This window comes from Pseudomonas moraviensis subsp. stanleyae (genome assembly GCF_036283065.1).
Taxonomy (GTDB): Bacteria; Pseudomonadota; Gammaproteobacteria; order Pseudomonadales; family Pseudomonadaceae; genus Aquipseudomonas; species Aquipseudomonas stanleyae.
The window spans coordinates 1-57671 of the sequence record NZ_JAADJI010000001.1 but is presented as its reverse complement, the minus strand read 5'-3'; the positions used below and the strand labels follow the sequence as shown (position 1 = coordinate 57671).

Here is a 57671-nt window from a genome sequence, read left to right as displayed (position 1 = left end):
CAGCGCAGCGGGCAAGTGCGTGATGCCTTTTTCCAGGCCGGTGCAGTCTCGGTCAAGCAACTGCCGCAGGACCTGCTGCTGCGCAGCGAGGGTGACCCGGGGCGCCGCTGTTATCCGCTGGCGTTGCTGATGGGCGCCGCCGTGGCTGCCGGCGAGCCGGCCGAACGCGCGCTGGTCGGGCATGTTGCAACCGCCAGCGCGAGTCCCGACGAACTCGGTGCACGGGCACTGCGCAGTGCGCTGGACGAACTGCGCGCCTTGCCCACCGGCGAAGTCGGCAGCGCTCGGGGCGTGCAAAACCTGGACAGCATCATGGCTGCGCTGGACGCCAGCGCGGCGCCTGCGGTGCTGCTCCTCGACACTGGCGACCATGCCCTGCTGCTGGCCAAAGTGCGAATCGGTGAGCACGTGGCCTATCGCTTCTACGACCCCAACTTTGCCCTTTACGGATTTGCCGATGGCGCGCAATTGCAGCGTGGCGTGGAGCGTTATCTGAGCGCGGACGATAACGCGCTGGCGAAGCTTTATGGTCTGGGTGACATGGCCACGGCGCAGTTCTCCGTGACTGAGCTGGACACCGCGGCGATCGCCGAACGCAGGCTGTCATCGGATCTGCGCGTGGACAGTTTCCTGCACAACGTTGCGCTGGCCGACCCTCAGAGTGTCTCGGTCTGGCACAGGCAAGCGCTGGCCCGTACCCGGTCTCTGGGCGCAAACTCGCGGCTGGGCGCCAGTCTGGCGCAACTGGATGCACGCTACTTCGCCCGCGAGTTCGAACTGGCGACCCAGCGTTTGCGCAGTGAGCACACGCTGGCGCGTGAGTATGTACCGTTGCTCGATACCCTCAGGACCAACGCCGATGGCGGCCATGCCATGACGCTGGTGGACTCGCGCAATACGCAGAAAACCGTGACGGTGATCACCCGTGATTCGCGCTTTCAGAGAATCAGGCAGTATGTCGAACGACTCGTGCAGGGCGCCGCGGCCAGGCCCGGTCAGCCGGCTGATCACGACGGTGGCAGCCGCCTGGGTTTTGCCTTTGCGATCCAGACGCTGATCAGTGAGATGCGCCAGCGCGATTACCGCGCTGGCGATACAGTGCCGACGCTGTCCGTCGCGTTGCAGATCCAGATGTACGTCAGTTATGCGCAGTTGGGGTTCGGTGTGGTCAGCGATGCCGTGCAGATTGCGCAACTGGTGCGCCAGGTGGCGGCGGCCGAGCAGGCCCTGCAGCACGCCTCTTTATCCGCTCGTCTGGCAGGGCAGGTCGCCACGGGCGTCGGGGTGGCATTTTCCGTGGCCAATATCGGCTTCGACCTCTACAACCTCGCGCAGGCGGAGAATCATGAGCAGCATGCGCGATTCTCCACGTCCCTGGCGTTCAATACGGCGGTCCTGGGTCTCGATATCGTTGCCCTGGCGGCGGGCGGAACGGTGGGCGCTTTCGCCGCAGCGCTGTCAGTGCCGCTACTGGGCGTGGGGATCGGCGTGACCGCCATTGCCAGCAATCTGGGGCAGATCATGGACAAGGCTGCCGCCATCGGCGCGCACCTCTCGCAGATCCACGACGCTTATCAGGAGTCTTACGAAAGCTATCGCAAGGTCTTGCAGTTTCCCTCACTGGCGGTGATCACCGATCTGGATCTGCAGAGCAGAAGGGTGGTGTTCGAGGGTCAGAAGTTCTACCCCTGGAAGGGCGGTGCGCTGGAACTGCCGCAGTACGACGATGATCCTGCCAGGCGCCATGCCGCGATCAATATTCCCAGAGCCTTTCAGCGACCCGTTGTCGGCAGCGTCTGGGGCACGTTGCCCGAGGCGCTGGTGCTGCCCTGTGCGCCAATCTGTTACTACGGCTACGAATATCAGGTCGGAAGCGCCGGGATTGTGCCTTTTTCCATCACGCGCTACCCGCAGTTGCACGATCGCCTGGCGCGTCAGCTGGAATATGACACTGAGGGCAATCGAGTGTTTTATCTGTTCAGTACGCCGTTTGCGCCGCACATTCTGTACAAGTTGCATCCGGTATTCATGGCCACGACGATCAAGGTGCAGCTGAGCGCAGAGGTCAGCCAACTGGTGGTTCCGGACCTGCCGCCAGAGTGGCGCAAGAAGATTGCCTACCGGATCACCGCACCGCAGGGGCAATACCGGATCCGGCTGGTGCCGGGTCTGCTGGCGGTGAACTTCGAGCAAGCGCATGGCTGGGAACAGGTGACATGGACGGTGCAGGCGCCCTGGGCACGGGTGGAGCAGGTCAGCTTTCGCGAAAAACCTCGGGACAGTGCCGACAGCGCACCAGAGATGCTGGTCGATGGCCTGGTGCTGAATTGTTTCGACGGTGTCATCCAACTGGCCGAAGGGCTGTTCCGGATCGACTGGAATGGCCTCAGTCTGCATCTGATCGCCATAGTCCTCGACGACGAAAACAAAGCTGCGGATGCGCAGCGCAGCGCAGATCAGACAGCCAGCATCATCCCGGCGCCGGTGCAGCGTTATCTGCGCACGCAGGTCAAAACCGGTCAACTGACAGCGGCCTATCTGCCGCTGCGTAACTTCAGAGTGCCGTTCAACTCGCCGGGCCGACCAGTCATCACCACCGGCTATTACGACACTGCGCGGGATCGGGTGCTGTTTGCGCGCGACCTGCCGCAGAAGGTCAATGAGGACGTGATTCTCGCAGGCGTCAGCGCCCGCCATGCGTGGTTCTACCATCCCGATCAGCCATCGGTATGGCGGGTCGATGTGCTGACCGGCACTGTCCAGCATCACTACCGTCTGAGAAATCCGCGTATAGGTTCGACTATCATTGCTTGCCAACAACAAGCCGATGGTGCGCTACGGATTGCGCAGAAGCTGACGGCGGAGGCGTCGCATGGCGCTACCACCATCGAGTATCGGCTCACCGGTCAGCATGTGGAGCTGACTGCTTGCAAGATCGCTTTTGCGGCAGCGGACTATCGGTTCGAGCCCCGCGAAGCACTGCGCCAGATCGATGTGCCATTGACGGACGACACGCCAGGCATGCCCGCCAGCAGCAGCGATTGGTCCTATGCTCCGTTCATTGTCGTCGAGGGCTATGCCGGGTTGCAGTTGCGCGACCGCGCCTGGCTGAACAAGTCGACGGGCAAGTGCATCCAGGCCGGGCAAGACCTGTCGTGGCCCGACGACTTGCTGATGCTGATGCCGTCCAGCCCGGAAAACAACGCGGTGCTGTTTTATAGCCAGCAGGAGCGGACCATCAGCCGCGGCATCGAAGCGAGTGTCGGCCGTTGGCAGAATGTGGTGATCGAGCACGATGTGGTCGAGATCACCCAGACGAATCAGCGCTTCATCGCCACCAGGGACGATGGCCGTCTGTTCGAGGTCGACATCGTCGACGTGCCTGCCGCGCCAGCGATCGCCGACGCGGTGGTGTTTCAGTTCGGGATACCTCCCTTGACCCATAGAAGCGATGAGGCGTGGCTCGATCAGGCCGATAAACCCTCGATTCTGCGGTTCGTCGGCGTTGGGCAGCGCTGGCTGCAGCGCAATCCCGACTGGCTGAACGCATTGCCCGCGCTGGCCACGGTCGCACCGTTTCCGATCCTTGGTTTGCACGATATGGCGGGTCAGGCGTTGCTGGCGGCATGGTATGTCGATGGGCAAATCGCTCTGGCCGATATTGGTCGAGGCAAGGAGCTGTCGCTGCTCGGTCTGACCCCGGATAAAAGCGCGGTGTGGTTGCTCGAGGTCAGCGCCGGACTACTTTATCGCCAGCCGCTGGTGGCAATCGAAGCGCTGCGCGGAGCGTTTTCAGCCGAGCAGTGCCTGGTCAAGCCGCAGTTGCTGGCCAGGGCTGAACAAGTCTGGACGTCATGGGCCTTCAGCGAGGTGCGTTGGCAGGGTGAAGGGCTGGTCGCGCAGACCCTCGACGGGGTCCATCTGCAATTGCTGGATAACCTGCCAGCCACCATCGTTGGCGTGGAAAATCGTTGGTCATACGTGCAGGGTCAGACCGATGAGCAGTTACGTGCGCGCCTGAAAGCAATGTTGAACGGCCATTCCCACCCGGCTGTGGTGCAAGTGGCAAGCGCAACCGGACGCTTTCTGTATTACTCGCCGCAACTTGATCGGCTGTTCGACCTGTCCGGTCGCAGCGACGGACAGTGGTCGGTATTTCTCGGCACACGGGGGGCGAAGCAGCCGCTGCTGTTCGATCCGGTCGATCAATTGATTTACAGCGGCGGCCCGGTCGATGGCGTCTGGCTACCTGACAGCCATGCGCAACGCGACGAAGAGGTCATGACGCTCGAAGTGGATGATGACATCACGGAAATCGAGACGTTGCTGCCCGACGGTGTCGACAAACTGCTGCTGGCCTTCGGTTTGCAAACCTCTGGTTATCGGCTGTCACTTGAGGCCTGGCAGCGCCTGGACTGCGTCGTCGTCGATGGGCGCCAGGCATCGGACGCGGAAACGGCAGAACCTTGCCTGCTGGATATGGACCTGGACGAATGCGCGCATTGGTTGATGTCACGGGTCGCTGGCGATGTGGTGCTGAGCGATCCGGATTCCGGACGCAGTCTGATCGTGCGTGATTTCGCCGCACAGCCCGCATTGCAACTGATGCTGCCCATTGCCGGGCGGCAACACACCTTCACGCTGGCTCAAGGGCTGGAAGCTTTGGCCACCGCGCGCGGTGCTGAGGCAACGGTCAGCCTGACAGCGCTGGTCGCAGCGCTGCGCTGAAGTCGCCCCGCACAACAAAACGCCGCGAACGGTAACCGTACGCGGCGTTTTGTTGTGATGGTTGTGCTGCGACAACACTCAAGGCACCAGATAGCCCTTCACACCGGTAAAAATGATTTGCGCGGCCAGCGCGCAAACAAACAACCCCATCAAGCGGCTGACGATCTGCAAGCCCTGATCGCCGAGAATCCTTTCGATGCGATTGGACAGATACAGCACCACCCCGACAGTGAAACTGGCCAGCGCAATACTCATGATCGCGGTCAGCTTGTCGTCCCAGTGCGGCTGGCTGACGCCCATTACCAGCAACGCACCGATGGTGCCGGGGCCGACCGTCAGCGGAATGGTCAGCGGCACGATGGTCACATCCTGCTGCACATTGTCGGCCTGCACCGCCGGCTTGCCTTGGGCCATGCCCAGCGCGGAAATGAACAACACGCTGCCGGCGCCAATGCGGAAGGCGTCCACGGTAATGCCGAACACATCGAAAATCACCCGCCCGAACAGATACAGCAGAACACTGGAAATCAGCGTCGCGAGGGCGACCTTCCACGCCAGGCGCCGCTGCTCCTTGCGCGAATAACCGCGGGTCAGGCTGATAAAGCAGGACAACACGAAGAACGGGCTGTAGAGCACCAGCATCTTCAGGTAAACGCTGAACAACACATGGAGCATGATGCAAGCTCACTGGCGATGGAGTTGGGGGAGTCTATCAGGCACCGCAGAATCTGTCGGTTTACGACGGCTGGGTCGTGGCCCGGTTCTGCTGATCGCGCTGGGCAACCCAGTGCTCGATCAACTCGCGCAACTGCGACAGCTCGACCGGTTTGGACATGTGCCCGTCCATGCCCGCCTGCCGGGCGCGTTCCTTGTGTTCGGCGAGAATGTGCGCGGTCAGCGCCACGATCGGTGTGCGGATGCGCTGATTGCTGACTTCCCAGGCGCGTAGTTGCTGAGTGGCGGAGAAGCCATCGAGGATCGGCATTTCACAGTCCATCAGCACCAGGTCGTAACGCTGGGCCTTCATCGCTTGCAGCGCTTCTTCGCCGTTGCTCGCAGTGTCCGGTTGCAGGTTGAGCTTGCCGAGCATGCCGCGAATCACTTTGGTCGAAATGGTGTTGTCTTCGGCAACGAGGATGCGGAAGTCGCTCGGCACTTTCGCTGCGGTGGCCGCCGTAACCACTTGCGGCTGGAACACCACCTGGCCCTTGTTGCGCTGATTGAGTTCGTCCGCCAGCGTGGTCTTGAGGGTATAGCCGGCCACCGGTTTGGCCAGAATCCTTTTGATCCCCGAATTGCGCGCAATGATCTTGCTCGGCGCATTGCTGATGCCGGTGAGCATGATCAGCAGAATGTCGTGGTTCAGGCTCGGGTCTTCCTTGATCTTCGCTGCCAGTTGCATGCCGGTCATGCCGGGCATGTTCTGGTCGAGCAGGACCACGTCGAAATAGTCGCGCAGGTGCGCCTTGGTGCGCAGTAGCGCCAGCGCTTCCTTGCCCGACGGCACGGCGCTGACATTCAGGCCCCAGGCGCTGCATTGCTGCACCAGCACTTTGCGGCAGGTGTCGTTATCGTCGACCACCAGCACCCGCGCGCCTTGCAGCGGGCTGTCCAGATCGGAAGTTGGATGTTCGAGGCGATCAGGGTCCAGCGGCAGGGTCAGCCACAAGGTGCTGCCCTGGGCGGCGCCGCTCTTGATGCCGAACTCGCCTTGCATCAGACGGATCAGTTGCCGCGCGATCACCAGCCCCAGATTGCCTCCGAGGCGATTGGCCGAGAGGAAGTGCTTGCTGTGCAGTTCGGCGTGCAGCAACGCTTCGCGCTCTTCCGCCTCCATTGGCGCGCCGCTGTCCTGCACGGCGATGCGCAGGCGCGGTTTGCTGCTGCGCTCGTCGAGGGCGACGACGATCAGCACTTCGCCTTCTTCGGTTTTCTTCAGGGCATTTTCCAGCAGGCTCAGCAAGGTCTGACGCAGGCGCGTCGGATCGCCGCTGATCACCCGTGGCACTTGCGGCTGGATGAAACTGATCAGCTCGACGTTCTGTTGCTCGGCCTTGGCCCGGTAGATGCTCAGGCAATCGTCGATCAGCGCGTTGAGATCGAACTGCACGTCATCGAGTTCGATCTGCCCGGACTCGAGCTTGGAGATGTCGAGAATCTCGTTGATCAGCGTCAGCAGTTCGTTGCCGGCGCTGTGGATGGTCTGCACGTAATCACGTTGCTTGACCGACAGCGGCGTGCCCAGCAGCAGCTCGGTCATGCCCAGTACGCCGTTCATGGGAGTGCGGATTTCGTGGCTGATCTTGGCGAGGAATTCGGCTTTGGCGTTGATTTCGGCGTTGCTTGCCGCCAGGTCGCGGCTGATGCTGAAGCGGCTTTCGGTGATGCTGCGCTGTCGCTCGCCCAGGGCGATGCTCATCAGCAGGCCGCTGATGCAGATGAACACCATCAGCGTCATGATCAGGCCTTGCGGCGTGACGAGTGTCAGACCGAGCAGCGCCGGCAGGATCACCAGAGTGCCGATGTTGAACACGACCATGGCGGCGACGAACAGGCGCGCCGGGCGATAACCTTTTTGCCAGTGATAAAACCCCACCAGCAACATGCTCAGTCCGGCCAGCGCCACCAGTGCGTAGGTGATGATGTTCAGCGGCAAGGTGTTGACGAACAGCAGCAACAGACTGCACGAGACGATCAACAGAATATCGCCCCACAGCAGTTTGTTCAGCGGGTGCTGGCCCAGTGGCGCGAAGAAGCGCAGGGCGTACATCAACCCGGCTGGAGCAGTCAGCAACAAGGCCAGATAGGCTCCCGGCGTTTGCACCGCATGCCAGTTCGGCAGCCACGGACCGGCGAGATTGAGCAACAGGAACAGACTCAGCCCGAGCAGGCCTTCACAGATCGCCAGCCACAGACTGCTGCGCGAGCGCGAGTAGGCGTAGCGCACCAGGTTGTGCAGCAGGAGCATGGCGAGGCAGCCGAACAGCAGGCCGAAAATCAGCGTCTGCTTCTGATCGGCAGCGCCTTCCACCGCCGCTTGCAGGGTGATGTGCGGGCGCAACTGGTGGTCGGAGACCATGCGTACGTAGACGTCCAGCGGCTTGTCAGCCTGGGGCAGGGGCAGCATGAAATCGCTGCTCGGCAATGGATGTTCGGCCTGGGGCCGCTGGTTGCCGGTATTGCGTTGCTCGATCAGCCTGTCGCCGTCGAGCACGTAGAGATTGAGCTGTGACAGATCGGGGGCAAAGATGCGCAGCACTTGTTCGTGCTTGCCCGGCGCCAGTTTGAAGCGCAGCCACAGGGCGCCCTCGGGTTCGGCCGCGGTCAGGCGGTCAAGCTCGATGGGGCTGAATTGATTGGTGTAGCGAGCGGAGCGGATGTCGCTCAGTTGCAGGATGCCCTGATCGTCGAGCAATACCGACCAGCCACTGCCTTGCGCGGCCTGGGCCGGGAGCATGCAGAGCAAGGTCATCAGCGTGACGGTGAAGCTTATGGCAATCCTGAGCCAGCGCACGGCGAAATCCCTTCGTAGGTTGATGCCAGAATATAACGATGCGCGACGACCGAACAGCCCGGCGAGGAACAGCACCCCGCGCCGGGCTTGATCGATAGCTTACTCTTGGGTCTCGCCGCGTTCACGGGCAATGGCGCGGTAGCCAATGTCCTTGCGGTAGAAGCAGCCTTCCCAGTCGATGGCGGCGGCAAGTCGGTAGGCTTGCTGCTGAGCTTCACCGACGGTGGCGCCCATGGCCGTGGCGCAAAGCACGCGACCACCGGCGGTAACGACCTGACCGTCCTTCAATGCGGTGCCGGCGTGGAAGACCTTGCCTTCCAGGCCTGCCGCGGCGTCCAGACCGGTGATCGCCGCGCCTTTGGCGTAGTCGCCCGGATAGCCGCCAGCGGCCAGCACGATGCCGACGCTCGGACGCGAGTCCCACTGTGCTTCAACCTTGTCCAGCGCTTGCGCCAGCGCGGCTTCAACCAGCAGCACCAGGCTCGATTGCAGACGCAGCATCACCGGTTGGGTTTCCGGATCGCCGAAGCGGCAGTTGAACTCGATGACCTTCGGGTTGCCGGCCTTGTCGATCATCAGGCCGGCATAGAGGAAACCGGTATAGACGTTGCCTTCGTCGGCCATGCCGCGCACGGTCGGCCAGATCACCTGGTCCATCACGCGCTGATGCACGTTGGCAGTAACCACCGGGGCAGGGGAGTAGGCACCCATACCGCCGGTGTTCGGGCCGCTGTCGCCGTCGCCGACGCGTTTGTGGTCCTGGCTGGTGGCCATCGGCAGGACGTTCTTGCCGTCGACCATGACGATGAACGAAGCTTCTTCGCCGTCGAGGAATTCTTCGATCACCACGCGCGAACCGGCGTCGCCAAACGAGTTGCCGGCGAGCATGTCGCGCACGGCGTCTTCGGCTTCGGCCAGGGTCATGGCGACGATCACGCCTTTACCGGCAGCGAGGCCATCGGCCTTGATCACGATCGGCGCGCCTTTTTCACGCAGATAAGCCAGGGCCGGCTCGATCTCGGTGAAGTTCTGGTAATCGGCGGTCGGGATCTTGTGCCGCGCAAGGAAATCCTTGGTGAAAGCTTTCGAACCTTCCAGTTGCGCAGCACCGGCGGTCGGACCGAAGCAGTCCAGGCCACGGGAGCGGAACAGATCGACGACGCCAGCTACCAGCGGCACTTCCGGGCCAACGATGGTCAGCGAAACGTTCTTTTCCGCGAAATCGGCCAGTTGCTCCAGCGCCAACACGTCGATGGCGACGTTCTCGCACTTTGCTTCAATGGCGGTGCCAGCGTTGCCCGGCGCGACAAAGACTTTCTGCACACGCGGATCCTGAGCCACTTTCCAGGCCAGGGCGTGTTCACGGCCACCGCTGCCAATGATCAAAATATTCAAAGAGAGACTCCTTCGGAGAAGCTGCAAGCTACAAGCTGCAAGTAAGGGCGGGTATGCATCGCGCCAGATGGCAGCTTGTGGCTCTGAGTTAGTGAGGCTGCAACTGCAAGGGAAAGCGACTCAGATCAGCTTTTTCTTGCAGCTTGCAGCTTGAAGCTTGCGACTGCTTCTTAGTGCCGGAAATGACGCATTCCTGTAAACACCATCGCAATCCCTGCCTCATCAGCAGCGGCAATCACTTCAGCATCACGCATCGAGCCACCCGGCTGAATCACCGCAGTGATACCAACCTTGGCCGCGTTGTCGAGGCCGTCGCGGAACGGGAAGAACGCGTCGGACGCCATGACCGAACCGGCCACCTGCAAGCCAGCGTGCTCGGCCTTGATCGCGGCGATGCGTGCCGAGTTGACGCGGCTCATCTGGCCGGCGCCGACACCGATGGTCTGGCGGTTCTTCGCATAGACGATAGCGTTGGACTTAACGTACTTGGCGACTTTCCAAGCGAAGATCAGGTCGTGAATTTCCTGTTCGGTCGGTGCGCGTTTGGTCACCACTTTCAGGTCATCGGCGCTGATCATGCCGATATCGCGGCTCTGCACCAGCAGGCCACCGTTGACGCGCTTGTAGTCCCAGGCAGCGGCGCGGTCGGCAGACCACTCGCCGCAGGCCAGCAAGCGTACGTTGGCTTTGGCGGCGACGATGGCGCGCGCTTCTTCGCTGACGCTTGGGGCGATGATCACTTCAACGAACTGACGCTCGACGATCGCCTTGGCGGTCTCGGCATCCAGTTCACGGTTGAAGGCGATGATGCCGCCGAACGCCGATTCGGTGTCGGTGGCGTAGGCCAGCTCATAAGCCTGGCGAATGCCGCCTTCAGCGTCAGGGCTGACCGCCACGCCGCACGGGTTGGCGTGCTTGACGATCACGCAGGCTGGCTTGACGAAGCTCTTCACGCATTCCAGCGCAGCGTCGGTGTCGGCGACGTTGTTGTACGACAGCTCCTTGCCTTGCAGCTGGGTCGCGGTGGCGATGCCGACTTCGGCAGGCCTGGCCTCAACGTAGAACGCCGCGCTCTGGTGCGGGTTCTCGCCGTAGCGCATTTCCTGCGCCTTGATGAACTGGCTGTTGAAGGTACGCGGGAATTCACTGCGGCCCTCTGTGCTCAGGGTGTCAGCGGCCTGGTTCACGGTGCCCATGTAGTTGGCGATCATGCCGTCGTAGGCGGCGGTGTGTTCGAAAGCCTTGAGCATCAGGTCGAAACGCTGGGCGTAGGTCAGGCCGCCGGCTTTCAGACCTTCCAGCACGCTGGCGTAATCGCTGGCATTCACCACGATTGCTACGTCTTTATGATTTTTCGCGGCCGAACGGACCATGGTCGGCCCGCCGATGTCGATGTTCTCGATGGCGGTCGGCAGGTCGCAGCCTGGCTTGTTGATGGTCGCTTCGAACGGGTACAGGTTGACCGCCACCAGATCGATCGGCTTGATGCCGTGCTCGTTCATGATCGCATCGTCGATACCGCGACGACCGAGGATGCCGCCGTGGATTTTCGGATGCAGGGTTTTTACCCGACCGTCCATCATCTCGGCGAAACCGGTGTAATCCGCGACTTCCACTGCGGCAACACCGTTGTCACGCAGCAGCTTGAACGTTCCGCCGGTGGAGAGGAGCTCGACGCCAAGAGCTTCGAGCTCCTTGGCGAATTCGAGGATCCCGGTCTTGTCGGAAACGCTGATCAAGGCGCGGCGGATCGGCAGGCGGGTAGTCTGGTCGGTCATCTCAATTTCCATCAAAAGCAAAGGAAGTCAGCAAAAAAGGCGACCGTTTTTTACGCGGGCGCCTTTCTGGTTTGATTGAATGCTTACAGCAGATCGTACTGCTTGAGTTTCTTGCGCAGCGTGCCGCGGTTCAGTCCCAGCAGCTCACTGGCCTTGGTCTGGTTGCCCTTGACGTAGTTCATCACGCTTTCGAGCAGGGGCGCCTCGACTTCGGACAGCACCAGGTTGTACACATCCGTGACGGACGCGCCCTCAAGGTGGGCGAAATAATTGTGCAGCGCCTTCTCGACACTCCCGCGAAGGGTCTGGCCTTCTTCGCTCGGCGTGTTGAGGTGCTGTTTCAAATTCACGTTGTCGCTCACGGGTGTTGTTCCACTCACTAAAGTCTCGGTCATCATCGTCATGCGGCCACCCCTTCTTCGTCCCCTGTCAGGCTCTTGTAACGCTCGGCGAAGAACTCCCGAACGTCGGCGCATTGTGTTTCCGTACCATCCAAACGATTGAAACGGGCGCGAAACTCCCTGGCGCCCGGCAAGGTTGCGAGATACCAGCCCACATGCTTGCGGGCAATGCGCACGCCCATCACGTCGCCATAGAAGGCGTGAAGGGCAGCCAGATGCTCCAGCAGGATGCGTTCCACTTCGCTCAGTTCCGGCGCCGGCAATTTCTCGCCGGTGCGCAGGAAATGATCGATCTCGCGAAAAATCCATGGCCGCCCTTGAGCGGCCCGGCCTATCAGCAGGCCATCGGCACCGGTCGCATCAAGCACGTATCGGGCCTTCTCCGGCGAATCGATATCGCCATTGGCAAACACCGGGATCGACACGGCCTGCTTGATCGCGGCAATCGTGTCGTACTCGGCTTCCCCTGTGTACAGATCGGCGCGCGTGCGGCCATGTACGGCCAGCGCTGTGATCCCGGCCTGTTCGGCGATCTTCGCCACGTTCAGGCCATTCTTGTTCTCGCGATCCCAACCGGTGCGGATCTTCAGGGTGACCGGCACATCAACCGCGGCCACTACGGCCTGCAGGATCTCGGTCACCAGTGCTTCGTCTTTCAGCAACGCGGAGCCGGCGGCCTTGTTGCAGACCTTCTTCGCCGGACAACCCATGTTGATATCGATAATCTGTGCGCCCAGCTCGACGTTGGCTCGTGCCGCATCGGCCAGCATCTGCGCGTCGCCACCGGCGATCTGCACCGAGCGTGGCTCGGGATCGCCTTCGTGGATCATGCGCATGCGTGACTTGCGGGTATTCCACAGGCTCATGTCGCTGGTGACCATTTCCGAGACTACAAGCCCTGCGCCCAGACGCTTGCACAGCTGACGAAAGGGCTGGTCGGTGACGCCCGCCATCGGGGCGAGAATCAAACCGTTCTGCAATGTATATGGGCCGATGCGTACCGCCGACATAGGACTTCCCTGAAGTGGGGCCGGATCATGAGAGTTCGAAAAAGGGTGGGCATGATACCCGCTCTCGATGACTGGTTAAAGGCTGAATTGAACAAAATCTGAACAGTTATTCTGTTATCGCCAACGGTTTGGTTGGCCGCGATCCAGTCAGAAAAATGCCGTCAATCGGGAAACGCTGAAGCGGTTCATTCCGGCGAATGGAAGTTCAGGCTGTAATTCACCGCTTTCGGCCCCGGATCGAGAATATCCAGGGCGATGTGGATCGGCGTCTGCGGCGGCATTTCCGCGAGGCCTTCGAGATCGCCGCTCAGGTATTCGCCGGGTTTGAAGCGACGACTGGCGATCAGGTGACCGTTGAGGTCGGCAAAACGCAACTCGAGCAACGGAAACGGCTGGGAAAACGTCGCTCGGTTATAAATGATCGCATCGACCACCAGCGCTCCGCTGAATTCCGGATGGCTGCGCACCACCAGGTTGCTGCTTTTGATTTTGCCGATGTCGACTTTGGACGGCACGGTGCAGCCGATCTGCGGGCAGATCTGCTGAAACCACGGGCGGTATTGATCCTGCCGCGCCAGTTCCTCGAAGTGATAGGCAACGTACTGAGCGGCCAGGCCGCCGGCCGCCAACACCACCAGCAGCAGCCAGAGCAGGCGCCGGCCCCAAGGGGAGCGGCGTTGCTGCCAGTCCAGTTGCAGCGGGTCGTCGGTCAGGTCCTGCAGGACTTCGGCGCGCACGCCGGGCTCGGCCCGTTCACGTTTTTTGCGCGGCGAGGTGATCAGCGGCAGATCGTCGTCATCGCTGTCATCACTGGCCGACAAGCGCTCACGACGGGCGCTGGGATCGATCGGATCATGCAGGCGCAGTTGCGGGATCGGCGGCTCGTCGTCCAGATCCACTGGCTCCAGTGATAACGAGGGCTCGGTGCGCTCGGGTTCGAGGGTTTCAATGTCGTCGATATCCGGCTCGACATCCGGCGCGGCGCTGCGCTCGTCGGCAGGCTCGCTGAACAGGCTGTCGGGCCATGTGCCTTCGTCAGGTTCCGGGCTGTCGCGTCGTGCGCTCAAGGATTCTTCGCGGGCCCGGCCGAAGTCGGCGACCGGCTGGATTTCACGCTGTTCGAGGCGGGCGAGCTCTTCGTCCAGATCGAGGCTGTCCAGATCCAGCTCCGACGCGTTCCACTGCTTTTGGCTGATGGCGCGTGGTGCGGGCGTTTCCGCGACGGCCGGCGCAACGCTGACGGGCGTTGGCGCGTCAGGCGTGGGCGCCGCGAGCGGCGTCACCGTGTCCTTGCCGGCATGTTGCTCGAGCAGCTGTTTGGCAGCATTGAACACTTGCAGGCAGGAGCCGCAACGAACCACCCCGCGGGCCACGCTCAATTGTGCGTGGTTGACGCGGAAACTGGTCTGGCAATGCGGGCACTGGGTGACGAAACTGTCGGTCATGCGGCGATCCGGTTCAGGCGAGCGGTCATTTTAGCGCCGACGCCCGGTGATGCGCACCCAGCCATCGCGATTGGCAATCGGGTCGAGCTCGAAGTCCTGCGCATAAGCGGCGGCGACTTCTTCACCCTGCTCGGCGAGGATGCCCGACAGCGCCAGACGCCCGCCGCTCTTGACCAGGCTGGACAATTGCGGCGCCAGGGACACCAGCGGGCCGGCGAGAATATTGGCCACCAGCACGTCGGCCTGAACCTGCGGCAGATCTTCCGGCAAATACAGCGGGAACAGCTCATCGGCAATGTTGTTGCGCCCAGCGTTGTCGCGCGAGGCTTCCAGCGCCTGTACGTCGATGTCGGTGCCCACAGCTTGTTTGGCGCCGAGCAGCAGGGCGGCAATCGCCAGAATCCCCGAGCCGCAGCCGAAATCCAGCACGTTGCAGCCTTTCAGGTCCTGGCCGTCGAGCCATTCCAGGCACAGCGCGGTGGTCGGATGGGTGCCGGTGCCGAATGCCAGGCCCGGATCCAGCAGCAGATTGACCGCGTCAGGCTCAGGCGCCGCGTGCCAGCTCGGCACGATCCACAGGCGCTGGCCGAAACGCATCGGTTCGAAACCGTCCATCCAGCTGCGTTCCCAGTCCTGGTCCTCGATGACTTCGCTGTGGTGCTCGGGCAGCGGGCTGCCGGTCAGCAGTTGCAGATGCGCCAGTACCGGTTCCGGTTCCGTGCCGCCTTCGAACAGCGCGAGCAAGTGGGTGTGCGACCACAGCGGCGTGGTGTTGAGTTCCGGTTCGAAGATCGGCTGGTCTTCGGCGTCCATGAAAGTCACCGACACGGCGCCGACTTCGAGGAATGCGTCCTCGTAGGTTTCGGCTTGTTCCGGGGTGATGGCGAGACGGACTTGCAGCCAAGGCATGGCGGGCACCTATGAAAATCTGTGGGGCAGCCCGAAGCTGCAAAAGCGCGCAGTTTACGCCAGGTCGCCGGCAAAGTGGACACGCCGCTTTGCTGTTACACATTCGCGGCAGCGATATACATATGTATCGCCTGAGCGCGGTTGCCGACAAATAGAGTGAAAGCTCATTTCCACGCGACGACGGGCTGGACGATATGGCGGATCAACAAGGGATTGTAGAAGAAAAGCTACCGGTAGCTGCGGCGTCTACGGGGTCGGTGCAGGAAATCCTGCTGCGCATCAAGCGCTGGCAGGTGATGATCGACAAGCGCTTGAGCAGTCAGATGACTTTGCTCGAGGCGCTGGAGCATTTCGCATTGACTGAACTGCGCATGCAATACCCGGAAGGCCATTTCGCCCCGGGTTTTGTGGTTGCACTGCTCGACGCCATTCTGCAAAAGCTTCTCGACGGCAGGCCAGTCATGTTCCTGGCAATCCAGGACGCTCCATTTCGCTGGCCTGGGGCGGCCGACCCCGGATTGCCGTCCAGCCGTCATGAGCATGTTATCCGTACGGTGGATACCGTTTCGCTGCACTTCCTCGACCAGTACAAAAAATACCTGCGAGAGCATTGGGCGACAAAAGGGCAGGAGGCGTTGTTTGACCGCCTGATCAAACGCAAGCTGCGGCGCTATATCAAGGACATCGAGTCGCTGTTGCGTCCTGACCATCTGGTGGGCCTGACGCTGGATCAATTGCGCAGAAAAATCGACAGGGTTCAGGCCCGATGCACTCGTCGGTACCGGTTGACCGCATTGGCGACCGGTGCAGAGAAAAAGATTCTCGAGGCGCATTCCTTCGCGCAACTGCCGTCATGGATGAGAGCGCTGAAGGAGCCGGATCGCGCCTCGTTGCGCCATTATCAGGAGCAGACGTCACTGGCCCAGGCAGCACTCGATGATCTGCTGCAGGGCTACGGCTCATTGCGCGACTTTGCCCGCCAGCAGGCCATCGAATACATTCAGCTCAAGCTCGACATGACGGTTGAACCAGACCGGATCGACGTGCGGCTCAGCTGGCGCTCGGCGGTCGGTGAGCCGACACAGAATCGACGCCTGAGCGACCTGCTGGCATGCGGGCCGATCGGTCAGGACTTCGCAGCGGTACTGGAGATCACCAGTACTGCGCCATTGCGCAACCAGTCACTCAAGCCGACATTCATTGCCGATATGTTGGCGGAACAGGATTATCCGGCAGATTACCTGCGAGTCCTCGCCGTGCAGTACGAGCGCACAGAAGTACAAAAGGCGCTCATCGACTGGTTCACCGCACGGCTTCGGCAGAGTGCATTCGTCGCGCGCTGCGCAGCACATCTGGCGGACTCCGACCATGAGCGTCTCGAGCAGATGTGGTCTGGGCAAGCGGCAATGAAACCGTTGCAAGTGGCCGCACTGACGCTGCCCAACGGCATGCAATGCGCCGATCTTCTGGTGTTCTACCACGCAGAGACTGAGCAAACGGTGAATAACCTGGTGCTGTACGCGCCCAACAAGCCGGACGGTCAGGAGTGGGTCCGGTTGACTTCGATTGCGGCGTTGACCGGCGAAGTATGGAGCTGGACGCAAAACGAATCCGGTCGCGAGTATCTATTGCAACAGCTTGCGCCGACTGCACATCACACCGCACGTGATTATCTTTTGGCCGCGGCGGCCAGCCCCGCTCTCTGGGGCATGAAAAGTGACATTCGACGTGCGCCCCTACCGTTCGCCGGGTGCGTTGAAGCAGCTGTAAAGATGGGCCTGGCAAAAAACCTGCAGCGGGTCGAGCTGGACAACTCGCTGCGCTGGTATACGACGCTCGGTCTGGATGCCCGCCGGCGCATCAGCAGTCTGAACCAGGAGCTGATCGTTCATCAGCAGGTTTTCAACGAGCTGCTGGGCGGTTTCGAGGTTTTTGTCGATTTCGCCCGGCGCACGGTTGCCGCAGCGATCACCCCCTATATGCGCAGCAAGAACGTGCTGGAACCGGTCGATCCGGCCACTGTGTTGATCGATTACAGCCCCGGCGTTGCCGACCGCAGGAAGCAGCCGGCAGCCACTCTGCTCGACCTGGCAATTCACGGTTACGATGACAACTCTGGCATCGAACATCCGAAGAAAGGCGTGCGATCGTCGGTTGGCCAGGATCTGAGCCAGGTGCGCAGCGCCGATCTGGCGCTGTATCTGCGCCGGGCCTGGCTGGGTGAAAAATATGCCAGCGAGATCCGTGGCAAATATCTCGACTCTCGTGATTCTGCCTACGAACCGCGTCGCTTTGCCTACCGCAACGTGCTGCTGTCAAAGATGGACCGGGATTTGCGCGTGGCCCGAAGTCAGGCGCGGTTGAGCGACGCGGTGTATTCAGCGCTGGTCCGTCAGGTCTCTCTGTTGAGCCAGGTGCCAGCGCCGGATGCGCATTTTTCGAGTGCCAGCATGGTTGAAAGTGACGGCGTGTTCAGGCTCACGGTGCGTAATCACGTTGTGCTCGGGGTCTATGTCCTGACCTCCTTCGACCCGGAGCCGTCCTGGTGGCTGTACACGCCTGATGCGCCCGACGGCATTGTGGTGCGTGCGTATCAGTCACTGTTCGGCGACATCGCAGGAACATTGCATGACTATTTGATGGCGCGCACGCCGGTTGCTGCGCGCAGTGTCGTGTCGCGCTCGCTGCATGCGATTGCAGCAAAAAAACAACGCGTCGATACGCTGTACGAAGCGGAGCGCCTGGTTGACGCCCGCAACGAGTTCAACGCGTACATCGAGCGCGCGGTGACGGATGTTCAGGACATTGCCACCAGCCGCGCGCAAATGATCGAACGCCAAGTGGTCAAGGGGCTGATGTTCGCCGCCGCACCATTTTGTATGGTGTTTCCTCCCTTTGCCTTGCTGCTCGATGTCGTGTTCATTGCCGTCAGCGCTGGTCAGGCTGTCGCTGCGCATCTGGAGGGCGATGTCGATGGCGCTCTCGGTCATTGGCTGGAGGCATCGTGGGGGGCGCTGTTTGCCATGGCCGGCGCAGGCAGTACGATCAAGTTGCTGGGCGGTGCGGCCAGAAGTCTTAAGCACACGATGAGGCCTGTCTCGTTGTTGTCAGAGCGTCTGAATACCGTTGCTCCGATCCGCAAGGAGGCGCTACCGGCGATCCGGGAGGTCCGCTTCCATGTCAGGCAGGCCGTCAGCAAGGCGCCCGAACGTTTGCAAAGGGTGACCGAGGAAGGCGTCTTTTTCGGTACCTGGCGCAGTCCGCCCAGCGCTGCACAGCCGCAACCGGCCTACTACATTCGCGACAAAGGCAAGTATTACCTGGTCAGGGAAAATCCGCATTTCGGTGGGCTGAGCCTGGTCGATGCTCGTCGCCCGACCGCCATCTATCAGCAACCGATACGTCTGGCTCCGAACGGTAAGTGGACACACGACAGGGTCGGGCTCAGAGGTGGCAACGTGCGCAATCTTGGGCGCGTGAACAATTTGAGTGATGCGTTTCCCAGAGGTGTCGAGCCAGTGCTGAACCGCGGCGCGATGCAGGGCGAAGCGGTGGTGGCGGCTTTCCGTCCCGGATCGCCAGATAACTATCTGTTTTCGTTGAATGCGCAGAGTTGCGTCATCGCCTCGCTGTATAACCCGACGACGAGAATCGGGGCGGTCATTCATTTTGATCACAATATTCGCCCTTTGATCGAACGAAGTGTCACGCAAGTGCTGGCGCGTCTGCAGGGAGAACCTGCGAACATTCGCGCCACGCTGGTGGGAGGAGACTGGCTTTCGGCGGGTGCTGACATCGGCGGTCCGGTCAGGCGAGTCTTGCGCGAACAGGGCCTGCAGCCGACCTGGGATTACTGGTCATACTCGTCGTGCCTGGGCAACAGCTACGGAGTAGTGCTGAATCTGAACAACGGAGTCTCGAGAGTGTTCAAGCATTCCTCTCGTCAGTTTGGCGGGTTGTACAACCCGCTTTTCGGCGGATCGGGCAACGTCTCCGCCGGACTGGTGACACGTGCCGATACCTTTAAGAAACGTTTCCGCAGCCCGCCGTTACACGAAAACGCAGCAGGCGTGGTGGTCAATGCTGATGGTCTGTGGGCATCAGCCACCAAGATCGAGCAGCAGGCTTTCTCCACCATCCTGGTCTGATGCATTTGTTGCAGGCATAAAAAACCCGATCCGCAGGGATCGGGTTTTTCATCTTGCTTCAGTCTTACGACTGTTTGGCCAGCTTGTGCTCGAGGTAGTGAATGTTCACACCGCCCTTGCAGAAGCCTTCATCGCGAACCAGGTCACGGTGCAGCGGGATGTTGGTCTTGATCCCGTCGACCACGATTTCGTCCAGGGCATTGCGCATGCGTGCCATGGCTTCGTCGCGGGTTGCGCCGTAAGTGATCAGCTTGCCGATCAGCGAGTCGTAGTTCGGTGGCACGGCATAACCGCTGTACAGGTGCGAGTCGACGCGAACGCCGTTGCCGCCTGGAGCGTGGAAATGCTTGACCGTGCCCGGGCTCGGCATGAAGGTCTTCGGATCTTCAGCGTTGATCCGGCACTCCAGCGAGTGACCACGAATGACCACGTCATCCTGAGTGAACGACAGCTTGTTGCCAGCGGCGATGCTGAGCATCTCCTTGACGATGTCGATACCGGTAACCATCTCCGAAACCGGGTGCTCCACCTGAACACGGGTGTTCATTTCGATGAAGTAGAAACGACCGTTCTCGTAGAGGAACTCGAAGGTGCCGGCGCCACGGTAGCCGATGTCGATGCAGGCCTTGACGCAGCGAGCCAATACTTCCTGGCGCGCTTTCTCGTCGATGCCCGGTGCCGGCGCTTCTTCGAGAACCTTCTGGTGGCGGCGCTGCAGCGAGCAGTCGCGGTCGCCCAGATGGATGGCGTGGCCCTGGCCATCGGACAGTACCTGCACTTCGACGTGACGCGGGTTGGTGAGGAATTTTTCCAGATAGACCATCGGGTTGCCGAACGCTGCGCCTGCTTCGGAGCGGGTCAGTTTCGCCGAGGCGATCAGGTCTTCTTCCTTGTGCACCACGCGCATACCGCGACCACCACCGCCACCGGCGGCCTTGATGATCACCGGATAACCGACTTCACGACCGATGCGCAGCGCCGTTTCTTCGTCTTCCGGCAGCGGCCCGTCGGAACCTGGAACGGTCGGTACGCCTGCTTCGATCATCGCGTGCTTGGCCGAAACCTTGTCGCCCATCAGGCGGATGGTGTCGGCTTTCGGGCCGATGAAGGCGAAGCCGGAGTTCTCGACCTGCTCGGCAAAATCGGCGTTTTCCGCGAGGAAACCGTAGCCTGGGTGAATGGCGGTAGCGCCGGTCACTTCAGCGGCAGCGATGATGGCCGGGATGTGCAGGTAAGACTGAGCGGCGGACGCCGGGCCGATGCAGACGGATTCGTCTGCCAGACCCAGGTGCATCAGCTCTTTGTCGGCCTTGGAGTAAACGGCGACGGTCTTGATGCCCATCTCTTTGCAGGCACGCAGAATCCGCAGGGCGATCTCACCGCGGTTAGCGATCAGAACTTTTTCCAACTTCGCAGTCATCAAAGGCTCTCCGCGGTTCAAACGATGGTGAACAGCGGTTGGTCGTACTCAACCGGCTGGCCGTCTTCGACGAGGATGGATTCGATCACACCGCTGGTTTCAGCTTCGATGTGGTTCATCATCTTCATGGCTTCGACGATGCACAGGGTGTCGCCTTTCTTCACGGTCTGGCCGACTTCAACGAAGGCTGGCGAGGTTGGCGAAGATTTACGGTAGAAGGTGCCGACCATCGGCGAACGGGCAACGGTGCCGTTCAGCGCAGGTGCAGCAGCGGCAACCGGAGCAGCGGCAGCGACTGGCGCGGCAGCAGGGGCAGCGGCCGGAGCCTGCATCGGCGCTGGCGCGTAATACTGCTGCGCCGGGGTCTTGCTGTGGCGGCTGATGCGTACGGACTCTTCGCCTTCCTTGATCTCGAGCTCGTCGATGCCGGACTCTTCCAGCAATTCGATCAGTTTCTTAACTTTACGGATATCCATGAATCATCAACTCCCAAGGGTCGGTCAGGGGCGTATAGCTTGGTGTTCAAGCTGCTCTAGTGCGGCCTCCAGGGCCAGTCGGTAACCGCTGGCGCCAAGGCCGCAGATCACTCCTACCGCTACATCGGAGAAGTAGGAGTGATGGCGGAAAGGTTCGCGCTTGTGCACGTTGGACAAGTGCACTTCGATGAATGGGATGCTCACTCCCAGCAGCGCGTCACGTAATGCGACACTTGTGTGCGTAAAAGCCGCCGGATTGATCAGAATGAAATCCACGCCTTCACCGCGCGCAGCGTGGATGCGATCGATCAATTCGTACTCGGCGTTGCTTTGCAGGTGCAGCAGATGATGGCCGGCTTCACGGGCGCGCCGCTCCAGATCCTGATTGATCTGCGCCAGGGTCGTCGACCCATAGGTCCCCGGTTCCCGGGTGCCGAGCAGGTTCAGGTTGGGGCCGTGGAGCACCAGTAGCGTCGCCATCTGCGTTGTCCTTGTTATCAATGAGCAGTCGTCAGAACCCGGCGACTATGCCGCAAAGCCTTTGTGACTGTCCAGTTCCATGCAATAGGCGGCACGATGGCCGATGTTTGCGCGAAATTTGTGACCGAGTGAGCTGATCCGGTCATTCGCGGTGTTGGCGAGGGCCTCTTCGCGAGCAGGCTCGCTCCCACAGGGGTATGCATTCCAATGTGGGAGCGAGCCTGCTCGCGAAGGCGGTGTGTCAGACGCGGAAGGCTTGTACGGCTGTGTGCAATCGCCCGCCGAGAACCAGCAGATTCTCGCCCTGTTCGCGCCCCTGGCCGATGCGCAGCAGGTTATCCCCACCCAATTGATGAATGCGCTCGCTGTGATCGCGGATCTCGCTGACCGCGCCACTTTGCTGTGCGGTGACCTCGGCGATGCGCACCGCCGTGTCGGCGATGGTCTGAATCGCGCCGACGATTTTATCCAGCGCACCGTCCGCCGCCTGCGCCTGACTGGCCGTGGCTTCGGCGTGTTCGACCTGGGCGCGCATGCCTTCTACCGATTGCCGCGCGGCGGTTTGCAGGCCGGCGATCAGCGTCTGGATTTCCGCCGTGGCCCCGGCGGTGCGTTGTGCCAGCGAGCGCACTTCTTCGGCGACCACGGCAAAACCACGGCCCATCTCCCCGGCGCGGGCCGCTTCGATCGCCGCGTTCAGGGCGAGCAGGTTGGTCTGATCCGCAATCGAACGAATCACCGTCAGCACGCCGCCGATGGTTGCCGACTCCTCGGCCAGGTGTTCGATCATCTGTGCGTTGCTCTGAACTTCACCGACCAGCGCATGCAGTCCGGTCAGGCTCTGGCCGATTACAGTCTGGCCATGCTCGACGGCGAGACCTGCATGACGACTGGCGTCGGCAGCCTGACGGGCATCGCCGGCCACTTGCTGAATCGTCGCCTCGAGTTCCCCCAGCGAGTCGCGAATCAGCGCGGTATCGCCGGCCTGATGCTCGGCGCCGCTGTGCAGGTCATTGCTCAGTTCGGCGAGGGTGCGACTGCTGCCCGCGACCTGCTCGGCGTTGCCGCGAATGGTGCCGACCAGATCTACCAGATAGGCGCGCAAGCGATTGAGCGAGGCTTCGATGTCGTGCAGTTCGCGGTTGGTCTTGCCCAGTTGAATATCGCGACTGAAATCGCCTTCGGCCCAGGTCGATAGCGCTGGGGCAAGGTTGGTCAGGGTGCGGGCGAGGCGCCGTTGCAACGTATCGATGAGCAGGGCGATCAGCAGAATCAGGCCGATCATCACGCCTTGCATCAGCCGCACTTCGCCCTGGATCTGCCCGTGTTGCGCGCGCACCACCGGTTCGAGGCCGGCGATGGCGTGTTGCACGCTGGCGATTTTTCCGTGGGTGGCGGCGCTGAGATCGGCGCGTTTCTGGATCTGTTCGCGAGTGCGCGCCAGTTCCGCCGGATAGCGGCCGAGCAGGCTGTTCAGTTCGCGTTTGAGGCCGAGGCCGGCATCTTCGGCGGCGGCTTTGTCAGTGTTTTCGATGCCCATCAGCGCGGCGAAATCGTCACTGCTCGATTGATTGCTGGCGACCACACCGAGCAAGGGCAGGGCATCGATTGCCTCGGCCTGGGCGCGCATGCTGCTCACTTCGCGCTCGACATCGGCGGCCAGTTCACTGCGCCCGCTGCTCACCAGTTTGTCCCGCGCCAGCGACAATTTGCCCAGATGCTGCGACGCGGCGAGCAGGGGTGCGAGATAGGCGGCGTTGCCATTGGCGTAGGTGTTGAGCTGGTCGAGGCCGGCGCTGAGTTCGCGTTCTGCCTGCAACAGCAGGGCTTGCGGATCGCCGGCCAGTTTGCCAGCGGCGAGCAGGTCGGTTTTGCTGAATTCATCGAGGCTCGACAGACTTGGCCGCACGGTGTCGGCCAGCGCCGGGGGCAGTTCACTCAGTTGTTTCTGCACGCTGTCGATGGCCTGAGTGGCGCTGCTCAGGCGCAGCGCGTCACCGCTGGCCAGGTAGTCCTCGACGTTGCGCGCCACTTCATTCTGAAATTGCTGCGACAGCCCCAGGTAACGCTCCATCAAAAGATAGGGACGTTCGAGGGCTTTTTGCGACCACCACAGCGTGGCGCCAAGGGCCACGCAGACGGCGACCAACAGCAGAGTGTTGAGATTGGTGAGCAACTTCAGGCGCATGACGGCTACCAACGGCAGAAATGGTAAGCGCCTGAATTTATTGCGGTTCTATTACAGGGTTATGACCGAATCAGTGGATTCCGATGAAAAAGTGGCACTTTGCTTTGATTGCCTCGCGGTCTGCACGCGATTGCGTCCTGCACCCTTGGCGCGGTACAGCGCCTCATCGGCTTGACTCGCCATCATCAGGCTGTCGGAGTCATCGCACATTTCCACCACGCCGGCGCTGAACGTGCACCACAAGTCCTGCGGCTGCGCCGGGTAATGAATCTCGGCGAAGCGCTGGCGAATCTCGTCGAGGACTTTATGCGCCGCGTCGATATCGGTGTCGGGCATGACAATAGCGAACTCTTCGCCGCCGTAACGGCCGATGAAATCGGTCTTGCGCAAACGCTGCTTGAGGAACAGCGCCAGGCTCTTGATCACACGGTCGCCCATCGGGTGGCCGTGGCTGTCGTTGACCCGTTTGAAGTGATCGATGTCGAGCATGGCAAAGCTCAGCGGCTTGTTTTCGCGGCGGGCACGGAACGAGCAGTCTTCGAGCAACTGCAAAATGTGCGTGTGGTTGTACAGGCCGGTGAGGCTGTCGCGGACCATCCGCGCCTTGAGATTGCGCGCGCGGGCGGCGCGGTTGCGGACGGTGGTGATCAAGTGCCGCGGCTTGATCGGCTTGGTCAAAAAGTCATCGCCGCCCTCGCTCATGGCGTCGAGCTGCTTGTCCAGATCGTCCTCGGCCGACAGGTAAATGATCGGCACGCTGACGTAGCGATCGTTGTGGCGGATGACCTTGGCCAGTTCGGTGCCGGTGCAGGCTGGCATGTACATGTCGAGGATGATCAGGTCCGGCTGGAAATCCGCCAGTTCGGCCATTGCCTGAATCGGTTCGATCAAGGTGCGGGTGACAATCCCGGCGCTGTTGAGCAGGCGCTCGGTGTGCAGGGCCTGGGCGCGCGAGTCGTCGATGATCAGCACTTTATAGGGCTCGTACTGGGCGGTGCAGGTCAGGACTTCGATTTTTTCCAGCAGGCTCGAGGCTTCGAGGGTGCCAGTGAGAAATTCCTGGCCGCCGGCGCGCACGGCGGCGAGACGGGTGGGAGTATCGGTTTCGTGCAGGCTGAAAAACAGCAACGGCAGCTGTTCTTCAAGGCCGATCTGCGCTTCGGCGGCGAGTTTCAGGCCGATGCCGGGGCCGCTGAAATCCACGTCCATGACGATAGCCGCGGGCAAACGCTCGACCATCGACGAACGAAACGCCGCCACGCTGTCCAGCGCCTGCGCGCTCAAACCGAAGAATTCCAGCTGCTTGGCCAGCCGCTCGGCGCGGTCGTGATCCTGCAACATCACATAGATCGGCTTGCGCAGCGGCGGCAGGAAGGTCTGGTCGAGTTGGTCGCCATGGCGCAGGCCGGTGCGCGACAGGCGCTGCATCAAGCGATTGAGATCGGTGATCAGGCCGCTGCTGAGACGGCCACGGTTGGCGTCCACCGCTTGCAGCGACTGGCTGATATGGTGCGCCAACTGCGTGTGTTCCGGCTGTTCGAAGCGCTCGGCAAAACGCAGCAGGCGCAGATTTGCCTCACTCAGTTCGGCGAGGTCGACAGTGGACCACTCACTGCGTTGCAGGCGCTGCCATATCTCAAGAATCTGACGTGCCTGATGAATTACCCGCTGGGCAAAGTGGTGCTTGAGACGCTCACGGCTGGGGTCTTCTGGCTCGGTCATATCCTGACTACTAGTTAGGGTGCATGCTGAGATCGACTGGTGGCTCTATGCTAGCACCTCTTTTCCCTTAGACGAGTGTCGTACGTCAATAATCTGCTGGACGACACGATTCAGTTTCTGACCGGGCGGTTTTGTTTTTGCTTCTGGTTTCGGCCGAGTGCCCGCATGCCGGGGTTTTGCGAGCAATCCTGCCAGCGCTGTCGAGATTTCACCGGCCTTGATAGGTGGCGTCTGACAGCGCTTTCTGATTTTTCTTCTACGCGCTTTCACCGGCCCGGTTGGCTGGTACGGTTCAGGGATTCCCCTAGTTGCCGTCGATCCGCCATGAGCCAATGTTTCACCGAACTCGCCAGTGATGCCCAGCGACTCAATCACAACATCACGCCCATCGACGACTGCGCCTGCGGCGAAGAGTTGTTGTATGGCGAGCGGGTGCAGGTGACAGAGGTGCCGGTGCTGACCTGCCAATGTCTTTGGCGGTGCTATCAGCGCGAGGCCGAAAAAATCGTCGCCCCGAACGGCCTGTTGATAGCCGATCCGGTCGCGCGCAACCGAGCGATCAACGCGGCTTATGCCCGGTTGTGGCTGCACGACTCACGTTTTCAATGGGCGGGCCTGGCGGCGTTTGCCTCCAAGCAGGTCGGCTGTGGCTTGCTGCATGCGGCACAGAGTATCGAACGCATCCGCGAGGAATACGAAGCGCGGCAGCGGCTGCGAGACAGCCGACGCGAATCCGGATTGCTCACGCCGGAAAAAATGCCGGGGCAGGCCGAAGACCTGCGTGAATATCAACAGGCTCAGGCGCGTAATCCGCTGTCTGCCATGGATGCCCGGGTGCCAGGCGAAGAGCTGTCGGTGGCCGAGCAACAGTTCCGCCATGTCTACGAGATGATGGCGATGGGCAATACCACGCTGTTTCTGGATGTTTATCCGTTGCATCAGTTTTATGCGGTGCGGGGATTGGCGGAGCTGAAGAAATGTCTTCGCGACCGGGAGAAGATTCAAGGGCATGCGAAGTGGCCGGTGCTTTGGCCGGTCGGGCAAGACACCCTCAGGTTCGGGGATGTATATCCCGAGATAGAGGTGGCCTTTGAAGCAATAGAGGCCGGGAAAATCGCCGAAAGCGTGAAGCATTTGGCGTGGCACGAGCAGCAAAATATTCTCCAGCCGACCATTTACGAAAACAGCCACCTGGTTGCGCTTTTGCGCGGCAATCATTTTTCTTATGTCACCAACTTCCCTTCCGGCGTCGCTCAGGCCATCGAGCTGACGCTGACCAGCCAATGCCAGCGTGTCGATGATGGCCGCACCATCGATTTTGATAGCAACCCGCTGGCGGATTTGTCCGATATCGACCAGCGAATGAAGTTTGTGCTGCGGGCGGCAAGTCGTTTTGATCTGTTGCTCAACGACAGCCACAGAGAATTGTTGGCGCAGTCAATTCGCGAGATTGCGGTGCGGGAGGAGGGCTGATGAGCTTGCGCCTTGGGCAAATCGGCCTACGTCGGTGGGTGTGGATGGTGGTTTGTTCCGCTGCTGCACTGGCCGCTTTACGGCAACTGATGCAGCCGCTATGGAATGATCCAGTCATTACCTTGAGGATCGGCGAAACCTACGAGTACATGGAGGCACATTCAACCGCTCCGTTCAGTGTGTGGGATCGCGGCAGCAAGACTGTTTCCGGTGGCATCCCGAAGACGGATGCACGTCTGCGCTTCGTTGATCCGCAGTACGGGTTCGAGACGCCGCTGGCTCGGTTTTTCACCGTGACGTTCGTCAACAATCTGACCGTGAGCATCCGCCTGTCTCCGCAAATCGAACCTCTGCTGATTGAGGACGCCATGAAGGTTGTTACCGATCTGCAGAGCCAATGGTGCGCAAAAGGCTGGAAACCTATGGGTACGCAGGGCGACCCGACAATTACGGACACCCCCGAATGGCGCGCCTACGTCAGACAAGGAGTGCTTTCTGGGCGTTCATTTTGGCAGGCCGGCGACAAATACCAGGCAATGCTGATTCTAGGACGCTTCAGAGATTCCAGACATCTCGATCAGGAGCGCTACCTCATCACTCTCGCCGTGGCGAAACCCTGGATTCCTTTCGACGAAATCGAAGATCGCCGCCTCGAATCCCATCACTTCCTCCCACCCCTACCCGAAAAAGGAGCCATCCCATGCCCATCCCAGCCTTCATGACCATCCACGGCAGCCGCCAGGGCCTGATCACCGCCGGCGCTTTCACCGAAGCCTCGGTGGGCAATACCTACCAGAGCGGGCGCGAAGACAAGATCATGGTTCAGGCCCTCAGCCATGGCATGTACATACCCAAGGATCAGGGCGCCGGGCGGCGGATGCACAGGCCATTGATCATCACCAAAACCCTCGACAAGGCTTCGCCCTTGCTGAATATGGCGCTGTCCAGTGGCGAGTTGCTGAGCGAATGCCGCGTGGAGTTTTATCGCACTTCGGCCGGCGGCGTGCAGGAGCACTTCTACACGGTGGAACTGGAGGATGCGTTGGTCGTCGGCAGCGAAATATTGATGCCGCACTGCCTGGACACGGCTACGTCGCACCTCACCCAACTGGAGAAAGTCCACTTCAGCTACCGCCGCATCTATTGGCGCCACGAAATCAGCCGGACGATGGGCTCCGACGAATGGCAAGGCGAGCGACACAGGTGAGGCTGGTCCGTGAATTGAGCCTGACGGATAACGAGCGCAAGCATGTCTGTCCCGTGGACGAGGCGCTGGAGCAGGTGGCAAGTCTGTTGAGCATGCGGCAGTCGCTCGATGGGCTGGACCAGCTCCGCGCAGGCTTGATGATCAGTCTGGACAGCGAAGTCCTGGCGCAGATCAAACAGGGTCAATGGTGCCTGATCAGAGCCGAGGCCGACTATGGCGACTGGCAGGGCGCCGAAGCGGTGTTTGAACAGGTCGTGCTCGAGCTGATGAACAACCCTCCCGAACAGCCCACCCGAACGGCGCGGATCTTTCGTCTGGTCGACAGCGTGACCGGCGAGCCTTTGCCCGTGCAGGCCTACATCGCCACGATCGATGGAATACCCAGTCAGCGCCGAACCGACGCCCAAGGCATTGCACATCTGTTTACCGACGATCAAGTGCGGCAGCTTTCGCTGCGCATTTTCAACGTCTGAAACCTGCGTCTATCCTTTCGTTCGCGACACCCTTCGCTTGTTTTGCGCCAGTACCGCGATAGCGGGTGCCCGGCCTTGGCACGTTGTTGTATGGTTGTGGTCGAACCGTTGAACCCAAGTGATTGAAAGGATATCGCCATGCTGGACTGGAAAAACCGCGCGGGCAGCGCGCCTGAACGTGCCGCCGAGCCCAAGTCGGCCACCCGCAGCTATGTCGGCGGGCTGCTGTTCAGCCGGGCGCTGGCCACAGTGATCGGTCTGTACTTGCTGGTGACCATTGCGCTGGGCTGGTACTGGAGCCAAGAACCGGAGCTGTTTCCAGTGGCGCAAAACGCCCAGGTCGCTGCCGAGAAAGAAGGCAAGCAAATGGTGGTCGGCTACACCACGGTGGAAACCCTGAAAACCGTTGCCGGCACTTTGCTCAACAAGCCGGGCGGTTACATTTCCAACGATCGTTTCCCGCCGGGCCTGTGGATGGACAACACGCCGAGCTGGGAATACGGCGTGCTGGTGCAGGTGCGAGACCTGACCCGTGCCCTGCGCAAAGACTTCGCCCGTTCGCAATCGCAGTCGGCCGAAGACGCCGATCTGGCCAAGGCCGAACCGCGCTTCAACTTCGACAACAAGAGCTGGGTGCTGCCGTCCAGCGAGTCGGAATACCAGGAAGGCATCAACTCCCTGAGCCGTTATCAGGCGCGCCTGTCCGATCCGAATCAGAAAAACGCGCTGTTCTATGCCCGCGCCGACAACCTCAACAACTGGCTGGGCGATGTCGGTACCCGTCTTGGTTCGCTGTCGCAACGCCTGTCGGCCAGTGTTGGTCGGGTCAAGCTCAACACTGCACTGAAGACCGAAGTCCCGGCGGTCGGCGAAGTGCCGCAGGTTGACGAAGAAGTCGTGGAAACCCCATGGATGCAGATCGACAACGTGTTCTACGAAGCACGCGGTCAGGCCTGGGCACTGTCGCATCTGCTGCGCGCCATCGAAGTCGATTTCGCCGATGTGCTGGCAAAGAAAAACGCCACCGTCAGCGTGCGCCAGATCATTCGTGAGCTGGAGGCCTCGCAAGAGCCGGTGTGGAGCCCGATGATCCTCAATGGCAGCGGTTTCGGTGTGTTGGCCAACCACTCGCTGGTCATGGCCAACTACATTTCCCGGGCCAACGCCGCGGTGATTGATTTGCGTCAGTTGCTCAATCAGGGCTGATACGTGAGCCAGACTACAAGAGAGGCGGCCCATCGCGCCGCCTCGGACGCTGAACAGATCGCCTGGGTCGACGAGCAGGACAACCTCCTCGGCGCTCTGGTGCGCTCCGATTTGCGTGAACGCGGGCTGATCGGCCGTGGCACCTACATCATGCTGTTCAATTCCGCCGGTGAGCTGTGCGTGCACCGGCGCACGTTGAGTAAGGCGATTTACCCGGGTTACTGGGATGTTGCCGCAGGCGGCATGGTCCAGGCGGACGAAAGCTACGCCGAGTCGGCGGCGCGCGAGCTGGCGGAAGAGCTGGGCGTCAGCGGCGTCGAGCTCACCGCTCACGATCATTTCTACTTCGAAGACACCGGCAACCGTCTGTGGTGCTCGGCGTTTTCCGCTGTGTGGGACGGGCCGCTGAAGCTGCAGCCGGAAGAAGTCCTCGAAGCGCGATTCATTCCCGTCGAACAGGTCATGCGCGAAATCACCCAAAAGCCTTATTGCCCGGACTCTCTGGCCGCGTTGCAGCGCTATCTCAAGGCGCAGCAAAGCGACGTCGCAAAGAACACATGAATTGGCGCCGATTGGCACTTAGCAATCGCGATTTTTGCCGTTACACTGCGCGACCTTTTCAAGCTGCGCCGGATAGTTTGAGGTTGGCCTGCAGATTTATTGTAGGAGCTGCCGAAGGCTGCGATCTTTTGATCTTGCTTTTAAAGATCAAGATCAAAAGATCGCAGCCTCGTTGCACTCGTCAGCTCCTACAGATATTCAGCCCGGCGTTCAAAGTTTTCCGATGCAGTAGCGCTGCCCCTGCCTGAGTGGGGCTTCGCGGTCGCTGACCTTGCCCAAGGTTGCGATCAGTCTTTGTCCTCCCGAGAGGATTGCCGGTGGCCAAGAAAGCCGCATCCTTCGCCGCCCTGGGCGGCCTGGTATTTTCCACTGACGCAGGTCGTCATTGCCCGGAATGCAGCAAGCCGGTGGACGCCTGTATCTGCAAACAAACCGTGATCCCGGCCGGTGACGGCATTGCCCGCGTGCGTCGCGAAAGCAAAGGACGTGGCGGCAAGACGGTGACCACCATCACCGGCGTGCCCCTGGCCGAAGACGCGCTCAAGGAGCTGGCGACGACGTTGAAAAAACGTTGTGGCACCGGCGGGGCGCTGAAGGACGGCATCATCGAAATCCAGGGCGATCACGTCGAGCTACTCTTGGCAGAGCTGATCAAGCACGGTTTCAAAGCGAAGAAGTCCGGCGGCTAGCAGCCTCTGTGAAACCCTCAGGCGGCTTGATCCGGCTTCGAGTGTTCTCGACTCCGGCGTCGTCGCCATGGTTTTCACAGAGCCTGTTCATGACCGGTTTCTAAACTCCACGCAGTCAGTGCGGTCTACCGCCGCACTGACGAACCGTCATTTTCATTCTTTAGACTGCGCCGGCCTGCACTTCAGGCGACGCACTCTGACTTCTTTATAGGGGACTTCGATGTCCGTACGACGCACACGTAAAGACGATGGCAGCCAATGGACAGTTGCGGACAGCCGCAGCGTTTACGGGATCCGCCATTGGGGGGCCGGGTATTTCGCGATCAATGAAGCCGGTCGCGTCGAAGTACGTCCGAACGGCCCGAGCAGCTCGCCCATCGATCTGTTCGAGCAAGTCGACCAACTGCGCAAGAGCGGTTTGTCCTTGCCGTTGCTGGTACGTTTCCCCGACATCCTGCAAGACCGTGTCCGTCAGTTGACCGGCGCTTTCGATTCGAACATCGAACGCCTGGAATACCAGAGCAAGTACACCGCGCTGTACCCGATCAAGGTCAACCAGCAGGAAGCGGTGATCGAGAACATCATCGCCACCCAGAACGTCTCCATCGGTCTGGAAGCGGGCTCCAAGCCTGAGCTGCTGGCGGTGCTGGCGCTGGCGCCGAAGGGCGGCACCATCGTTTGCAACGGTTACAAGGACCGCGAATTCATCCGACTGGCGCTGATGGGCCAGAAGCTCGGCCACAACGTGTTCATCGTCATCGAGAAAGAGTCCGAAGTCGGCCTGGTGATCGAAGAAGCCGCCTCGCTGAAGGTCAAGCCGCAGGTAGGTCTGCGCGTACGTCTGTCGTCGCTGGCCTCCTCGAAATGGGCGGACACCGGTGGCGAGAAATCCAAATTCGGTCTGTCGGCGGCGCAGTTGCTGTCGGTGGTCGAGCGCTTCCGTGGCGCCGGTCTGGATCAGGGCATTCGCCTGCTGCACTTCCATATGGGTTCACAGATCGCCAACCTCGCTGACTACCAGCACGGCTTCAAGGAAGCGATCCGTTACTACGGCGAATTGCGCAATCTCGGTCTGCCGGTCGATCACATCGACGTCGGCGGTGGCCTCGGTGTCGACTACGACGGCACCCACTCGCGCAACGCCAGTTCGATCAACTACGACATGGACGATTACGCCGGCGTCGTGGTCGGTATGCTCAAGGAATTCTGCGACGCGCAGAGCCTGCCGCATCCGCACATCTTCTCCGAAAGCGGCCGTTCGCTGACCGCGCACCACGCGATGCTGGTGGTGCAGGTCACTGACGTCGAGAAACACAACGACGAAATCCCGCTGATCGAAAACAAGGAAAGCCTGCCGGAAACCGTGCAGTGGCTGGTGGACCTGCTCGGCCCGACCGACATCGAAATGGTCACCGAAACCTACTGGCGCGCCACTCACTACATGAGTGACGTGGCCGCACAGTATGCCGATGGCAAGCTGACCCTGGCGGAAAAAGCCCTCGCCGAGCAATGCTACTTCGCCGTGTGCCGTCGCCTGCACAACTCTTTGAAAGCGCGTCAGCGTTCGCACCGCCAGGTGCTCGACGAACTCAACGACAAGCTGGCCGACAAGTACATCTGCAACTTTTCGGTATTCCAGAGCCTGCCGGACACCTGGGCGATCGATCAGGTGTTGCCGATCATCCCGCTGCATCGTCTCGACGAAGAGCCGCTGCGCCGCGCGGTGCTGCAGGATCTGACCTGCGATTCGGACGGCAAGATCAACCAGTACGTCGACGAGCAGAGCATCGAAACCAGCCTGCCGGTGCATGCGTTGAACGAAGGCGAAGATTACTTGCTGGGCGTGTTCCTGGTCGGCGCCTATCAGGAAATCCTCGGCGACATGCACAACCTGTTCGGTGACACCGACTCGGTGAACATCTACCAGAACGCCGATGGCAGCGTGTACCACGCCGGTATCGAGACCCACGACACCATCGAAGACATGCTGCGTTACGTGCACTTGTCGCCGGAAGAGCTGATGACCCACTACCGCGACAAGTGCGCCAGCGCGCGCATCAGCGCCAGCGAGCGCACGCAGTTCCTCGATGCTCTGCGTCTGGGCCTGACCCGCTCCTCCTATCTGTCTTCCTGAGACCCGATAGCGTTCCGGCCGGGTTGTCCGATTTTTTTCCGCAAGCTGTGGAAAATTCGGACAACCCGGTGGGACATCTCCTGATTTTTTCACGAAAACCTGTGCTAGCACGGTCAGCAAACTCTTCTGGTCTGCTTTTCGCGTAGGTCATTTCCTAAGTTGTACTTCGCCTCTCTACTCGGCCATGCCTCTCGGCGAGAATCCCCGGCCGCCCCTCCTGTAGAGATCCGCCCATGTTCGATCCAGTCAACGAGCCGTCGTTTCGTCTCGATGTAGCGGGCCTGTCCGACCCCTTCGAAGTTCTCGCCTTTACCGGAAGGGAAGCGCTCAGCGAACCCTTTGTCTTCGAGATCGATGTGGTGATCGACGATCCGCATCTGGATCTTACCAGCCTGCTACACCGTTCCGCGTTCCTGTGCTTCGGCCCGCCCGGCGAGGGTGTGCACGGGCAATTGCACAGTCTCGTCCAGCATGAGCACGGCCATTGCCTGCGTTTGTGTCGAGTACGTCTCGGGCCCAGGCTCGACTGCCTCGACCTGCGTTTGAGCCAGCGCATTTTCAGCGGCCGCTCCGTGCCGCAGATCATCGAACAGGTGCTGCGCGAACATGGCATCGTCGGCCCGCAACGGCGTTTCGACCTGCACAGCGACTACCCGGCCCGCACCTTCTGCACCCAGTACCGCGAATCCGATCTGCAATTACTCCAGCGCCTCTGCGCACAGGCGCGCATTCACTATTACTTCGAGCATCACCGTGACCGGCATTGCCTGGTATTCGGCGACGATCCGACGCGCTTACCGCAGGCAGACGTCGCGCACTATCAGGGCGAGCATGAGCACCGTTGCGTCGCTCCAGGCATACGCCAATGGCAACTGCACGAGGATTCACAGGCCAGCCAGCGCGGACCGAATGCCGAAGGGCACAGCGATCTCTGCGCGCTGCGCAGTGGCCAATGGTTGCCGCTGGACGGCCATCCCTTTATCGAATGCAACCGCCCCTGGTTGCTGACCCGCATCGAACACCGTGCCGATCAGTCTCTCGAACCCCCCTATGGCAATCGCCTGTTCGCCGCCGCGCGGGCGCCAGTCTGTGCGCTCGCCGCGATGCAGCCCCAGCAACGCATGCACAGCCTGCAGCGTGCCTGGGTGGTCACCGTCGATGAGCCGCAACCTGATTGCTCGCGGCCGGTGGCGGTGCAATTCGACTGGCTCTATCAGGGCGAGGGCGCAGCGCCCAGCCATTGCTGGCTGCCGCTCGCGCCAACCCTGAGCGATTTGCCTTCGGCGGCGCTGGCCGATGGCGTGGAGGTGGTGGTGAGTTTTCTTGAAGGCGATCCCGATCAGCCGATGGTCAGTGGCGTCCTGCAGCCCTCGCTGTTGCCAGAGGATGCGGTCGGGGAGGATGCGCTGTCAGCGCTGCCGGAACTGCTGGTGAGTGATGGGTTGCAGCAACTGTTGCAGTCTGGCGAGCCGTTGCTGTTGCTGTGCATGATGCCGGGAGGAGGCAGCTTCAATCACTGCGCCGAGTCCGTATGCAGTTGCCGGCTGTTGACCGCGCTCGATCAGAGCAGCGCAAGATGAGCGGCGCGGCGCTTGAGCCTATGGCGCAATGGTTGTTGCTCGACACCCCGGACGCGTCACATGCCTTGCTGACCTTGCGTCAGGGGTTTGCCGACGTGCAGCGTCACCGGTTGTTCGACGGCACCGAATTTCAACCGGTCAGTGAGCACGGCCCGGTCCTCGTTGATTTGCGTGAAAGTCCGGCATTGACGGCCTTGTGCCTGCGCGACCCGGACACCTGGCGCGGCCTGTTGCTGAGCTGCGAAATACCGGCGCAGCAGCTGATCGACCACTTGCAGCGCATGCTCACGGTCTCGTTCGGTTTGAATCATCGGGCCTTGCTCAGCTATTACAACCGCCAGACCGCCAGCTACTTCTTCGATGCCTGTGACGCCGCGCAACTGAGCCGCTGGCTCGGGCCGATCCGTCAGCTGCGCTGGTTTGGTGGTACCTGGGCCGACCGCGCCATCGGCAGTCAGGGCTGGCAGCAACTGCGTAATCCCGGCCTGCTCGTCGAACCGCTGGGCATCGAGGAAAGCCTGACCCGGCGCCAGCGCGAACGCCTGCAAACCTGCCTGCTGGAGCAGCATATCTGGCGTTGGTGCCAGTCCCTCAGTGCCGATTACCAGACGATCTCTGTGCATGTGCAACAAGGCCTGGCGCTGGGTTTCAGTGATCGCGCGGTGCTCGATGGCTGGCTCTGGTTGCGGCTGTTGCATCCACGCGCCGTGCTGGTTGCGCCGCCGGCCGGTCTGACCCAGCAGGAACGGCTCGATCATCTGCGTCGGCAGTGGGGCGCGGCGGACTGATTTTTCTGATCAGTGAGCCTTGCCGCTGAACCAGCCATCGCTGCGTTTCAGCCACAGGGCTTGCGCGCCGAGGGTCACGCTGCGCAAGACCATGAACAGCAGAAAAGATATCCACAGACCGTGATTGCCCAAGGTCTGCAAGAACCAGGCGAACGGCAGCAACAGCAGCACCGTCAGGAGCATGCCATTGCGCATTTCCCGGGCGCGGGTGGCGCCGATGAACAGACCGTCGAGCAGATAGCTCCACACCGCAATCAACGGCAGCACGGCGAGGTAGGGCAGGTAGACGAAAGCAGTGTCGCGCACGCTCTGGATATCGGTCTGCATTTCGATGAACAAGTGCCCGGCGAAGAGAAACAGCGCAGCGAAGCCGAGGCTGGCGATCAGTGACCAGCCGCCGGCCACTACCAGCGAACGGCGCAGGGCCAGTCGATCCCGCGCGCCGATGGCATGGCCGCACAAGGCTTCCACCGCATGGGCCAGTCCATCGAGGGCATGGGCCGTCAGCAGCAGGCCGTTGAGCAGCAGCGCATTGGCCGCCACGGTCGCATCGCCGAGCCGCGCGCCTTGCACGGTGATCAGGAAAAACACCGATTGCAGGGCGAGGCTGCGGATGAAGATGTCACGGTTGACCGCCAGCAGCGGGCGCCAGCTCTGCCAGACTTTCAGCGCCGACCAGATGATCTGCCCCGGATAGGCGCGCAACGCCGTGCGCGTCAGGTACAGGCCGAGCAGTGCGCCGCTCCATTCGGCAATCACCGAAGCGCGCGCGGAACCGACTACGCCCCAGTCCAGGCCGATGACAAACCACAGGTTGAGGACGATGTTGATCAGGTTGGTGCTCAGCAGAATCGCCAGCGGCGCCCGTGCGTTCTGCGTGCCGAGGAACCAGCCGACCAGCGCGTACGTCGCTAGCGCGGCGGGCAGACCGAACAGGCGCGTGTGGAAAAACTCCCGGGTCAGTTGCTCCAGTTCCGCCGACGGCTGCATGAAATGCAGCGCAACGCCGCTGAGCGGCACGCCGAGACAGCCGAGCACGATGGCCAGCCCCATCGCCAGCAACAAGCCCTGCAAGAGAATCTGCCGCAACGCCGCACCATCGCTGCGCCCGGCAGCCTGGGCGGCAAAACCTGTGGTGCCCATGCGCAGAAAGCCCATCGCCCAGGCCAGAAAGGTGTACAGACTCGCGCCGACCGCCACCGCGCCCAACTGATGGGCATGCGGCAGGTGGCCAATGACAGTGCTGTCGACCAGCGCCACCAGCGGCACGGAAATATTGGAAAGGATCATCGGCGCGGCGAGCGCCCAGACCTTGCGGTGAGTCGGGCGGTCGCGCCAGTCGGTAATCAGAGAGGACATGCAGGCTCCTTGGGGGAGCGGGGATTGTAGCGGTAGAAGCACCCTCATCGGAACGCCGCCCGCCCAGCCCTCTCCCAGAGGGAGAGGGGGCCGATCTTCGTCGCTCTCAAGCGTGAGTTCGACTCGATATTTCAGGTCGGCGGAGAATGTCAAAGCAACGCGGTTCCCCTCTCCCTCCGGGAGAGGGTTAGGGTGAGGGGATTTTGAAGCGCTAGTGAATGATCCAGCTCAACAACCACAACCCCAACAGCAACCAGATGATCCCGGCAATGATCGACGCATTCATGAATGCCCGAATCGCCGACCACAACAGCATCAGGCCAACAATCAGCGCGATGATGCTGATGATCGAAGTGTCCATTCCCAGCGTCTGCGCCAGACCGTCGACAAAGTTGCTGCCGGCATTGCTGAGCATATTGAACAGGCCGCTGAGGCCATCGACGATAAAGCGGATGACCGAACCGAGTGCCTGGCCGAGCCATTCGAAAAAGCTTTCTACACGCATGTGTGCATCCCTGATGAAAGAGCTGAGCCTTGGGCCACACCGAGGGCGGCCGAGTTCCCTGCATGATAGAAGGTTTGCCCGGATCATGTGTGGGAGCGAGCCTGCTCGCGAAGGGGGCGTGTCAGGCAAATCCGGTCTGGATGATCCACCGCCTTCGCGAGCAGGCTCGCTCCCACATTAGTTCACCTGCGCCCTTGCCTTCGGTGGGTATCCCCCCGAAGCTATGCGTCTTCAGGAGAGCCCGATGAACCTTGTTGAACTGACCGAACGCCTGCACGCCATTCGTGACCGCAATGACTGGCGGCAATTTCACAGCCCGAAAAACCTCGCCATGGCCGCCAGCGTGGAAATGGCCGAGCTGGTGGAAATCTTCCAGTGGCTGACAGAAGACCAGTCGCGCCAGTTGCCGGCGGACAAACTCGCCCACGCCGGCCAGGAAGTCGGCGATATCGTCCTGTATCTGTTGCTGCTGTGCAGCGAACTGGGCCTGGACATGAACGAAGTGGTGCGCGCCAAGCTCGCCGACAGCGAACGGCGGTTCAGCTGATGAGCGACCGTCATTTCGATCAGTTGGCCACGCGCTTCGCCGAAAAAATCTACGGCGGCGCCAAAGGCGCGATTCGCCTCGCGGTGTTGCAGGCCGACCTGAGCGAGGCCTTGCCGGATCGTCCGTTGCGCGTACTGGATATCGGCGGGGGGCTTGGGCATATGTCGCTGTGGCTGGCCGAGCGCGGCCATGACGTCACCTTCACCGAGCCGGCCGAACCGATGCTCGAAGGCGCGCGCCAGCGGTTTGCCGAAGCCGGACAAACCGCGACATTCATTCAGGCGCCATGGCAGGAACTGCTCGGCCAGCTCACCGAGCCCTACGATCTGGTGATCTGCCACGCGGTGCTGGAATGGCTCGCCGAGCCCCACGCGATCCTGCCGGTGCTGCATCAATTGACCAAGCCCGGCGGCTGGCTGTCGCTGGCGTTCTATAACCGTGATGCGCTGATCTATCGCAATCTGCTCAAAGGCCATTTCAAGAAGATGCGCAAGAACGTCATGGCCGGCGAAAAGCAGAGCCTGACCCCGCAACAGCCTCTCGACCCACGGGAATTGGCAACGCAACTCGCCGGAATGTGGCAGGTCGAAAGTCAGAGCGGCGTACGGGTATTTCACGATTACATGCCGGTGGAATTCCAGGCCCGCGCCGAACTGGCGGATTTGCTGGAAATGGAACTCGCGCACCGTCGTCACCCAGGCTTCGCCGGGCTTGGGCGTTACTTGCACTGGATCTGCCGGCCGATCTGAGCGGAGCGCGACATGAAAGCTCAATGCGGGTTATTGCTGATGTGTCTGGGGTTGGCCGCCTGTCAGGGCAGCAACCCCTACGTGGCGCAGTCGCGGCCCTTGCCGCCGGCACCGCCGCAAGCTGCCACCACCTTCGACCGCAGCGCCTACCCGGCGCCGCCGCGTGATTACGGGCGCTATCGCAACTGGGCCTGGCTCAACGGCCAGTTGCCACCGGGCACGGCGTGGGCCGACTCGGCGCAAGTGGCCGAGGCGGTCAGCAATGCCCTCGACCAGCGCGGCTTGCGGCCAATGCGCGACAACCGCCCGGCCGACCTGCTGGTCAGCGCCGATCTGCATCTGGAAACCCGCTTGCGGCAGGTTCGCGACGATTACGGCTACTACGGCGGATACGGCGGCTATGATCGGTATGGTCGCGGTTACGGCATGTACAACAGCGTGCCGATCGTGCGCACCTATCAGGAGCAAGTCGTGGTAGTGCGGGTCGATCTGTTCGACGCCGGCAGCGGTCAGCCGGTGTGGAGCGCCAGCGCCGAAACCGGCACCCAGGGCAATCAGATCGAACGCGCCGACGCGATCCGCGAGGCTGTGGAAAAAGCCATGGCGGCGTATCCTCCCAGCTGACTTCGTGTCAGCAGGTTCATGTCTTCACCCGGAGAAAAATCATGTTCCGCCGTCTCGCTCTACTCGCTTTTGCCGCGCTGCTCAGTGCCTGCGCTGCCAACCAGGTCAATCACGACTTCGACGCCAGCCGCGACTTTGCCGCGTATCGCAGCTGGAGCTGGAAAGATCCGGCCCTGCAATATCGTCCCGATGACCCGCGCATCAAGAGTGACCTGACCGAGCAGCGCATCCGCCAGGCGGTGTCCGATCAACTCGATCAGCGCGGTTTGCGCCCGGCCGCTGGCGGCGTCAAAGGTGATCTGAATGTGCAGACCTACCTGATCGTCGAGGACCGGCAGCAGCAGGTGACGACCAATTACGGCGGCGGTTGGGGCGGCCCGTGGAACGGCTACTGGGGCGCGCCGATGTACAACGAAACGCGCAACATCACCTACAAGGTCGCGACCATTCAGATCGACCTGCTCGACGGCAAGGACGGCAAACTGGTCTGGCGCGGCAGCGATGAACAAATGCTCAGCAGCCGGCCGAATCCGGCCGATCGCAGCAATGCCATTCGCGAGACCGTCGCAAGGATTCTGGCCAACTATCCACCGCGTTGAATGAACGGCCCTTTTCCCGCCCGGACGCAAATCCCCTGTAGGAGCTGCCGAAGGCTGCGATCTTTTGATTTTCAGAGGCAAGATCAAAAGATCGCAGCCTTCGGCAGCTCCTACGGTGGTTTGCCATGCCAACAGCGCATTGTCGGCAGCCGCGTCTACACTCATTTTCACCAACGCAGGTAGCGCTCGGCACTGCGCCGGCAAAGGAGTGCGCCATGTCGCGAGGATCGCAATGCAACGGCCCGGCGCGGCAACGCGGGGCGATCGGCTTGATGGCGGCCGCCACTTTGAGCCTGGCGCTGGTGATGATGTTGCTGGTGGTCGACAGCGGTCGCCTGTACATGGAACAGCGCAAATTGCAGCGGGTAGTGGATACCGCCGCCCTCGAAGCCGTCAGTCGCGGCGGCAATTGCCTGCCCGGGCTGACCGCCGCCAGTTACGCCGGGCAAAGTGCGCTGCGCAATGGCTACCTCGTCGATGCGAACAACACCCTCGCCACCACCTGCGGCACGCTGGCAACCGCTGCCAGGGGTTTGCGCAGTTTCACCGTCGATGCCACACAAGCGGCTGCGGTGAAAGTCGCCGCCAGCCGCACGGTCACCAGCAGTTTTGCCGGCGGTGTGCAGGCGCTGTTCAGCGCCACACCGGTGAGCCTCAACACCACGCTCAACGCGTCGGCAGTGGCCGCCAAACCGCAGCCGACCGTCGCCCAACTGAATATTCGCAGCACCCTCGCCAGCATCGACACGGCGCAGTCGAACATCCTCAATCCGTTGTTTTCCGGGCTGCTCGGCGGCAACCTCAACCTCTCCGCAGTGGGCTGGGACGGTTTGCTGCACACCGATATCAACCTGCTCAAATACCTCGATCAACTGGCGATCGACCTCAACGTCGGCGCCGGCAATTACACGCAGTTGCTCAATACCCAAGCGACCGTGACGCAACTGATTCAGGCAGCGGCGACGGTGGTGCAGCTCAACGGCGCGACCGCGCAGGTGGTCACCGCGCTGGGCCAGTTGCAGGTCGCCGCGATCAACGCGGCGCCGGTCAGACTCGGCGAGATCCTGCAACTGCAGACCGGCACTACGGCGGCGGGGCTGGATGCCAATCTGCAATTGCTGCAACTGGTGCAAGGCGTGGTGCAACTGGCCAACAGCAAAAGCGCGGTGGCGGCGACCTTGCCGGTCAACGTGCTGGGGCTGGCCGGTGTCACGGTGCGGGTGAAGGTGATCGAGCCGCCGCAGTTCTCGGCGATTGGCGATCCGGCGCGGGCCAAGGCCGATCCGTTGGGACCGGAGCGGATTTATGTGCGCACCGCGCAAATTCGTACGCTGTTGTCGGTGAATTTGCCGGTTTTGTCCGGCGTTAGCGGATTGACAAGCGCCGTGACGGGGTTGGTTGGCGGATTGACCTCGACGCTCAATGCCGCGCTGAGCCTTAATCTTGTCGCGGTATTGAGCTCGGTTGTCTGCATCGGCTGCCACCAATTGGACCCGCTATTATTTCCATCACCGAAAATCGACATCAGCCTGGATGCCGGCGGGGCGAAAAGTTATGTCACAGATTATCGTTGTCCGGCGGGATCTACAGGCACCAAGAGCCTGACTGCACATACCGTCACCTCGATCGCTGATCTCAAACTGGGCGAGATCGACGCTGCCCAAGCGTTTTCTTCTTCGGCCATGCCAACGGTTACACCGTTGCCGCTGATCGATCTGGGCATTGCCACATGCTATCGACTGGCCGGTCTCGGCAGTTGCGACCCAGGCAGCCATGTGACCTTCGGCGCCGGAGGCATCGCCCTCAAACTCGACACCAGCGTCGCGCAAACCACGCAAAATCTGCTGTTCTCCAGCACCACACCCTTCGCCACCCCGGCCAACCTGAAACTGCCGCCGAGCGTGCTGCCCGCCGCGCCGGCCAGCAACATCGTCGGTAGCCTGGCGAATACCTTGTCCGGCATCAACCTGATCGTCTACAAACCCGTGGGCAGCAATCCGCTGGGCGCTATCGTCACCGGTGTGGCTTCGCTGATCAGCGATGTCAGCAATCGCTTGTTGCCGGTGGTCACCGGTTTGATCAGCCCCTTGCTCGACCCGCTGCTGAACAATCTGCTGAAGGGGCTGGGCATCAACCTGATGAACACCGAGGTGGGCGCCAACATGACCTGCGGGCAGACCGGCAAGGCTTACCTGGTGATCTGATCGTCCGTCGCAATTGGCAGTTCGATACAGAAGCGCGCGCCCTCTGTTGAATTGCGCACGCTCAACTGGCCGCCCATGTTGGCGATGATGCCGTAGCTCACGGACAAGCCCAGGCCTGTGCCGACGCCGATCGGTTTGGTGGTGAAAAACGGCTCGAAAATCCGCTCGAGCAAACGCGGATCGATACCACCGCCATTGTCCTCGACCCACAGCCGCACGCTTTCCTCGTCACGCTCGGCGTAGATCGAAATCCACGGCTTGAACGCTGAGTCGCTGTCGCGTTTGCCAAGCAGCGCGTCGCGGGCGTTGACCATCAGGTTGATCAGCACCTGTTCCAGCTGATCGACGTGGCCGCGCACCTGCGCCTCGAAGCCGGTCGCGCTGATGCGCAGATCGACACCCTTGCCGCGCATGCCCTCGGCCAGCAGCGACAGCGTGCCTTCGATTGCCTGCGCCGGATTGAACAGTTGCTGCTCGATTTCCGAGCGTCGACCGAACACACGCATGTGGTCGACCACTTTCGCTGCGCGTTGCACCTGGGCATCGATGCGCTTGAGTTTGTCGGTCAGATAATCAACCTGCACATCACCGTTGCCCAGACGCTTGAGCACGTTGACGATGGCCATGCGCATCACATTCAAAGGCTGATTGATCTCGTGGGCGAGGCCGGTGGCCATTTCGCCGAGGGTGGCCATTTTCGCGCTTTGCGTCAGTTGCTGTTGCGAGCGGCGCACCTCGGTGTTGTCGCGGCCCACGGCTTGCACTTCGATCAACTGGCCGCGCTCGTCGAACACGCCGCGATCCGACCAGACCCACCAGGCGTGGTCGCGTCCGGGTAATTGCAGGCTGATTTCTGCGGTGCTCACTGGTTGCTCCGGAGTCAGCTGGCTCAGGCGCTGCACGAAAGCGCTGCGCTGTTCCTCGGACATCCAGCCACCCAGATCTACCCCCGGCAGTTGTTCCGGGGTGCATTCCAGATAAGTCGCCAACGGTCGGTTGCCAAAGATCAGCGTCAGGTCCGGGCGGTATCGGCAGATCATTGCCGGCGAATCCTCGACCAGAATCCGGTAGCGCTCTTCGCTTTGCCGCACCTGCTCGGCGGCAAGCGTCGCGTCGGTGACATCCAGCCACAGGCCCACCGCCTCGACCGGCAGACCGAGATCATTGCGCAGCAATTTCGCCTCATCGAGCAGCCAGTGGTAATCGCCGCGACTGTCACGCAGGCGATAACGCGCACGCACCGAACCTTCGCGCAGCAACTGGCGGTTGCGCTGAAAATACAGTTCACGGTCGTCGGGATGCACGAGCTCGACCAGTGCTGCTGCGTCGCAGTCTTCCAGCGTCCAGCCGAGCAAGGGTTGCAGGCTGGCGCTAAAAAATGCCGGGACCAGCGCACCTTCTGCATAGCGCTGCATGTGGATCACCGCCGGCGAACTGGCGATCAGATTATCCAGCCGCGCATGGGCAGCGGCGGCGCGCTGTTGTTGATTCTGGATATCGCTGATGTCGAGCATGAATCCGACCAGACGCCGATGCTCACCGGTGCCGCTGACCTGGCCCTGAATCCGGTACCACGTCGCGTTTGCGCCGAGCTCCGCGCGGTGCAAGCGCACGCTCAGGGTCAGCGCTTCGCCTTGCAATTGCAGGGCGCGCAGACGGCTGCGCAGCTCGTCGCGGTCGGCGGGATGGAACAGTCGCAGCCAGTCTTCCACCGCCAGTGTGCGGTCGCTGAGGCCCAGTGCCGAGGCCAGTGACGGCGCCAGTGCAATCTGCCCGTCGGCACTGATTTCCCACCAGCCGGTACCGAGCAGGTGTTGCAGGGAATCGAGACGCTCCATCGATTGCACATGGCGCTGCTCGCGCAAGCGGCTGAGCAGCGGCCCGGCCAGCGCACCGGCCAGGGTCAGCCAGTCGCGATCGGTCAGCCATGGCGCGATGTTGTCGACCGTATAAAACCCGCAGAGCAGCCATGCGACCACGCCTTGATCGTTGCTGTAGGGCACGGCGAACCCGTTGGCATTGCCGAACGTAGCCTGCAATCGCGAGTGTTCATAGCGGCCCTGCGGTCCTGCGAGACGTTGCGGCGCGCTGCCGTTGAGGCTGTCCAGTGGCGTGCCCAGTGGCTGGCCGTTTTCCCACAGTTGCGGGGCATCGTGGCCGCGAAACTGCTGATGAATCTGCCAGCCCTGAGCCTGTTCATCGAGTAAAGCCACCGCCAGGCAGGGGATGTGCCAGCGCTGAGCAATGGCCTGCAATTGTTCGCCGAGCACCGTCGGCAAACGCGTCAGGCTGCATGTGCGCAGACGATCGCTGACCTGCGCAGCGAGAGTCTGGCAGGCGTCGCGGTCGCGCGCTTGCTGGCGTTCGAGCAGCAGGTCGGCAATGTCGAGCATCTGCAGCACCCAGCCGTCCCCCAGCGGTTGCACCCAACCGCGCAGGTGCAGTGGCTGGTCATTCAGGCCGGGGAAGTCGAGATCGAGCAATTGTCCGTGCCAGTCCCGCGGCTGACCTTCGATGGTCAGCAGGCTATGCGGCAGCAGATAGGCGCTGAGCGGCAACGGTTGGTCGTTGAGTTTGTGCTGGGCGAGCAAATGCCGCAGCGGGCCGGCAATCTGCAACACGTCGCCGTTGCCATCCAGATACAGATGCAACCCGGTGGGCGGCGCGCCGAGAGGGTCTGGCAAATCTTGGGCGGCGGTAGGGGCACGCTTGAGCAAACGCCCGAAAAGCTTATCGCCGGCGGTCAAAATTGCAGGCTCGAACGCGCGGTCAGGTGCGTGGGCAGATTGGGCACCGTGCCAATGCCCGGCAGTACCAGAAACGGCATGATCTGATTGAGCTTGCTTACCGGGTAATTGACGCTGACGGTCAGGGTGCCAGTCCCCGCGTCGTACGCCGAACTGGTATCGGTGCCGACCACCAGATTCAAGGCCGAGGGCAGCCATTGCAATTGCTGGGTCAGCGCGGCATTGGCGGTGTTGACCACCACCGTCGAGTAGTTCGGCGTGGTCGGGTCCACCGCGACACTGCGGCGTACGGCTTCGGCGGTGGCCTGGTTGAACGATTGCATCATCACGAAGGGCAAGCCGTAGCTGACCAACCCATAAAACACCGCGAAAAAGATGATGAACACCAAAGCGAATTCGATCGCCACCGCACCTTTTTGCGACCTGCGAAAGCCGTTTTTCATGCGTGCGTCTACCCTGACTGTCACTGCGTAGTATCAGCATAGAATCATTCAGCCAAAACGGACGGCTTTTAGCGCATGCAGATTTCTCTTGTTCTGATCTGGTTGGCGATCTGTGCTGCGCAAGATGCCCGGCAGCGGCGCATTTCCAACGTGTTGACCCTGGGCGTTGGTGCGCTGGCGCTGGTCTGGTTGCTGGCGACCGGCAGCACCTGGCTGGGCGCCGACGCGGGGCAGGGCGGCTGGGCTTGTCTGATCGCTTTGCTACTGACGCTGCCGGGTTATTTCCTCGGCCGGATGGGCGCTGGCGATGTGAAATTAATGACAGCCCTGGGTCTTGCGACGAACGGCGTATTCGTTCTTGGCGCGTTTATCGGCGCGGGCGTGGCCAGCGTGCTCTGGCTGCTGCTCGCGCCAAAACTCTGGCCCTATATGGGTCAAGGGCTTAGAGAGCATGTGCGGCATCTCGCGCCAGACAAGTCAAAAAAGCTGCCATTTGCGCCGTTCGTGCTGATCGGCTTGGTGCTTTCGCTGTACTGGATCAGCTAGTCGCGCGGTGCCACTAGTCCTATGTACATAGTCGGAAAGTGGGTCTACTTTCAATTCAGGCGAATACGCCACCAAAGTGCAGGAATCGTCAGCGTTGGCCCGAGCAATGGAGTGGTTCGTGAACAAGCCTAATGCGGTAAAAATTCTCGTGGTCGATGATCAGCCGCTGATCGTCGAAGAACTCTGTGAGTTTCTTGAGAGCAGTGGCTATCGGTGCGTGCCGTGCGACTCCAGTCTTGAAGCCATCGAGCTGTTCAGGGCGGACCCGGACATCGGTCTGGTGCTGAGTGATTTGCACATGCCGGACATGGATGGCATCGAGCTGATCCAGGCGTTGCAGCGGCTGGCCGGCAAGCAGCGGGTGTTCGAGGCGATCATGCTCACCGGGCGCGCCGACAAGCAGGATGTGATCAAGGCGCTGCGTGCGGGGATTGCCGATTACTATCAGAAGCCGATTGATCTGGCGGAGTTGCTCGAAGGCGTGCAGCGCCAGGAACTGGCTTTGCAGGAACGGCAGAAGAATCTGCATCTGGGGCATCTGAATCAGAAGTTGCAGTTTTTGTCAGAGTCGATTGATGACCTTTATCAGGACCTGGACAAGGTGCGGCGCTCGCCTGCGCCGGTGGTGAGTGATGGTGAGCCTGAGTCCGTGGAGATGCCGGCGGTGTTCAGTCAGTTGTCGCCCCGGCAGTTGGATGTGGCGCGGTTGGTGGGCAAGGGGCAGACCAATTATCAGATTGCCTGTGAGTTGGGGATTACCGAGAACACGGTGAAGTTGTATGTGTCGCAGGTGCTGCGGTTGACGCATATGCATAATCGGACGCAGTTGGCTTTGGCGCTTTCGCCTGGCAGTTCGGCGGGGCGGCAGCGGGTTACGGCGCATTGACTTGGCGGCCTTTGGGCCGACCATGTTCTTGGGGTTTTGGGTGAATATCCGTTTTTTTGGGTGTTGCTGATTACGGTTTCGCCCTTACGGCGAGTCCCTTTTGGCAAACGCCCCAAAAGGAACCAAAAGGTCTTCGCCCTGACGTTCGGCCCACTCGCTGGGGCTCGGGGTTCCTTCGCTGCGGGATCGATCCGAGCGCAGCGTCTCCGGTTTGCTTCGCTGCACCTCCACCCGCTGTGTTCGACTTCGTCGAACGGTCGCTGCGCTCCCACGCCCGGATCAATCCCTCCGCTCAGCCTGCCGACGGGCTCCCAGATCAAGATCAAAAGCGGGACTCGAGCTAACGCTCATTGTTTTGAGTGGTGAAAAGCATGCGGTGTCTGGCTTTGGTTTTGTGGTGGATTTTCCCCTCATCGGAACGCCGCCCGCCCAGCCCTCTCCCGAGGGAGAGGGAGCCGATTTGTGAGTTGTTCAAAATCTGCATTCGACTCGGTATCTCAGGTTGGCATACCTCATCCAAACAACCCGGTCGGTCCCCTCTCCCTCTGGGAGAGGGCTAGGGTGAGGGTGCTTTTGATCTGTTTGAAACGTCGCATTCAACTCGCTCTCTCAAGTCGATGTACTTTGCACAAACAACTCGATCGGTCCCCTCTCCCTCTGGGAGAGGGCTAGGGTGAGGGTGCTTTTGATCTGTTTGAAACGTCGCATTCAACTCGGGCTCTCAAGTCGATGTACTTTGCACAAACAACTCGATCGGTCCCCTCTCCCTCTGGGAGAGGGCTGGGGTGAGGGTGCTTTTGATCTGTTTGAAACGTCGCATTCAACTCGCTCTCTCAAGTCGATGTACTTTGCACAAACAACTCGATCGGTCCCCTCTCCCTCTGGGAGAGGGCTGGGGTGAGGATGCTTTTGATCTGTTTGAAACGTCGCATTCAACTCGGGCTCTCAAGTCGATGTACTTTGCACAAACAACTCGATCGGTCCCCTCTCCCTCTGGGAGAGGGCTAGGGTGAGGGTTTGCTTTTGATTTTGATTGTTTAAATCTGTGGCCGATTTGCCAGAACCTTCCCACAAGGTTTTCAGGTTGTCCGTCGGACGTCGGGTCACTAGTCTCTGGCTGTCGTCGAACCTTCGGCGATCGGGTGTGAGAACCCTGCTACTTATGGTCATCCAGTATCTGTGCACGCATAATCGCCGCCAGCTTGTCCGCTGTCTGCAATGTGTCATGGCGGCTGTGTGCGGGCAGACTTCGGTCTGGCCGGGTGTCCATAACCGGTATTCTCACCCCGCATACAGTTGCCACCTTTTGCCCCGTGAGAATGGTATTTGGGTCGCACCGCAGATTTTGGAGAGCCGTTTTAATGGACAAACTGATCCCAGACCCACCCCCATCCCCCACCACGCCACTCGAAGACGCCATGCGCGCCGACGATCTTGTGAAAAACCGCGAAGCGATAAAACGCGCGCTCGATTTCTACCTCTGTCCCGAACCCGCAAAACCACACCCGCCCAGCACGCTGTTCATGGTGGTGCCCAATGTCGATACCGAAAGCCTGTTGGCGCACGCCTGTGAGTCGCTGGCGTCAGCGAATGCCATGGCGAGTAATTTCGCTGGCGAGTTGAGCGGGTTTCAGCGCAGCACGGCGTTAGCGATTCAGCAGATTGTCATGCTGGCCGAGCTGGCCGTGAATCGGGCGCTGGATCGGGTTGATCCGCAGACCTGAAACCGCGTTATCGTTCTTCGCGAGCAGGCTCGCTCCCACAGCAAGCACACGGTCGACTGTGGGAGCGAGCCTGCTCGCGAAGGGGCCCTCAAGGTCACCACCAAACTAATTCTTGCTCTCGATCTTCCCGCCCGCATCCGGATCATAAAAATCCGGGATCTCGTACTGGTATTTCTTTAGCCAGCGCTGCATCGCCAGTTCGCGTTCGGTGGCGGTGGCGCTTTGGGGTTTGGGTGAGGCAGCTTTGTTGCGGCTTTGCAGGACCAGCCAACCTTCGGTTTCCTGCTGCTGCGCTGAAGCGGGGCCTGCGTCGATGGCGTGGGCGCTGAGGGGCAGGGTGAGCAGGGTCAGGTAGCACAGGCCTTTGCGGATGGTCATGGCTGTCTCCTATTCGAGCGTCGGCGGTAGCGGGTCGATGAAGGCTGCGACGCGATCGCCGGGTGTGGTTTTGGCGTTGGCCGGGGCCTTGAGTTTTTCTGCGCGTTGCTGCGCTTCGGTGAATTGTTCCGGGGTCAGTTTCGAGCGGCTGACGATCTCGGCGGCCTGTTGCCAGTCGTTCTGGTAAAGCAGCAGGGCGACCATGTTCAGCGTCGCCAGTTGATTGTTCTGGCTCAGTTCGATGGCGGTGAGGAATTCGAATCTAGCTTCGTTGAGGCGCAGCTGGTTGAGGTAGACCACGCCGAGGTCGTTGCGGATTTTCTCGTCGGTGGGCGCCAGGCGCGCGGCGCGTTGCAGGTGGGCCTGGGCCTGGCCGTTGTCGCCGCGGGCGGCGTAGACCTGGCCGAGGCCGTGTTCGGCCTGGGCGGTGAGGCAGCCGCCGAGCAGGCTGCGGTAGAGCGGCTCGGCTTCGCTGCGGCCGAGCAGGCGATAGACCTTGGCCTTGCGCAGGCGCACTTCGCTGAGGTTGTCCGGCAGGCTTTGCAGGTTGGCGAGGCTGGCGTGGAGCTTGCCGTCGCTGGCCAGATCATCGGCGAGGTTCAGCGACAGTTCCTGCTCCGAGGTCAGTTTGCTGCAGCTGGACGGCGACAGCAGCGAGGTCCACGGCGCCTGGCCATCCGTGGCGCAACCGCTGAGCAGCAACAGGCTTGCCATGACTATCAGTACTTTCATCAAACGCTCTCCATGAGCCAAGGTCAGTTTGCGAACGCGCGGGCGATTGCGATGAAGCCCGGGCCGGCCAGTACGATCAGCAGGGCGGGAAAGAGAAACAGCATCATCACCACCGACATCTTCGCCGACATTTTCGAGATGTATTCCTGCAGTCGGGTCAGGCGTCGGTCATCGAGTAATTGCTTGAGCGCCAACAGCGATTTCATCGCCCCGCCGCCCTGGTGGATCAGTTGCTGGAGGATCACGCAGGTGTCGGTGAATTCGTCCACCGCGAGCATCACCGCGGTCTTGTTCAGCTCCTGACCCAGCTCCAGGCCGGAGTCGACGCGGCTGAGGATCAGGCGCAGTTCGCTGGTCAGTTCCGGCAGCAGTTTCTGCGCTTCGACGCTGAGCACTCGCAAGGCTTGTTCAACCGCCATGCCGGATTCGAAGAGGATGCGCAGCAGCGGAATAAACGTGGAGATTTCCACCGCGATGATTTTTTGCCGGCGGGCGGCGGCGTAGGCGAGCAGGCGTTTGGGCAGCAGATAGCCGCCGCCAGCGGCGAACATTGGCACCATCCAGCGATGGCTGATCTGCGGGAAAAACACTTCCTGCAGAAAGATCGCCAGCCCCAGCGCGAGCAGCGGCGTGCCGATCTGGCAAGCGGCGAAGAGCGCGCGTTCGTTGGCGCGGCGCCAGCCGAGGCGGCCGAGCAGGGTCTGGGTTTCGCTGTCGATGCTCACCGAACGCCGGCCGAAACGGCTGTTGCCCAGCGCACGCAGCCAGTGGCCGAAACGGTTCTCCCGCACCAACTGGCCCTGCAAGCGCTGATGCACCTGACGCACGCGGCGGCGCTCGGTGAGCAGGTGATTGCCCACCAATAACAGCGAACCGAGCAGCAACAACAACGCCGCGAGCCAGACCATCTCAAACGCTCCGCAACATGCGCCACAGCGCCAGACTGCCGAGCACCTGCAACGCGGCGGCGCTGAGCAGCATGGTCTGGCCGCTTTCGTCATTCCACATGCCAAGCATGTAGCCGGGATTGGTCAGCATGAAATAGCTCACCAGAATCAGCGGCAGCAAACCCAGCACCCAAGCGGTCATGCGGGTTTCCCCGGTCAGCGCGCGCAGCTGTCGGGCGCCCTGATCGCGCTCGCGAATCAGTTTGATCAGGTTCTCCAACAGCTCACTGGCGTTGCCGCCGTAGCGATGATTGACCTTCAGGCCGAGGGCGAACATGCGCAGTTCATCCTGCTCGTAGAGTTCGGCAAAATCGCTGACCGCGTCCGGCAGATTTACCCCCAATTGCACGTTGCGCTGGACCCGGCCCATGGCCGCTTGCAACGGATCCTCGCTGGCCTCGATACCGCTCAGCACTGCATCGCTGAGGGTGCGCCCGGATTTGAGGCTGCGCACGATGTGGTCGAGCAGTTGCGGCAATTGTTCGATCATGCGGCGGATCCGCCGTCGGTAGCGGACCGCGATGAACAGCCGCAACGCCACGGGCGGGACGATCAACATGATCAGCAGACCGACCCAACTGGCGAGCAGAAATCCCAAACCCATGGCAACCGCCCACAGGCTCAGCCACAGGCCGAAGCGCTCGCTCGGCCGACCCAGGCCGGCACGCAGAAACATGCGTTCCAGCCCCACCCACCTGGTGTGCTCGACGGCCAGTTGCGGTTGCCCGGCGGCGAGGCGGTTGAGGACTTTTTCCGTCGCGGTCTTGCGCAGGCCTTGCAGGAACAGATAAATCGACAGCCCGAGCAGCGTCAGGCAGATGGCGATAAGAATGATCGGTCCCAGCATCTGCGTGCTCCTCGCTGTCAGCCCAGGTGAGCGTCGTGGCGCAGCTTGTCGCCGGCCGGGTTGACCGCTTCGCGCACGAAGCCGAAACCGGTGCGGCGGTCGAGGCGGAACAGGGTGTTGGTGACGTAGACGTCCTCGCGAATGCCGACCACTTCCACCACTTCGCTGACGCAGCGCCGACCGTCGGGCATGCGCGTCAGTTGAATGATCACGTCGAGGGCGGCGCAGATCATCTGGCGCAATGTGCGTTCGGCAATCGAGCGTCCGGTCAGGCCGACCAGGGTCTCCAGACGCAGCAACGCGTCCTGGGCATTGTTGGCGTGCACGGTGCTCATCGAACCGTCGTGGCCGGTGTTCATCGCGGTGAGCACGTCGACCACTTCGACGCCACGAATCTCGCCGAGAATGATCCGGTCCGGGCGCATGCGCAGAGCGTTGCGAATCAGGTCGCTGGCCTTGACCTCACCATGACCCTCGGCATTGGGCGGGCGGGTTTCCAGACGCACCACATGCGGATGGCCGAGTTGCAGTTCGGCGACGTCTTCGATGGTCACCAGCCGTTCGTGCGGGTTGATCAACTGGCTGAGGATGTTCAGCAGCGTGGTCTTGCCGGTGCCGGTGCCGCCGCTGATGAGGATGTTGCAGCGCTTGCCCACCGCGTTCTGCAGGAATTCGAAGATCGCCAGATCGATGGTCTGCATCGCCATCAGGTCGGTGCTTTTGAGCATGTCCTTGCGGAACTTGCGGATCGACAGACACGGGCCGTCGAGGGCAATTGGCGGGATGATCGCGTTGACCCGGCTGCCATCGGGCAGGCGCGCATCGACCATCGGCGAGGACTCATCGAGGCGTCGCCCGAGTGGCGCGAGAACGCGCTGCATGACTCGCTCGACGTGATGCGCGTCGATAAAACGCAGATCGCTCTGATGCAAGACACCGTCGCGTTCGATGAATACCCGGTGCGGGCCGTTGACCAGAATCTCTGTCACCGACGGGTCGCGGAGCAGGACTTCCAGTGGGCCGAAACCGGTGAGCTCATCGACGATTTCTTCACCCAGGCGCTCCATTTCATAGCGCGAGATTGCCAGATGCAGACGGGCGATGTATTCGGCGACCTTGTCGGTGACGAACTGCGCCAGTTGCTGGCGCGAACCTTCCAGCAGGTTTTTCCCCGACTCCTCGATGGCGTCGATGATGTAGCGGTGCAGGACCAGTTTCAGGCCTTCGTGATCGCTGTTGCCGATCGCTCCGCGCGGCGTGGCGCCGAAGAGTTTTTCTGCGCTCATGAGTGGCCTCGCAGGCGGTCGAACCAGGTGGCTTTCGGTTTGCTCAGGCCTTCGGAACGTTTCGCCAGGCGCTCGCCGAGGGCGCGCAGGCTCTGGGTGAGTTTCTCCCGCGGCGCCAGCTCGAACAGACTCACGCCCTGGTTTTTCGCGTTCAGGCGCAAGTCGGGACTGAACGCCAGCACGGCGATGACTTCCAGATTGAAGGTCTTGCCGAGGGTTTCGGAATCGGGCGCGACATTGCTCAGGTAACGATCAATCAACAGCCGCCCGTGCTCGAGTTTCATGCCTTTCTCGCGCCACTGGTTGAGCACGGCGAGGTTGCGTCGGCAATTGAGCACGTTCTGGTCGGTGTACCAGAGCAACTTGTCGCAATGGCTGACGAAAGTGCGCAGCGCTTCACTGTCGGCCTGCCCGGTGAGGTTCACGACGATGTGCTGGAAGTGCTGGCGCAGAGCGCTGAGGAGCATGTACAGCTCGGCGGCGCTGGTGGATTCCAGCGGCTCGTCGCTGTTGGCGTAAGCAAGGATGCGCAGGCCGTGGTCGGCGCTGGTGAAAGCGCTGTCGATCAGCGTCGCGTCGAGGCGACGCAGGTGGCGCAGGGCATCGCCGAAGTGAAACGAACTCTCCAGACCCAACAACGCGAGGCTGTCGCCACGGGGCAGGCCGAGGTCGAGCAGCAAGGTTTGCTGGCCGCTCTTCTGCACCACCATGGCCATGTGATTGGCGAGCAAGGCACCGTCGGAACTGCTCTGCACGCCGTACATCACGGTAAGCCCGCCGAGCTGTGTGTTGGGAGTGACGGCCGGCAGGCGTTTGCTCAGGCGCCGCACCAGTCCGGCGACTTCGCTTGAACGCGAGCCATAGGCGACAAAATCCCGCGCGCCCGCCCTCATTGCATTGAGCACAAGCTGATTGTCCATGCCGTCGCCGAGGGCGACGATCGCCAGCATCGGCTTGGCTTCCAGCGCACCTTCGATCAGCGCGCTTTGTGCCACGACGTGCTCGCGATCGAGGCCGACGAACACCAGATTGGCGAACGTCACATCGACCAGCGCGAGCAGTTCATCGAGGCTGCCGGCACCGGCGCTGACCACCTGGCCCAGCGGTGCAAGGGCGCTTTGCAGCCATTCCAGATCGGTGCTGTTGCGGGTGATCGCGAGGAAGGTCTGACTGAGGTTCTGGTTCATTGCGACAACCCGCTGCGCTTGTCGAAGTTACCGTTCTCGAGGAAAAACATGCGATAGAAATTCGGGTCGTAGTTGCGCAGTTTCTCCCCCGGCAACGACGGCAGGCGCGCATCCGCCGCCAGTGGCTGGACCAGGTGCGGGGTGACGATCATCAGCAGCTCGCGCTCTTCGCGTTTGATCTGCGAACCCTTGAAAAAAGCCCCGAGTATGGGGATGTCGCCAAGCCCCGGAAACTTGTTCACCTGTGAGCTGTTTGTAGTGCTGATCAACCCGCTGATGACAAAACTTTCGCCATCGCCCAGCGACACGCTGGTGTCGGTACGGCGGATGGTCAGCGCCGGAACGGTGGTGCCGGCGATAACTACCGCGTTGGCAAAGTCCAGTTCGCTGACCTCCGGGGCGACCTTCAGAGCGATGCGGTCGCGGCCGATGATGGTTGGCGTCAGGGTCAGGCGAATGCCGAATTCCTTGTACTCGATCGACACGCTGTCACTGCCGGAACTGGGCACCGGAATCGGGATTTCACCGCCGGCCAGGAAACTCGCACTCTGCCCGTTCAGCGCCACCAGACTCGGCCGCGCCAATGTGTAAGCGAAGCCGCTGGTTTCCAGGGCGTTGATGATCGCCATGGTCTTGCCGCCGACCCAGGAGAAGTTGAACAGCGAGTTATCCACCGGCAGGCGCGGCTGCGGTACGCCGTCAATCGGCGGCAATGTGCCGGGAGAGCCGAACAGGAAATTGCCGCGAGTGCCAATCAGCGACGCCGTGGCTTCCTTGAGTTTGGTGCGGCTGACTTCGACGAAACGAATGTCGGTCTGCACCTGCGACGGCAGGGTTGGATCGTCTGACGGCACGCTGCTGGTCAGCGCCGTGGTCGCCGCGCCTTGGACGAAAACCATGGCTTGCTGAGGCTGCGCCGAACACGCGGTCCAGACCATCAGGCTGGTCGCGCCGGGGCTGACGCCAGTGAGCAGAAAGGACGAACCGCCATTGGCATGCACGTCGGCAATTTTCGGATCGCCGACCGCCAGCCGCGTGATCGCCACGGGTGATTGCATGTCCTGCTGGAAGCCTTCACCGATCTCGATCACCGAGGGCAGGCGCGGTAGGGCCGAGCAGTTGCCGACCGCCGCGAGTGCGGTGTCCATCGACAGTCCCAACAACAGCAAGGCCCGGAGCGCCGGTTTCAATGTCGGTCTGAGTCGACTCTGCATGCACGTGAATCCTTGCGCAGTCATGGGGTTTGTTGGCTGATCTGGTTGCCGCGAATGATTTCCACCGCAGGCCTGGGCGCCGCGCCGGCACTGGCGGTGGCAGGTGCTCTTTGGGCGCTGCCCAAGGCGAGTTGAGTGAACTGGAAAAGCTGGCTGTTGACGCGATCCAGGTGCGCGGGCGATTGCGCTTCGCCGGCCCAGTATTTGGCCAGCCGCTGTTCTTCGCTGCTGCGCACCGCCAGGCGCAAAGTGCCGACCTGAGTGGCGAGCATCAGGCGACTGAGCAGTTGCTCCGGCACCGCCAGCACTACGGTGCGTGCGGCGATGCGGCGTTGGTCCTGTTTGATTTTTTCTTCGGCGCTGAGGCTGGGCGACGCCGGTTGGCCGTCGTTGGTCAGGCCGTACTGATCGCCTATTCCGAGCACGCGCAAGGCCGGAGCGGCGATCTGCGCCGACTGCTGCAAATTGCTCGCGTCCTCGCGCAGATACAGCAGCACATCGACGTAATCGCCCGGCAGCAATTGCCCGGCACCACCGATCACTTCATCGACGGCCACGGTCAGCGCGCGTTCGTCCGGGCGAATCATCCGCGCCAGCGCGCCTCCGGCCTGAAAGCTTTCGTCGTTGAGCCAGGTGCCGGCGCTGAGGTGCCGCCAAGGCGTGCGCCCCACAACTTGTTCAACACTGCTGAGGCTGCCGGCCGGTACGCTGCGCAGTTTTTCTACGGTCACATCGGCGGCGGTCAACGGAGTGTACGGCGGTACATCGTGGAGCAGCACTACCACCGGTTGGCGAGTCTGGTCTTCGGCAATCGCGACAGTCTGTTCAACGCTGATTGCTGGTGCGACGGGCGCCTCGGCGACGGGGGCCGGCTGACGACTGAGCACCAGCCCCCAGTAACCGACAAAAACCGCACCGAGCAACAGCAACGCGGCGAGGCCCATGGTGACGCGACTGTTCATGACGGCTCTCCCTTTCCTGCTGCACAACCGATTGCATTTGCTTGCGAAAGGCGGACTGCTTCGGCAGCTATGAACATGCAACTATTTCGCTATTTCCAAGCTAGCTGATCCAAGCAAAAGCGCCATTAATGACAGGCAAATAACCCACCAAAGTATGAGTCCTGGCCAATTAACAGCAGGAAATGGCCGGGACACATTGGGATTAATGCTTTGTGATTAATGCGTTCTTACAGTTGTTGGGCAGGGGTTTGTTGACAATGCTCAAGTGGCCCGGTGGAACCTTGCCGCGGTGGCGATGTCGGCGCCAGAGGCGCGAAGGAGTGGAGCTATGTTTGGTATGACTTTCGATTATCTGATGGCCAAGGCTCGCGCGTTTGCCAGCAGCGAAGAGGGTGCTTCGGCGATTGAGTATGCGATTGTGGTGGCGATGGTGGCGGTTGTTGTCGTCGTGTTCGTGACGCCGATCGGCGCGAAGGTACTCGCGATATTCAACTCGGTACTGACCTCGCTGGGCGGGACAGCGCAAGTGCGTCCGACCACTTGATGGCTATTTCTTCTTCCTGTTCGATGTTTGTGCGTAAGTGACAGGTGCGCCCAGGCATTGACAGGACCTCCGTTTGCCAGCGTCCGATAGGGTCGGCGCGAGGAGAATATCCATGCTGCTTGATTATTTGCTGATGCGGGTTCGGGCATTTCTGGCCAGCAATGACGGTGCCTCCGCCATTGAGTATGCGATTGTCGTGGCGATGGTTGCCGTGGTGGTCGTGGTGTTTGTGACACCAGTTGGCGCGAAGGTACTGGCGATTTTCAACAGTATCCTGGTGTCGCTCGGTGGCACCGCGCAGACGGCTCCAATTCAGACGCCCTGATTGATGCGCCGGTCGCGTCTGCTCAGCAGCGCGCTACACTGAGTTTTACTTTCAGTATTTCGGGGCTGCCCATGAATTCTCCCTCGCTGCCGCGCCAACAACTGCTTCTGGTTGATGATGAAGAAGACGCGTTGCTGGAGTTGGCGGAGTTGCTGGAGGGGGAGGGGTTTGTCTGTCACACCGCGACGTCGGTGAAGCTGGCGCTGCATCATCTGACCCGGCATCCGGATATTGCTCTGGTGATTACTGATCTGCGCATGCCCGAGGAGTCGGGAATGTCGTTGATCAGGCGGCTGCGCGAGCATACGTCGCGGGAGCATTTGCCGGTGATTGTGATGTCGGGGCATGCGGATATGGAGGATGTCAGCGATATGTTGCGGTTGCAGGTGCTGGATCTGTTTCGCAAGCCGATTTATCACGTTCGGTTGTTGGAGACTCTCGATAATCTGTTTCCCAAGGGGCCGCTGGGAGCGGCTCGCTGATGGGGCATATCCGTTGCTGCGGGTGCTGCGGCTGGCGGTTTCGCCCTTACGGCGAGTCCCTTTTTCAAACGGCGGAGTGCCGGCCCAGCAAAAAGGAACCAAAAGGCTG

At 61.3% G+C, this 57671-nt stretch carries 48 protein-coding genes (1 of these 48 running past the window's edge); 23 read left to right on the top strand and 25 right to left on the bottom strand.

What is annotated here, in order from left to right; translation table 11 throughout:
- Positions 1 to 4728: the 3' portion of a TcdA/TcdB pore-forming domain-containing protein gene (locus GXB78_RS00240; RefSeq protein WP_329513676.1), read on the top strand. 2370 nt of this gene lie to the left of the window's left edge; 4728 of the gene's 7098 nt are visible here — the last part of the coding sequence; its start codon lies off the left edge, out of view; the stop codon is at positions 4726 to 4728.
- Positions 4729 to 4806: 78 nt separating this feature from the next.
- Here the strand turns inward: GXB78_RS00240 and GXB78_RS00235 are convergent, their stop codons facing one another.
- From GXB78_RS00235 to prmA, 8 genes are all read right to left on the bottom strand, one after another.
- Positions 4807 to 5403, bottom strand: coding sequence for a MarC family protein (locus GXB78_RS00235; RefSeq protein WP_016771870.1), 597 nt, complete (start codon positions 5401 to 5403; stop codon positions 4807 to 4809).
- 61 nt (positions 5404 to 5464) lie between these two features.
- Entirely contained in the window at positions 5465 to 8242 is a 2778-nt protein-coding gene (locus GXB78_RS00230) for a hybrid sensor histidine kinase/response regulator (protein WP_329513675.1), read from the bottom strand.
- 99 nt (positions 8243 to 8341) lie between these two features.
- Positions 8342 to 9637, bottom strand: coding sequence for a phosphoribosylamine--glycine ligase (purD, locus tag GXB78_RS00225; protein WP_329513674.1), 1296 nt, complete (start codon positions 9635 to 9637; stop codon positions 8342 to 8344).
- 170 nt (positions 9638 to 9807) lie between these two features.
- Positions 9808 to 11415, bottom strand: coding sequence for a bifunctional phosphoribosylaminoimidazolecarboxamide formyltransferase/IMP cyclohydrolase (gene purH, locus GXB78_RS00220; protein WP_329513673.1), 1608 nt, complete (start codon positions 11413 to 11415; stop codon positions 9808 to 9810).
- 83 nt (positions 11416 to 11498) lie between these two features.
- The gene (fis, locus tag GXB78_RS00215) at positions 11499 to 11819 is read right to left on the bottom strand and encodes a DNA-binding transcriptional regulator Fis (RefSeq protein ID WP_002555375.1); all 321 of its coding nucleotides are present in this window, start codon (positions 11817 to 11819) and stop codon (positions 11499 to 11501) included.
- On the bottom strand, positions 11816 to 12826 hold the full coding sequence (gene dusB / locus GXB78_RS00210) for a tRNA dihydrouridine synthase DusB (RefSeq protein ID WP_016771866.1): 1011 nt from the start codon (positions 12824 to 12826) through the stop codon (positions 11816 to 11818). Before dusB ends, fis begins: the two co-directional genes overlap by 4 nt.
- A 185-nt stretch (positions 12827 to 13011) precedes the next feature.
- A complete protein-coding gene (locus tag GXB78_RS00205) occupies positions 13012 to 14271 on the bottom strand; it encodes a DUF3426 domain-containing protein (RefSeq protein WP_329513672.1) in 1260 nt (419 codons plus the stop codon).
- A 30-nt stretch (positions 14272 to 14301) separates the two neighbouring features.
- A complete protein-coding gene (gene prmA, locus GXB78_RS00200) occupies positions 14302 to 15180 on the bottom strand; it encodes a 50S ribosomal protein L11 methyltransferase (protein WP_329513671.1) in 879 nt (292 codons plus the stop codon).
- 194 nt (positions 15181 to 15374) lie between these two features.
- Here prmA and GXB78_RS00195 point away from each other — a divergent pair, with 194 nt between their 5' ends.
- The gene (locus tag GXB78_RS00195) at positions 15375 to 19328 is read left to right on the top strand and encodes a dermonecrotic toxin domain-containing protein (protein WP_329513670.1); all 3954 of its coding nucleotides are present in this window, start codon (positions 15375 to 15377) and stop codon (positions 19326 to 19328) included.
- Positions 19329 to 19392: 64 nt separating this feature from the next.
- Here the strand turns inward: GXB78_RS00195 and accC are convergent, their stop codons facing one another.
- The 5 genes from accC to gcbA form a co-directional block, all read right to left on the bottom strand.
- Positions 19393 to 20748, bottom strand: a complete 1356-nt coding sequence (gene accC, locus GXB78_RS00190) for an acetyl-CoA carboxylase biotin carboxylase subunit (RefSeq protein WP_024011424.1) — start codon at positions 20746 to 20748, stop codon at positions 19393 to 19395.
- Positions 20749 to 20765: 17 nt separating this feature from the next.
- Complete coding sequence (gene accB, locus GXB78_RS00185; RefSeq protein ID WP_329513669.1) at positions 20766 to 21224, bottom strand: acetyl-CoA carboxylase biotin carboxyl carrier protein; 459 nt, start codon at positions 21222 to 21224, stop codon at positions 20766 to 20768.
- Between the two features lie 24 nt (positions 21225 to 21248).
- On the bottom strand, positions 21249 to 21704 hold the full coding sequence (gene aroQ / locus GXB78_RS00180; protein ID WP_016771861.1) for a type II 3-dehydroquinate dehydratase: 456 nt from the start codon (positions 21702 to 21704) through the stop codon (positions 21249 to 21251).
- A 241-nt stretch (positions 21705 to 21945) separates the two neighbouring features.
- Complete coding sequence (locus GXB78_RS28040) at positions 21946 to 22989, bottom strand: methyl-accepting chemotaxis protein (protein ID WP_408005095.1); 1044 nt, start codon at positions 22987 to 22989, stop codon at positions 21946 to 21948.
- Between the two features lie 954 nt (positions 22990 to 23943).
- Entirely contained in the window at positions 23944 to 25614 is a 1671-nt protein-coding gene (gene gcbA / locus GXB78_RS00170; protein WP_329513667.1) for a diguanylate cyclase GcbA, read from the bottom strand.
- Positions 25615 to 25938: 324 nt separating this feature from the next.
- On the opposite strand from gcbA, the gene GXB78_RS00165 reads away from it, so the two are divergent.
- The 10 genes from GXB78_RS00165 (at position 25939) to GXB78_RS00120 (ending at position 35725) form a co-directional block, all read left to right on the top strand.
- Positions 25939 to 27087, top strand: coding sequence for a DUF2515 family protein (locus tag GXB78_RS00165; RefSeq protein WP_329513666.1), 1149 nt, complete (start codon positions 25939 to 25941; stop codon positions 27085 to 27087).
- Complete coding sequence (locus GXB78_RS00160; RefSeq protein ID WP_329513665.1) at positions 27087 to 27809, top strand: hypothetical protein; 723 nt, start codon at positions 27087 to 27089, stop codon at positions 27807 to 27809. Before GXB78_RS00165 ends, GXB78_RS00160 begins: the two co-directional genes overlap by 1 nt.
- The gene (locus GXB78_RS00155; RefSeq protein WP_329513664.1) at positions 27788 to 28294 is read left to right on the top strand and encodes an Hcp family type VI secretion system effector; all 507 of its coding nucleotides are present in this window, start codon (positions 27788 to 27790) and stop codon (positions 28292 to 28294) included. Before GXB78_RS00160 ends, GXB78_RS00155 begins: the two co-directional genes overlap by 22 nt.
- Entirely contained in the window at positions 28291 to 28767 is a 477-nt protein-coding gene (locus GXB78_RS00150; RefSeq protein ID WP_329513663.1) for a hypothetical protein, read from the top strand. The genes GXB78_RS00155 and GXB78_RS00150 overlap by 4 nt, the downstream gene beginning before the upstream one ends.
- Positions 28768 to 28905: 138 nt before the next feature.
- On the top strand, positions 28906 to 29973 hold the full coding sequence (locus tag GXB78_RS00145) for a DUF2333 family protein (RefSeq protein ID WP_329513662.1): 1068 nt from the start codon (positions 28906 to 28908) through the stop codon (positions 29971 to 29973).
- A 3-nt stretch (positions 29974 to 29976) separates the two neighbouring features.
- The gene (locus GXB78_RS00140) at positions 29977 to 30534 is read left to right on the top strand and encodes an NUDIX hydrolase (RefSeq protein ID WP_329513661.1); all 558 of its coding nucleotides are present in this window, start codon (positions 29977 to 29979) and stop codon (positions 30532 to 30534) included.
- Between the two features lie 317 nt (positions 30535 to 30851).
- Entirely contained in the window at positions 30852 to 31223 is a 372-nt protein-coding gene (locus GXB78_RS00135) for a translation initiation factor Sui1 (RefSeq protein WP_007914613.1), read from the top strand.
- A 220-nt stretch (positions 31224 to 31443) separates the two neighbouring features.
- On the top strand, positions 31444 to 33357 hold the full coding sequence (gene speA, locus GXB78_RS00130; protein ID WP_016771856.1) for an arginine decarboxylase: 1914 nt from the start codon (positions 31444 to 31446) through the stop codon (positions 33355 to 33357).
- Positions 33358 to 33590: 233 nt separating this feature from the next.
- Positions 33591 to 34937: a type VI secretion system Vgr family protein gene (locus GXB78_RS00125; RefSeq protein WP_329513660.1), complete on the top strand. Its 1347-nt coding sequence runs from the start codon at positions 33591 to 33593 to the stop codon at positions 34935 to 34937.
- A complete protein-coding gene (locus GXB78_RS00120) occupies positions 34934 to 35725 on the top strand; it encodes a DUF4123 domain-containing protein (protein WP_329513659.1) in 792 nt (263 codons plus the stop codon). The genes GXB78_RS00125 and GXB78_RS00120 overlap by 4 nt, the downstream gene beginning before the upstream one ends.
- A gap of 9 nt (positions 35726 to 35734) precedes the next feature.
- Here GXB78_RS00120 and GXB78_RS00115 read toward each other — a convergent pair whose 3' ends face one another.
- Complete coding sequence (locus GXB78_RS00115; RefSeq protein ID WP_329513658.1) at positions 35735 to 37084, bottom strand: MATE family efflux transporter; 1350 nt, start codon at positions 37082 to 37084, stop codon at positions 35735 to 35737.
- 211 nt (positions 37085 to 37295) lie between these two features.
- Entirely contained in the window at positions 37296 to 37589 is a 294-nt protein-coding gene (locus tag GXB78_RS00110; RefSeq protein ID WP_016771853.1) for a hypothetical protein, read from the bottom strand.
- A gap of 244 nt (positions 37590 to 37833) precedes the next feature.
- Between GXB78_RS00110 and GXB78_RS00105 the strand changes: the two genes are divergently transcribed.
- The 5 genes from GXB78_RS00105 (at position 37834) to GXB78_RS00085 (ending at position 42312) form a co-directional block, all read left to right on the top strand.
- Entirely contained in the window at positions 37834 to 38136 is a 303-nt protein-coding gene (locus GXB78_RS00105; RefSeq protein ID WP_016771852.1) for a MazG-like family protein, read from the top strand.
- Complete coding sequence (locus GXB78_RS00100; RefSeq protein WP_329513657.1) at positions 38136 to 38885, top strand: methyltransferase; 750 nt, start codon at positions 38136 to 38138, stop codon at positions 38883 to 38885. Before GXB78_RS00105 ends, GXB78_RS00100 begins: the two co-directional genes overlap by 1 nt.
- A 12-nt stretch (positions 38886 to 38897) precedes the next feature.
- Positions 38898 to 39509 (top strand): DUF4136 domain-containing protein, encoded by a 612-nt coding sequence (locus tag GXB78_RS00095; RefSeq protein WP_329513656.1) that lies wholly within the window; start codon positions 38898 to 38900, stop codon positions 39507 to 39509.
- Between the two features lie 41 nt (positions 39510 to 39550).
- Positions 39551 to 40108: a DUF4136 domain-containing protein gene (locus tag GXB78_RS00090; protein WP_329513655.1), complete on the top strand. Its 558-nt coding sequence runs from the start codon at positions 39551 to 39553 to the stop codon at positions 40106 to 40108.
- A 215-nt stretch (positions 40109 to 40323) separates the two neighbouring features.
- Entirely contained in the window at positions 40324 to 42312 is a 1989-nt protein-coding gene (locus GXB78_RS00085) for a pilus assembly protein TadG-related protein (protein WP_329513654.1), read from the top strand.
- Here GXB78_RS00085 and GXB78_RS00080 read toward each other — a convergent pair.
- Positions 42297 to 45059, bottom strand: a complete 2763-nt coding sequence (locus GXB78_RS00080; protein ID WP_329513653.1) for a PAS domain-containing sensor histidine kinase — start codon at positions 45057 to 45059, stop codon at positions 42297 to 42299. The genes GXB78_RS00085 and GXB78_RS00080 overlap by 16 nt on opposite strands.
- On the bottom strand, positions 45056 to 45502 hold the full coding sequence (locus tag GXB78_RS00075; protein WP_329513652.1) for a TadE/TadG family type IV pilus assembly protein: 447 nt from the start codon (positions 45500 to 45502) through the stop codon (positions 45056 to 45058). The genes GXB78_RS00080 and GXB78_RS00075 overlap by 4 nt, the downstream gene beginning before the upstream one ends.
- A 75-nt stretch (positions 45503 to 45577) precedes the next feature.
- On the opposite strand from GXB78_RS00075, the gene GXB78_RS00070 reads away from it, so the two are divergent.
- The 3 genes from GXB78_RS00070 to GXB78_RS00060 all read left to right on the top strand — a co-directional run bounded on the left by GXB78_RS00070 (position 45578) and on the right by GXB78_RS00060 (position 48658).
- Positions 45578 to 46048 carry an A24 family peptidase gene (locus GXB78_RS00070; RefSeq protein WP_329513651.1) on the top strand — a complete coding sequence of 157 codons (471 nt, stop codon included), beginning with the start codon at positions 45578 to 45580 and terminating at the stop codon, positions 46046 to 46048.
- A 118-nt stretch (positions 46049 to 46166) separates the two neighbouring features.
- A complete protein-coding gene (locus GXB78_RS00065; protein WP_329513650.1) occupies positions 46167 to 46934 on the top strand; it encodes a response regulator transcription factor in 768 nt (255 codons plus the stop codon).
- Between the two features lie 1361 nt (positions 46935 to 48295).
- Positions 48296 to 48658, top strand: a complete 363-nt coding sequence (locus tag GXB78_RS00060) for a DUF6124 family protein (RefSeq protein ID WP_329513649.1) — start codon at positions 48296 to 48298, stop codon at positions 48656 to 48658.
- A 105-nt stretch (positions 48659 to 48763) separates the two neighbouring features.
- On the opposite strand, the gene GXB78_RS00055 is transcribed toward GXB78_RS00060, so the two are convergent.
- Genes GXB78_RS00055 through cpaB form a run of 8 tightly spaced genes read right to left on the bottom strand, consistent with a single transcriptional unit; the run spans position 48764 to position 56211 of the window.
- Positions 48764 to 49036: a DUF3613 domain-containing protein gene (locus GXB78_RS00055; RefSeq protein WP_329513648.1), complete on the bottom strand. Its 273-nt coding sequence runs from the start codon at positions 49034 to 49036 to the stop codon at positions 48764 to 48766.
- Between the two features lie 9 nt (positions 49037 to 49045).
- Positions 49046 to 49768: a tetratricopeptide repeat protein gene (locus tag GXB78_RS00050; RefSeq protein ID WP_329513647.1), complete on the bottom strand. Its 723-nt coding sequence runs from the start codon at positions 49766 to 49768 to the stop codon at positions 49046 to 49048.
- 23 nt (positions 49769 to 49791) lie between these two features.
- Positions 49792 to 50676 carry a type II secretion system F family protein gene (locus tag GXB78_RS00045; RefSeq protein WP_329513646.1) on the bottom strand — a complete coding sequence of 295 codons (885 nt, stop codon included), beginning with the start codon at positions 50674 to 50676 and terminating at the stop codon, positions 49792 to 49794.
- 1 nt (position 50677) lies between these two features.
- Entirely contained in the window at positions 50678 to 51562 is an 885-nt protein-coding gene (locus GXB78_RS00040; protein WP_329513645.1) for a type II secretion system F family protein, read from the bottom strand.
- Between the two features lie 17 nt (positions 51563 to 51579).
- Positions 51580 to 52848, bottom strand: coding sequence for a CpaF family protein (locus tag GXB78_RS00035; RefSeq protein WP_329513644.1), 1269 nt, complete (start codon positions 52846 to 52848; stop codon positions 51580 to 51582).
- Entirely contained in the window at positions 52845 to 54035 is a 1191-nt protein-coding gene (locus GXB78_RS00030; protein ID WP_329513643.1) for a pilus assembly protein, read from the bottom strand. The genes GXB78_RS00035 and GXB78_RS00030 overlap by 4 nt, the downstream gene beginning before the upstream one ends.
- Positions 54032 to 55249, bottom strand: a complete 1218-nt coding sequence (locus tag GXB78_RS00025) for a type II and III secretion system protein family protein (RefSeq protein ID WP_329513642.1) — start codon at positions 55247 to 55249, stop codon at positions 54032 to 54034. Before GXB78_RS00025 ends, GXB78_RS00030 begins: the two co-directional genes overlap by 4 nt.
- Before the next feature lie 20 nt (positions 55250 to 55269).
- Positions 55270 to 56211 carry a Flp pilus assembly protein CpaB gene (gene cpaB / locus GXB78_RS00020; RefSeq protein ID WP_329513641.1) on the bottom strand — a complete coding sequence of 314 codons (942 nt, stop codon included), beginning with the start codon at positions 56209 to 56211 and terminating at the stop codon, positions 55270 to 55272.
- 337 nt (positions 56212 to 56548) lie between these two features.
- On the opposite strand from cpaB, the gene GXB78_RS00015 reads away from it, so the two are divergent.
- From GXB78_RS00015 to GXB78_RS00005, 3 genes are all read left to right on the top strand, one after another.
- Positions 56549 to 56755 carry a Flp family type IVb pilin gene (locus GXB78_RS00015; protein WP_329514021.1) on the top strand — a complete coding sequence of 69 codons (207 nt, stop codon included), beginning with the start codon at positions 56549 to 56551 and terminating at the stop codon, positions 56753 to 56755.
- Positions 56756 to 56867: 112 nt separating this feature from the next.
- Entirely contained in the window at positions 56868 to 57080 is a 213-nt protein-coding gene (locus GXB78_RS00010; protein WP_329513640.1) for a Flp family type IVb pilin, read from the top strand.
- A 71-nt stretch (positions 57081 to 57151) separates the two neighbouring features.
- Positions 57152 to 57562, top strand: a complete 411-nt coding sequence (locus tag GXB78_RS00005; protein WP_329513639.1) for a response regulator — start codon at positions 57152 to 57154, stop codon at positions 57560 to 57562.
- Positions 57563 to 57671 lie beyond the last annotated feature (109 nt).

What these genes read in the sequence shown, in the direction of transcription:
- cpaB (WP_329513641.1), bottom strand. Translation starts at nt 56,211, where the DNA reads ATGAACAGTCGCGTCACCATGGGCCTCGCCGCGTTGCTGTTGCTCGGT.
- GXB78_RS00155 (WP_329513664.1), top strand. Translation starts at nt 27,788, where the DNA reads ATGCCCATCCCAGCCTTCATGACCATCCACGGCAGCCGCCAGGGCCTG.
- GXB78_RS00145 (WP_329513662.1), top strand. Translation starts at nt 28,906, where the DNA reads ATGCTGGACTGGAAAAACCGCGCGGGCAGCGCGCCTGAACGTGCCGCC.
- GXB78_RS28040 (WP_408005095.1), bottom strand. Translation starts at nt 22,989, where the DNA reads ATGATCGGCCTGATTCTGCTGATCGCCCTGCTCATCGATACGTTGCAA.
- GXB78_RS00070 (WP_329513651.1), top strand. Translation starts at nt 45,578, where the DNA reads ATGCAGATTTCTCTTGTTCTGATCTGGTTGGCGATCTGTGCTGCGCAA.
- speA (WP_016771856.1), top strand. Translation starts at nt 31,444, where the DNA reads ATGTCCGTACGACGCACACGTAAAGACGATGGCAGCCAATGGACAGTT.
- GXB78_RS00045 (WP_329513646.1), bottom strand. Translation starts at nt 50,676, where the DNA reads ATGGTCTGGCTCGCGGCGTTGTTGTTGCTGCTCGGTTCGCTGTTATTG.
- GXB78_RS00035 (WP_329513644.1), bottom strand. Translation starts at nt 52,848, where the DNA reads ATGAGCGCAGAAAAACTCTTCGGCGCCACGCCGCGCGGAGCGATCGGC.
- GXB78_RS00055 (WP_329513648.1), bottom strand. Translation starts at nt 49,036, where the DNA reads ATGACCATCCGCAAAGGCCTGTGCTACCTGACCCTGCTCACCCTGCCC.
- GXB78_RS00030 (WP_329513643.1), bottom strand. Translation starts at nt 54,035, where the DNA reads ATGAACCAGAACCTCAGTCAGACCTTCCTCGCGATCACCCGCAACAGC.
- GXB78_RS00050 (WP_329513647.1), bottom strand. Translation starts at nt 49,768, where the DNA reads ATGAAAGTACTGATAGTCATGGCAAGCCTGTTGCTGCTCAGCGGTTGC.
- GXB78_RS00125 (WP_329513660.1), top strand. Translation starts at nt 33,591, where the DNA reads ATGTTCGATCCAGTCAACGAGCCGTCGTTTCGTCTCGATGTAGCGGGC.
- GXB78_RS00115 (WP_329513658.1), bottom strand. Translation starts at nt 37,084, where the DNA reads ATGTCCTCTCTGATTACCGACTGGCGCGACCGCCCGACTCACCGCAAG.
- GXB78_RS00165 (WP_329513666.1), top strand. Translation starts at nt 25,939, where the DNA reads ATGAGCCAATGTTTCACCGAACTCGCCAGTGATGCCCAGCGACTCAAT.
- GXB78_RS00025 (WP_329513642.1), bottom strand. Translation starts at nt 55,249, where the DNA reads ATGCAGAGTCGACTCAGACCGACATTGAAACCGGCGCTCCGGGCCTTG.
- GXB78_RS00100 (WP_329513657.1), top strand. Translation starts at nt 38,136, where the DNA reads ATGAGCGACCGTCATTTCGATCAGTTGGCCACGCGCTTCGCCGAAAAA.
- dusB (WP_016771866.1), bottom strand. Translation starts at nt 12,826, where the DNA reads ATGTCGGCGGTACGCATCGGCCCATATACATTGCAGAACGGTTTGATT.
- GXB78_RS00015 (WP_329514021.1), top strand. Translation starts at nt 56,549, where the DNA reads ATGACTTTCGATTATCTGATGGCCAAGGCTCGCGCGTTTGCCAGCAGC.
- gcbA (WP_329513667.1), bottom strand. Translation starts at nt 25,614, where the DNA reads ATGACCGAGCCAGAAGACCCCAGCCGTGAGCGTCTCAAGCACCACTTT.
- GXB78_RS00040 (WP_329513645.1), bottom strand. Translation starts at nt 51,562, where the DNA reads ATGCTGGGACCGATCATTCTTATCGCCATCTGCCTGACGCTGCTCGGG.
- GXB78_RS00085 (WP_329513654.1), top strand. Translation starts at nt 40,324, where the DNA reads ATGTCGCGAGGATCGCAATGCAACGGCCCGGCGCGGCAACGCGGGGCG.
- purH (WP_329513673.1), bottom strand. Translation starts at nt 11,415, where the DNA reads ATGACCGACCAGACTACCCGCCTGCCGATCCGCCGCGCCTTGATCAGC.
- GXB78_RS00195 (WP_329513670.1), top strand. Translation starts at nt 15,375, where the DNA reads ATGGCGGATCAACAAGGGATTGTAGAAGAAAAGCTACCGGTAGCTGCG.
- GXB78_RS00235 (WP_016771870.1), bottom strand. Translation starts at nt 5,403, where the DNA reads ATGCTCCATGTGTTGTTCAGCGTTTACCTGAAGATGCTGGTGCTCTAC.
- GXB78_RS00095 (WP_329513656.1), top strand. Translation starts at nt 38,898, where the DNA reads ATGAAAGCTCAATGCGGGTTATTGCTGATGTGTCTGGGGTTGGCCGCC.
- GXB78_RS00205 (WP_329513672.1), bottom strand. Translation starts at nt 14,271, where the DNA reads ATGACCGACAGTTTCGTCACCCAGTGCCCGCATTGCCAGACCAGTTTC.
- accC (WP_024011424.1), bottom strand. Translation starts at nt 20,748, where the DNA reads ATGACTGCGAAGTTGGAAAAAGTTCTGATCGCTAACCGCGGTGAGATC.
- GXB78_RS00160 (WP_329513665.1), top strand. Translation starts at nt 27,087, where the DNA reads ATGAGCTTGCGCCTTGGGCAAATCGGCCTACGTCGGTGGGTGTGGATG.
- GXB78_RS00110 (WP_016771853.1), bottom strand. Translation starts at nt 37,589, where the DNA reads ATGCGTGTAGAAAGCTTTTTCGAATGGCTCGGCCAGGCACTCGGTTCG.
- GXB78_RS00075 (WP_329513652.1), bottom strand. Translation starts at nt 45,502, where the DNA reads ATGAAAAACGGCTTTCGCAGGTCGCAAAAAGGTGCGGTGGCGATCGAA.
- GXB78_RS00060 (WP_329513649.1), top strand. Translation starts at nt 48,296, where the DNA reads ATGGACAAACTGATCCCAGACCCACCCCCATCCCCCACCACGCCACTC.
- GXB78_RS00120 (WP_329513659.1), top strand. Translation starts at nt 34,934, where the DNA reads ATGAGCGGCGCGGCGCTTGAGCCTATGGCGCAATGGTTGTTGCTCGAC.
- GXB78_RS00105 (WP_016771852.1), top strand. Translation starts at nt 37,834, where the DNA reads ATGAACCTTGTTGAACTGACCGAACGCCTGCACGCCATTCGTGACCGC.
- prmA (WP_329513671.1), bottom strand. Translation starts at nt 15,180, where the DNA reads ATGCCTTGGCTGCAAGTCCGTCTCGCCATCACCCCGGAACAAGCCGAA.
- accB (WP_329513669.1), bottom strand. Translation starts at nt 21,224, where the DNA reads ATGGATATCCGTAAAGTTAAGAAACTGATCGAATTGCTGGAAGAGTCC.
- GXB78_RS00090 (WP_329513655.1), top strand. Translation starts at nt 39,551, where the DNA reads ATGTTCCGCCGTCTCGCTCTACTCGCTTTTGCCGCGCTGCTCAGTGCC.
- GXB78_RS00005 (WP_329513639.1), top strand. Translation starts at nt 57,152, where the DNA reads ATGAATTCTCCCTCGCTGCCGCGCCAACAACTGCTTCTGGTTGATGAT.
- fis (WP_002555375.1), bottom strand. Translation starts at nt 11,819, where the DNA reads ATGACGATGATGACCGAGACTTTAGTGAGTGGAACAACACCCGTGAGC.
- aroQ (WP_016771861.1), bottom strand. Translation starts at nt 21,704, where the DNA reads ATGGCGACGCTACTGGTGCTCCACGGCCCCAACCTGAACCTGCTCGGC.
- GXB78_RS00010 (WP_329513640.1), top strand. Translation starts at nt 56,868, where the DNA reads ATGCTGCTTGATTATTTGCTGATGCGGGTTCGGGCATTTCTGGCCAGC.